Here is a 55,473-nt window from a genome sequence, read left to right as displayed (position 1 = left end):
GGTTTCGGGTGGGTGGTTCGTAGGGTGTGCGGAGGTAGTCGCAGAGGACGTTGATGCAGGCCTGGGTTTCGCGTGGCTTGTTGCGGTCGAGCCAGTCGTCGGCGAGGGCTTCGAGGGCGGAGACGGCGGCGGTCCTGATCGCGGGCGCGGGGTCCGCGAGTTGTGTGGTGATGGTGGTGAATCGGTCGCGGAGAGCTTGGGTATCGGCGAGGGCATGGGTTGCTGTGTGGTGTTCTTCGAGCTGCTTGCGGTTCTTTGATCCGACGCGGTAGGTGATGAGTGCAGCGCCGATGATTCCGAGGCTGCCGAGGACCGTGGCCACAGGTTGTGTGAAGTACTCGAGGAACCACCCTGTGAAGCCGGCTGGGTCGACTGCTTCGACCGGCGCGGTTGGCGGGGTCGGGACCTGGGCGAGGAGGCTCACGGGGGTGACAGTAGCGGCTTCACCGTAATTTTCCTGGTGGAGTCGTTGCCGGTTCCGTACTGCTGGCCGAGGCCGTGGCAGAGGGCAATTGCGCGGGCTGCCTGTTCGGCGATTTCGGCAGGTAGTGGTGGTCCGTCGAGAGTTCTGATTCGCATGGCCTCAAGTGTGGCAGTGGGTACCGACAGAGTTGTTCTCGCGCAACGCTTTCAGGTCTGGTCCCCGCGGTCTGTCTATAGGTAGAGCAGGTGGGTGGCGGTGCCGTCGAAGTGTTCGAGGTTGTCGAGGACTCCGGTGTAGTTGCCGGGTCGGCAGGCTCCGAGGCTGACGATGAGGGCGCAGGCTCCGTCGATGGTGACGAGGTAGGTCGGCGGGGTGTTGGTGGGGCTGGCGTCTGCGTGGGCCTGGGCGTCGAGGAGGGCGTAGCGGACGGCGTCGGCGGCGGCTCGTTTCGCTGCGTCGAGGCTGGGTTCTGCTCCTGCGGTGGTGATGGTTTCGGGTCGGCGGTCGGGTCGGGTGGTGACGGTCCAGGTGATCATCGATGTCGTGTCCCTTCGGGTGGGTGAGCCGGGTGGCGCGAAAGTGGATTCGGCTTCCAGCATCGCGTACCGAGCGCCAGCGAGGTCCGCGATGCGCAGGCATTTTCCGGAATCTGGGGATAGAGACTTTCCCTGTGGATGGATACAGCTCGGCCCCGGAACCCGTATCGGGTCCGGGGCCGAGGGGGCCTGAGGGAGTCTTAGAGGCGTCGTCGCCAGGGTGCGGCCATGTCTTCCTGGTGTTCGCGTTCGGCGTCGTCGAATGCGTCGGTGAGGGTGGTCGGGTCGCTCGTGTACTGGTCGCCGTCGGTGAAGATCGCGACGGCCATGCGGTGGACGTTTCGGAGCTCGTCGAGCATGGTGACGTAGCCGAGGCGGTCGATGATGCGCCAGGTGACCGGTCCCATGTGGACCTCGACCCAGTGCATGGTGCGTCGGCGGGCGGGGACGTACTGCTCGCGCGGGGTGACGGCGGTTTCCGGTGGCGCGATCCAGACGACGGACATGGCGGCGCGGGCGTAGTCGTCGCCCGGTCCCCCGGGCTGGGGTGCCTGGTTGTCGATGCGGCCGATGAGGGTTCGGGCGTCGGCCAGTCCGGCGATGAACGCGTGGACGGCGGCGGCGGAGCGGAAGGTCATCATCAGGCGGCCCATGGTGACGATCATCTGGGCGTCGTCGGTGGCGGCGGCGTGGACGTTGACCACGGCTTTCTGGCGTCCGACGATGGTGGCGGTGGTGTGGGTGACCACTGCGCCGTAGTCGTGGGTGTCGGTGCTGCTGTGGGCTTTCTGGGCGGTGGTCTTCGGCATCTCGCGCTCCCCTGCTCAACGTGGCGTACCGGTGGCCCGCCAATTTTTTTGCCGTTCTGGCAGGGGAGAGTTGGACCGGTATGAGGGGGCCGGAGTGCAATGGTCGGGCCGAGAAGTTTTCAGCCGGAGGCGTCTGTGAAAAGTTTTCGGAGCCCCTTGGGGCCGGGAGCGCAGCGGACGCCGGCGGTTGCGCGGAGGTCACCGCCGGTCAAAATCGGAAGGCCAGAAGGGAAAACAAGAAGTCTTTTCACAGTACGGAGCGCAGCGGAGTTCGATTCGGTGGACGCCCGCAGGGTGGCCGGTACCTCACGGTGTCACTGCAGCCGAGCGTGCGGCACGACGGGCTCAAGGGTTTAGCCGTTTGTCCGGCACACCAGCCAACATATGGAGCGACTGTTGCCGTCCCGTCTTTATTCGCTGCTGCTAGGCGGGGACTGCGTCTGGACGGCCTATTGCCGCAGCATTTCCGCTGGCGAACCGTGCGGTGCCGTGGTGCGTCCGCGTCCAGGTGAGCATCCGGGCGGTCAATCTCGGCGCTTCTGGCATCTAGACGAAGTTTCGCTGCATGTACGTCCATACCGGCTCTTGGCTGGTAAATATCGCCCATACAGCGAAGAGAGACATGCCTGCGGCGAGTAGAAACACCGTCATGAACGCGAAGACAGTGACCAACAGCCACAGATCTTCGATGTCATCTAGAGCCTCCGAGGCCAACGCTGCACAGACTACGAACGCGCAAGCCAACATTATGGGTGTGGCGGCTATGAACCACGCCCAGAATGTTGATTCATCGGCGTACCGCAGAAGGACATTGGTGTTGATGTCCTGCCCGATCGGCGTCAGAATGGCTAGAAGGAGCGCCCCGCTGATCGTGCCAACTGCCCATAGGGCCACTTGCCCCACGTGTTTCATGCGCGGACATTAGCCCGTGCACACTAAGTGGCGCAATGCGTCGGAATCATGCTGGGGCCGTTCACGATCCTGGATGCATCCATGTCGCCCGTCTCGATCGCAGCTTCTAGGCGTTTGCTTCGCGTTCAACACGAGCTAGGGCAAGGTTGCTATACAGTGCCGAACGCTTCAAACCAGTGTTTTTACAAAGGGTTTCGACCTTGAACTGCCTCGTTTCGTAGACCTGGAGTAGGTAAGCTCGTTCCTCTGGTGTCAGGGTGTGCGGTCGGCCTTTCATCTTGCCGGCGGCCGCCGCGGCTGCGATGGCGTCGCGGGTGCGAGCTCGGATGAGATCGGACTCGAATTCGGCCATGAGCCCGAGCATTCCGATGAACATCTTGCCCATCGGATCTAGTGGGTCGTAGACCTTTCCGTCGATCGACAGCGCTACCCCGCGTGCGGCCAGACGACCGACGGTCTCATGCAGGTCGCCGGCCGATCGCGAGAGGCGATCGAGTTTGGTGACGCAGAATTCGTCACCCTCGCGGCTGGCGTTGATCGCGTTCTCAAGCCCGGGGCGTTTACTTTGCCGGCCGCTGACTCCGTTATCGACGTATACCCGGTCCCGGTCGACTCCGATCTTGCCGAGCAACCCGATCTGGACCGCAGTGTCCTGCCGGGCGGTGCTGCACCGCGCGTATCCGATTTTCATGCCCCTCCGGCCCTGCTGGACTCGATCTGTCCAGTAGAGACTACGGGAAGCTGGAATATCCCAATGGACTTTCTAATGGACTCCGCTGTCGCGTGAAACGCGACGTGACTGTCAGTTTCAGAAGACGAGTGCACGAGTTCAGAAGTGCGCAGCACTTGACACCTCTCAAGTAATCTAGCGGAATCACTAGATTGCCCTTTTGGTGTGCTTCGCCCGCCTGATCGCCCGAACCTGAGCACTCACATCTGAGCACGTGTCTTTAACGATTGTTTTAGACACATGCGAGATGTGACACAGCGACGACGGAGGGGACATGTGTCAGAACTCATGTTCAAAACCTCGGCGGGGAAATGTGTCTATACGACGAGTTGTGACACACTTAACTGTTGTGGGTGAACTTTTGGGGTATGCGAGGGTGTCGACGACCGAACAGAGTGTCGATGCGCAGAGGGACGCGCTGAGCGCTGCCGGGTGTTCACGGGTGTGGATGGAAACCGCGTCGGGTGCGACGACATCTCGTCCGCAACTGTCGGACTTGTTCTCACATCTGCGGCGCGGCGACACACTGATGGTGTGGCGACTCGACCGTCTCGAGACGGTCGAGCAGCTCGACGTCGATGGCGTCGGGTTCCGGTCGTTGACCGAAGCGATCGACACCACCACCTCCGGTGGCAAGCTGATCTACTCGATCTTCGGAGCATTGGCGGAGTTCGAACGCAACCTCATTCGCGAACGCACCAACCTCGGACTGGCTGTCGCTCGTGCCCAGGGCCGGATGGGCGGCCGGCCGCCGGCAATGTCGGGTACACAGATCAAACAAGCCAAACGGATGCAGGCCAGCGGAATGTCGCTGACCGACATCCGGGAGGTGCTCGGGGTGTCGCGATCGACGCTGTACCGGCACCTCAAGTAGAAGCTCAGACACCTCAAACGGTGTGCAGGGCGCGGCACGTTTGCCTGACCAAAAGATGATTGGTAGGTCGAGCCGTCCGTTACTTCTGCTGGCTGGAAGTCTCTCCGCATGGACTCGAGGCGTCGCCCGACTTCTCAGCTGGACCTGCGAGCAACGCAACCACCAAAAGAGCGCCGCCGACGAGGGCGAGTGGACCATAGAAGTAAAGAATTGACCACGTTGCGTACCGGCTCGGATGCCACTTTCGAGAGGATCCGGACTGAGTTGCCAGCCCCTTGAGTGACAACGGCACCACAGAGTTGTCGTCGGCAACCTGGTCGTAGACGCCGCGGGCGCGACGCTCGTTGCCGAGGTACTTGACATCGAGGGCAGCAAAAGCAGCGAGCACTAGTATGCCGAGGGCAATGAACGGCCAACTGTCACGAACCAAAGCGACACCGAACGCCGCACCAGCTAGCGTGATCGACCAGCCCTTCGCCGCAGATGAAGACCCGGCCATCCGTCCGATGGCGGCCGAAATCAGATCAAGGTGCTTGCGTCGGTCCTCGCGGTCCTGCTCGTTCGTCATGTCATAGCCTTTGGGCTTCGAAGCCTCGACAGCGGACCTGAGATCACCCTGCATCGTGTCGAGTTCCGCCGTCGACCAGGAGGGGTCCGGAGATGGCCAGATCTCGCCCATATCGTCCGTTGTCCAGCGAGGCACGACATGCACATGCACATGATCGATGGACTGGGTGGCTGCTGCGCCATTCGACTGAATCACGTTGAGCCCGTCGGGCTGCAAGGCATCGCGCGCAGCGCCCGCCACGCGAAGAACCTCCGAGGCCAGGGTGCGTGCCGCACCCTGCGAAAGCCCCCAGATGTCGGCGACGTGCTCGTCCGGGACTACGAGCACGTGCCCGCGCGTAGCCGGATGGTCCGGTAGAAAAATGGTGACACCGTGGCCCCTGGCGATAAAGCGAGCCGTCGAATCATCACCCGCGACGATGTCGCAGAAAGCGCAGCCGGGCTGCCGGGTTGAGCTCACCAGGAACGCTTCACGGCGCCGCCGACCCACGACTCGAAATTATCCCGGATGCTCGCGTAGACGGCCTTACTGTCAGCGCCGCTGGGGTTGTGCAGCGTGATGTAGGTGCTCAGCGGCTTGCCGTCGGTGTCGAAGACTTTACTGAAAGGGTCCTCGCCGTAGGAGCCCTTGTTGCCATTTAGATCGAGCATGCCGTGGACGCGGATGCCGACCAGCGGCACCTTGTCCTTCCACGCCTTCTCGATCTCATGCTTGACCCACTTACGCGAAGCGGTCTCGCCGCCGACGAGCACGACGACAGCGTCCTTGCCCGCCATCTCCTTCGCGATCCAGTTCTTGATCGCCTGATCACCGCCTGCCTTGATGGTCTCCCACTTCTGAGCGCTGACCTCCTCGCGGTCCTCCTCGATAGCGCCGATGTTCCGGACCTGCTGGCAGCGCGTCACGTCGCCGTTGTAGTGGAAGCTTAGGAAGACTTTCTTGGCCATGTCAGTTACTCCCAATTGTTGAGGACTGGTCGGTGTTCACGATGGTGCCAGGCACCACCGACAGCTCGGCCACGCCCACTCCGCGAACGCCCGACCCATGCTAGTGCGGCACCCGAGTGGCCGATCGGGTGCTGGGCGACCGACTTTTGGTCGCTGGTGTGCACGCATCTCGGCCATCGGACGCGTCTTGCCTTGTCATAGCTACGTGTTTTCGTAACCAAAGAACGCCGCCCTAGGTAATACCTGTCTGTTGCGAAGACTCCGCTTGTCCGCAGCGCTTAGGCGTGCGATCTCCGCGGCATCGTCCCAATTGTCGGCGATGGCCGACACGAGATGGTCGATGATGCCGCGACCGTCAGCCGCACTAAGCCCGTAGATCTCGGACTCGCGCAAGAGAGCTGCGAAGTTGGCGTCCTTCGTACCGGCGTTGCCGTCGCTACCGCGGCCAAATGCCATAGCCTGTTCAAACGTGTCCCCAGACCGTTGTCCTGGTGCAAGGTCGAAAGCCGGAGTCAGCTCGAGGTGGCTCCCGTCCCAGAATGCGGCATGGTTCCGGGCGTGATCGTCGTTGTTGCTGATGGCGATGTTCAGCGCGACGCGCCGGAAGAGCTCCGGGCCGGGTCGAGTCGCATCTTTGGCGTATAGGCGTAGCACGTCGAGGATCTGCGGGTAGGACACGTACCGGGCGTACATCTCATCGGTCTGCGCCATCGTCAGGCCGGACACCACGTGGCGTCGGCAACCGTCAGCCCTCCGATCGAACCGCCTGACAAGAAGGACTTCTTTGCCCAGGGACGAGACGACTTTGCTCTCGGGAACGTCGATGCCCACCCTGCGCGCAAGCTCGAGCATCGCGCCTTCGCCGTTCACTACCGAGAACACCCGATCGTCTGAGGACGCGAACTTTGCGAGCCACTGACCTCCGTCGTTGTCTGTCAGGGTGGCCTTCGGCCGTGCACCCCCGAGGCTGGTGCCATGTATCAGCGCCGCGTCGAGACCGGCCGATAGTTGGCCACCCTCGTCGACGATCATGGCGGCCTCGTGCAGCTCGTCGAGGGTCGCCGAGTCATCCCGCGGAACGTAGTTTTCACGGTCCACTTGAAAGTCCAACGCTCCGAAACGGTTCGAGCTGGAACTGAGCATGTAGTCGATCTCGCTGAGAGAGTTCGGTGCGGCACCTCGTCGGCGTTCGATGACACCCCGACCCCACCTGTCGGGACTGCCGTCCCTGAGGACGCCCGCGATGGTCAATCCGTCCGCAGGTTCTTGGACGCCGGGACGCAGAGGAAGCTCGGGTGAGAACAAGCTGATGGCATCCGGCCGCGATCGGTACCTCAGCGCGTAGATGAAAGTGACGAGAGGCCCGACCTGGTTCACCCTTCCAGCCAGGACAGGCCGGGTCTGGTTTGGTAGCCAGGTCCAGACGTACAGCTCCTCAGAAGTCGTCATCGACGGTTTCCATCTTTGGTTTGTGAACGCGGCTGGGGAGCAAGGCGAGCATCTCCTCACCCCGCCGGCGACGGATCGCGATTTCGGAGCGGTCGTCGATCCCGAAGATGGGAATCCCGACGAGATCCGCCAGATCCATCATTGTGCCGACTGCTGTGCCGCGGTGGCCGGCCTCCGCTGAGAGCACGGTCTGTTCTGAAATATTCGCGCGTGCTGCGAGGTCCTTGGCCGTCCAGGCCCGGTCGAGCCGACCGCGCCTTATGAGCTGGCCCCACAAGCTGAGAGCATCCTGTATGTGCGGCCGCAGTGGGACCGTGCGCCTCGCCATCGTGACCTTCTTAAAATATGCCTATACCCGCCGTGGACATGTTTTATCATAGCTCGAATCCAGACGGGCGTAGCCGCCCGGATCCGGCGGCGGCCGCCGTTGCGTCGTCTCGGTCCGAGGGCACCCGCCGTACCTACGTCCACCCCACCCACCGACTCGGACACCGCGGCCGGGCGGTGACGCCGGAGTACCCGATGCGCGGGCAGCCGGTGCTGGCGCGCCGTGACAGAACACTCTCGGTCGCTCGCGCTGCGCACCTTGTGTCCGGTAAGGGAGATGGCTTTGTGTGCGAGCGACGCTGCCGTGAGCGGTTCGACCTCGCCACGCGGAAGCTCTGCGCCACCGGCACGACTGATATCGGGTTGAGCCATCGCCGTTTGGACTGCCATGCATCTGCCCTGAACGCGAACACCGTGCAGACCTTGAATCAGGCTTAGGTTTACCGGTTCGGTGCTAAGGCGACGCCCGTCTCGCAGAATCGGGCGGAATCCGACTACTTTGCTTGTAATTTGATGCGAAGCTGTCGACAGCGAACGATCGGATGACCGGCGGTGTTCTCGCCGTACGGATGTCGGCGCGTCGACTGATGGAGGAACGACTGTGTGGGCCGACAACGAAACGAACCTCGACCTGCTGGGCTTCGATTTCCTCGTCGACGGGCTCGTGGTGGCATTGACCGAGCCCCGTCTGCTGCCACTGACGATCGGAGTGCTGGGCGATTGGGGCTCGGGCAAAAGCAGCCTCATGCGCATAGCGGCCCAGGAACTCGACGACATCCGGCCGGAAATTGACTCCTCCGACGAGGAGCTGCCTTCGCCGTATCTCACGGTGCACTTCAGCCCATGGCAGTACGAGGACCACGACGACGTCAAGATCGCCCTGATGACCACGGTGCTCGACGAGATCGCGAAGCGAGTTCCCGACGCTGCAGAACAACTCGGTCGACTCCGGTCCATCGTGGCTGGATTACGTCGGTGGGGGCGACGTCTGGGTCGAGCCGGATCCGCCGCGGCGCCTACCGTGGTTCCGATTCTTCTCCAGGCTGCCTCACCCGACATGGATCCAGGTATGGCAGAAAACGTGACTGCGCTAGCCGGGGTCGTCGCCACGCAGGCCGGCTCACTCTTGCACGAGCCCGGGGAAGATGCGAGCGGTAAGAACCCCAATTCTTCCACCCCACGAGGCGATGTCGACGCCTTTCGCCAGGAGTTCGCCGAGCTCGTCCAGGCGATCCCACAGTGTGCCGCGGTCGTCGTGTTTATCGACGATCTCGACCGCTGTCTTCCCGAAACCGTGGTCGACACCTTCGAGGCCATACGGCTCTTCCTCAACACACCAAAAACGGCTTATGTGCTCGCGCTCAATCAGAACGTCGTGGAGTCTGCGATCGACTCGCGCTATCCGGAGCTGAAGAAAGCAGACGGAGCGGGAATCGGGCGCGACTACCTCGAGAAGATGCTCCAGCTCAAGATCGCGATTCCACCGCTTTCCGAACCGGAAGCCGAAACCTACATCAACCTGCTCTTTGCAGACCTGCACCTCCCTCCCGACGATTTTGCGGGTGTGCTGGACAAGGCGGCAAAACTCAGACGAACCAATGGCATGGAGGTTGCCTTCAATATCGGGATTGCCGGAACCGTCCTCGCCGACATCCCCGAAGACCTGGTTGCCGACCTGAAATGGGCCGGAGACATCTCGCCCATCCTCGGCGCGTCGTTGCGAGGCAACCCGCGTCAACTCAAGCGCTTCCTCAACAACCTGCTGCTGAAGTACCGCAGCGCGCAGCGCCGCCGTGTCGAACTGAAGCTACCCATTCTCGCGAAACTGATGGTCCTGGAGGATCAATACAATACCGATTTTCAGAAGCTCTTCGATTGGGAGATGGCCGCGGGTGGAGCATGCACCGAAATCGGTGTAGCCGAAGCACGAGCTCGCGGGGCCCGTGAAAACGCGGAGTCGACCACGACTCAACCAGCCGACAACGAGCCAAAGGTAGGCAGGCGCTCGCCGGCGAAACAACCGACGGACGGACGGGAGGGCGAGTTGCATGCGTGGGCGGACAAGGCGCACATCGCCGACTGGTTGACGGCGGATCCGCCACTGGCCGGAACCGACCTGCGCTCCTACTTCACCTACTCCCGCGACAAGCTGTCGTACGGCGTGTCCGCGTCCAGGCTGGTGCCGCACCTGCAAAGGCTTCTCACCGACATCCAATCGGAGATCGAGGTGCACAGACGGGACCATTACGCCGCGGTCAATGCGCTCGACGCCGGTGAACGAATGCAGTTGATAGAAGCCCTGCTTGCTCGCGTGCAGCGCGCGCCCTCCTCTGTCGCAACCACGGCGGCTCTGGAATTAGCGGAGAAGAACGCCGACATCGTCACCGCTGTGTGCGAAGCATTGTTGCGTCTACCGCCCACATCCATTCGTTTCGGAGTGGGGTCCGCAGCAGTTCGTCGCCTGCCGGCCGGGAACGCCGCCGTCGAAGCGCTGCTACAGCGCTGGGCAGATGGCGACAACACCCAACTCGCGGCCGTCGTGCGACAAGCTCGCGCGTCCGCAGCCCGGAAGAGATAGCCGCGTGGGAACATCCGCCGACCGAGCCGCGGGAACCGGAGGAGATTGGACGCCTCTCAAACGAGCGACGACAGCGTACGTCCAGTCGATCGGCGGTACGAACTCCGACAATCGGGCTCGTCGAGTGCTCGGACGCCATGTTCCTCTACTCGGGGGTGCAGGCGGAGCGACCGCGTCGGCCAATGCCGGGCGCGCGGGGCTTTCCAGATTGGGCGGGTTACTCGCCGGGCTCGGAACGAGAACCGCCGAGCAGACGCTCACGGACATCGGGCTCGCTCACCTAGTCGGCCAGGACCGTTTCACGGTGCTCGACGAACTTGTCACCTATGTCGCTGGCGAGGGTAGCGACCTCGACTCCGGGGCCGCTCGGGACGCGGCCTGCGACGTGCTCGACGAAGTGTTCGGGGACGCCGATTCATGGACTGAGTTGAACGAAGTCACGGTCGATAGAGACCAGCTGGGTCTAATGCTTGAGCGGTTCCTGGCGCTCTACGTCTACAACAGGGTGCCAGTCGTCGCCGAACGACTCAGTCGGCTCACCGACCCAGCTGTCATGCGACAGGCCGACCAGGAAATGCGTCAGATCATCGCCGACCTCGTAGCTATCGAACTGCCCCAGAACCCGTTAGCCGTCGACTGGCGCGGGGACGAGGGGCGAGCCATAGCTCAACGCTCCATCGAGTCAACCTACAAACTCCTCGGGGCCCTCGACGGACAGGAGCAATGATGACCAACTACCGGGTTCGCACCCAGCCCGACGCGACCACCCCGGTCGGCCCGCACGACCTCCGCCTCCTGGACTGGTCACCAGGCAACAGCGCAGCAACCATCCAGCTGGGTAAGAACGCTGGTGCGCGGTTTCTCACCGGTTGGAGAGCCCCGAGGCAGGCGCTCGACCTGTTCCTGTTAGGAGCCAGCGTCTATTGCGTCGACAAGTCCTGCCGCCGCAACACCGCCAACGACGTCTGGACACGTGAGCTCACATTGGAACTCCCCGTCTCGGATGATTCTGCCTGGCGAGCCGCCGACTGGACCAGTGCCCTCGACTTCCTGACCGGCGACCGATGGACACTGGCTCCGACTAAGGGAACAGCGTCACCACTCGACGGCGTATCGGGAGTGCCGGACGAGGTGACACCGGTCGGGAGCGTCGACGCTATAAGTCTTTTCTCCGGCGGACTCGACTCACTGACGGGCGTGATCGACCTGCTGGAGGAAGACCCGGACCGGCGTCTCTGCCTCATCTCCCATAACGAAGGAGACCAGGCCTCGACCGCACAGAAGAACCTCATCACCGCACTCCGAGCGCATTACGGCGCCGACCGACTCGAAGTGCGCGGGCTTTTCCTGAGACCCGCGCCCACCGCGCCAGACCAGACTCGCCCGCTACCCGGAGACCACGAGACGACGACCCGCGCACGGTCGATGCTGTTCCTGACGGCGGGATTGGCCCTCGCAGCATCGGTTGGACCGCACATCCCGGTTTACATACCCGAGAACGGTTTCATTGGTATCAATGTCCCGCTCACGCGCGCACGCATCGGTAGCTACAGCACCCGAACCACCCACCCGCACTTCATGAAGCTTCTCAGCACGGCTGCAGAGAACGTCGGTGTGCACAACCCCATCCGGAACCCGTTCCGTCTGAAGACAAAAGGCGAGATCCTCGCAAGCTCCCGCAATCCCCAGCTCCTTCGATCATTAGCACCACAGAGCGTCTCCTGCTCGCATCCTGAAGCCGCCCGCTACGTCGGACGCCCCCAGGGAAACTGCGGATACTGTTTCCCGTGCCTCATCCGCCGCTCGTCCATGGCCCACGTGGGATGGGACAGTGCGGCGGGGTACTCATGGGACGCCCTCACCGGCGTCGGGTTACTCGACACCGACACACGCCGCGCCGCCGATCTCCGAGCGGTCCTCAACGGCGCCTACACGCAACGTCCCGACCGGGACATTCTTCGCAATGGGCCTATCCCCGACGGCGAACACCGCGACTTCCTGCGGGTATGGCGCCGTGGCCTCGACGAACTGCGAACATGGCTCGAAGGGGCATCGGGTCCGACCGCCGACATCGTGAGAAGACTGACTTGACAGAAGAACGCCTGCTGGACACGCACTGCCACGTCGCCGCCTACGCCGACCCGGTGGCAGTACTACGCGACGCAGACGCCGCCGGGGTCGCGGTCGTCGCCGTCACCGAAAATCCGGACGAATTCAAACGACTCCGAACCCGCCTCGGTGTGCGCCGACATGTGGAGGTCGCGATCGGGCTGCATCCCCTTCGGGCGGCAACCTTCGGTCCGAACGACCTGGCCCGATTCTTCCGCCTGCTACCGCAGGCGCGATGGATCGGAGAGGTTGGCCTCGACTATTCACGCGCGGGGATTGCGACCGCCAAAGCCCAGCAACGCGTTTTCGACGTCGTGTTGACCGAAGCGCAGCCCGGGCAACACCCCCTGACAGTGCACAGCAGAGGCGCCGAACAGGACGTTGTCCGCCGACTGGCCGAAGCCAAGCTGCCCAGCGTATTGCACTGGTACTCCGGTCCGTTAAAACTGGTCGACGACGCGCTACAAGCCGGACTGTACTTTTCGTTCAATATCGCGATGACCCGCTCTCGTAGGTTCGCGCCGCTCGCGCACGCGATTCCGAGAGATCGGATCCTCCTCGAGACGGACGGACCCTACGCAAAGAATCGAAGTACGCCGGCGCAGCCCGGTGGTCTCTACGACGTGGTGGCAGCTTTCAGCCGACTATGGGGAGTAGACGACGGAGAAGCAACGCGCATAGTGCTCGCAAACCAGGCACGTCTACTACTCGAAGCGCGCTGAGTGGCTCCATCGAATAAGTCGACACGGCGCGTATCGGTCGGTATCACGATCTCCGGCAGGACTTCATCGACGAACGCGACCAAGGTGAGAGCTGTTCCGTCGCCGTAGGACCCGCAGCGCCAGTGGTTGCGACTTCGCCTCACCCAGCCCTCTTGAACCAAGAAGACGACATGCCTCCTCTACGCTGCCACTAGCGCGTAGGTGCGACGAGTGCGTCCGAGCGGGATGATCTAGAAAGCTTTGACTATCCGTGCAGCCTCGGCGGGTGGAACCTTAGGGACTACAGCGCAATCGAGACCTTCCGTCGACGCGGTTTAGGCGTTCGGCCCCGCCGGAGAATATTGCAGGCTAGCGCCCGTCACCGACAGCTTTGCTGGGCAAGAACAATGCTGAGCTGGCGTTTCGGCGTAGACGGCACGGAAAATGCACTTTGCATGCCCAACATCTACAAATAAGCGGGTGACTTTCGTCGCGCTCTGGCGTTCGGCGTGTGCTCAAGACTGAGGTGCCGCCATACCAACCTGCGCGGTCAGGAGCCGAGGGTTCGGGATCGAGATCGATGTCGCGGATCCGCGGCAGATACACCGGGCGACCTTCGCCATGCTCGACGTCGCTGCCGTTGCCGCCCAGGACGATGCCGACCACGCCGGTGATATCGCCGATCTGGCGGTCGATGCCCCGGCGGTGGTGTTCGATGTGCTCGCTCAATGGTGCCGCCACATCATCGGCTCAATCGAACACACCTGACAACGCCGGACTCTCGTGCGGTGATGCACCGCCGTATAAAACTTTGGCCCTGGTCGGGGTTTATCGGGATGTCGGTCGGTGTGCGGCCGGGCGGGTGTCGTACAACAAAGTCAGCGGGTCCACCCCGAGCCCGTCAGCCATCTTTTCCACCGTCGCGACCGTGACGTTGCGTTCCCCGCGTTCGACGGCAGCGATGTAGGTGCGATGCAGGCCCACATGTTCGGCGAACGAATACTGACTCCAGCCTCGCTGAAGCCGATACCGGCGCACATTCCGCCCCACGACAGTCTGCAGCTCACCGATCACCGATCCTGCCTCGCACCACACGCAGGAACTCCACAGCCCGATCGAACGTGCCCGCTCATCTGTGCGCCGTAACAACGGTATCGACATCGGCGGGTTCGACACTTGTGGTGTCGATATCCGCCGCCACGTGGTCGCGGACTCGTTCCAGATACAGCCGCACGAAGTCGGCGTCTGCGGTGTCGGTGCACAACGCCGGTATCACCGCATACAACACGATATGCAGGCGATCGATGCGCTCCCGCGTTGTCGTCGTCGACCATCGCCGCGGGTCGCACAATCCGGCCACCGCAGCGACCAGCACGTCCACGACCTCGACAATCTGTCGATGATCGGTGTCGGCGACGAGCGGATCCCGCCCTCGTTCCCCACCACCGACGAGCATTTCGGTGAATTCGCCCCGCCATAGGCGATACACGCTGCCCACACCTGTTTCGGCGGCATACTCGGTCGATTCCAGCGCGTGCACAGCGCGCACGAGAGGGTCGACAGCTGTGTGCTCGAGCAGGTCATAGGTCAACGCAACCAGCGCATCCACACCGGACCGACCGCGGCGACGCTGTCGCTCGCACAGTGCCATGATCCGCGCATGACCGTGCGCGTACACCCCGGATATCAACTGTGCCCGGCTGGTGTAGGCACGCACCATACGACCCCGGCTCACCCCGGCAGCATCGACGACGCCGTCGGTGGTGAGCGCATCCATGCCCCCATCGAGCATCACCGCCGCCGCTGCCTCACAGACCTGCATCTGCAGTTGCTCGGTCGGAACACGCGTTGACACTGTTCTCCGGCCGGCCTTCACGTGCTCACTCATCGTTGACCGTTGGGGCTAGTGAAGGGGGAACAGTCCTGCGCGTCTGCCACCTCTGGAGATGACCCACTTCACACCTTTCGGGTGATACATGTTTCAACATCAATCCGATGCTACACAGAGGGCGTACGTAGCCTTTCGCGAACACTGTTCTCTCCGAGAGGAATTGACGCCATCAACGGTGACATGGAACCGCCATCCGCACCTCCGAACCGGCCTGAAACAGCACGCTTGTCCGGTACCGGAACGAGCAACAGTCCGGGCGAAACATGGAGGGACCCCAAACGGTATCTGTGGCCGTTGGGGTTGCTGGTTCCGCTGTCGCCGTTTCTGGCGTGGGGTGCTGTCTCCACGTTCGGGCCGGGACTGCTGTGGGCGTTCGGTCTGATCGTGATGGGCATCGTCATCCCGCTGGTGGATCTGTGGTGCGGTTCCGATATTTCCAACCCACCCGACGATGCGGTGGCGGGGTTGGAGGCAGACCGGTATTACCGGTGGTGCATCTACCTGTTCCTTCCTCTGCAGTATGCGGGTCTGGTGGCAGCGTGCTGGCTGTGGGTGCACGGCCCGCTCGGGGTGCCCGAGCGGATCGCATTGGCCCTGACGATCGGGGTGGTTGCCGGCGTCGGAATCAACGCAGCGCACGAGCTCGGCCACAAAACAGAAGCAGTCGAGCAGTGGATGAGCAAGGTGAGCCTCGCTCAGGCCGGGTACGGCCACTTCTACGTCGAACACAACCGCGGACATCACATCCGGGTCGCCACCCCGGACGATCCGGCTACCGCCCGGTTCGGTGAATCGTTCTGGCGGTTTCTGCCCCGCAGCGTCTACGGCGGGCTCGCTTCGGCGTGGGCGCTGGAATCGAAACGCTTCCGCAGGCAGAGACGGTCGCGGTGGACACTGCGCAATCATCTGTTCAACGCCGCAGCACTGTCCGCGCTCCTCTTCGGAGGCTTGGTTGCGGTGTTCGGGTGGTCGATCACCCCGTACCTGATCCTGCAAGCCGCCGTAGCGATCGTGTTGTTCGAAGCTGCGAACTACCTCGAGCACTACGGACTGCTGCGCCGTAGGCGCCCGGACGGGCGGTATGAACGGTGCTCGCACGAACACAGTTGGAACAGCGACCATCTCGTGTCGAACCTGTTTCTCTACCACCTCCAACGCCACAGTGACCATCACACGCATCCACTGCGGCGCTATCAAGCGCTCCGCACCGTCGACACCGCGCCGCAGTTACCCGCCGGATACGCCGTCATGATCGTGTGTGCGCTCATCCCGCCGCTGTGGCGGCACGTGATGGACCGGCGGCTGCTCGCTTTCTACGGTTTCGACCCGGCCCGAGTGAACATCGATCCCGGCGACCGCCGCGCCCACACCAGACTCGCCGCACTGACCGACAGCTCCGTCCCGTGACCAGAAACGATGACCGCGCCGGCCGCAACGACCATGACAGGCACGACGATGACAGGCACGATGACGGCGACGGCGGGCTCGCCGAGACGAACGAGATCGCCGAACGCGTGTACCGCGCGCACGGCCCCGTCTTGGATCGGCTTCGAATCCTTGCCGCCAGCGATGGCGGAACCACCGAAGGCCGCGACGAGCCCGGGGGCCGACCTGCGGGCGCCGTCTTCCCCTCTGTAATCGACCCAGCCATGCAGGTACAGGTGACGGCTACCAATATTCCGCTCGAACGCCTCACCCAGTTCACCGGCCACTATCCCGAGCTGTCGCGGTTGGTGATCGTCACTGTCGCTGCCCGCCGCATTCGAGAAGGCGCAGCTGCAGATCTGAACGGCGCGGAAGCCGACGCATGGGCCACAGCATTGGCACCAGAGGGGTTCGGTGAATTCGTGATTCGGCTCGGCGTCATGACCGGATCCACCGGCCGCGCAGTGCACTATCGCTACGTTCTCGGCCCCGACCACCACATCTGCGCCCTCGGCGAACACGATATCGCACGTATGCGCGGCGACTACCGCCAATAGCCCCTCGATCGAACTGAGGGACACCAATCTCAGAACGTGCAGTCGCCTCTGTTCGGTGGTGCCGCTTCGGTCGATGTCAGGAGCAGTTGAGCTGACCGGTTTGCACCCAGTAGTCGTAGGGGTAGGAGCTGGTGCTGTGGCCGTACGACCAGAATGTGCCACCGACGTTGATCGTGCTGTGTCCGCGGAATTGTTCGTTCTGGTGCAGTTGCCAGTCCACCGGGCCTTGACCGGGACCGTCGCCGTACATGTTCGCCACCGCAACGTTCCCCGTACACAAGAACCCGGTGGAGTCGTGCGCAGACGCGGTCCCAACCCCCGCTGCAGTCATTCCCGCCGCGGCGGCGGCAACGATCGCGATCTTGGCAATTGTCGAACGAGTACGCATCATGAGATACCTTTCGTGTGATGGTGAAACGGACGCCGCAGCACACACTCCGACCACCTGTCCTGCCGGGGCGCCGCAACGGGCAGTGAAGTAACGGACTGAGTATGACCGCGGCAACGAACCTTCAGCCCGCCCAAATGCACACAGCGTCCCTCACACTGCACTTTCTGGTCACGTCACCACCTGCAGCGCCCGCCGCCTCGAACGTGATTTCTCGTGGCGGTCACTGCCCTCGGCGCTGCTGTTCGTCTCGGTACACAGCCGGCGTGCACGAAAACGCGCGAACAAACGCTCGCTGAAAAGTCCTTACGGTCGAGAAACCGCACCGGTGCGCTATTTCACTGTTCGTGGCATGGGACATGGCGGGATCGGACAGCATGGTTCGGGCTTTGCCCAACCGCAAGAGGGTCAGTTCCTGCATCGGTGAGCTGTCGGGGAAGAGCTGATACAACCGCCGCCCGGCTTATCCCCAGCTCGTCGGCGATGCAGTCGATGGTCAGCGACGAGTCGGCCGAACGGGCCGTCATGACATCGGCAGCGAGCTGACGCCGCGTCGAGGTGGTGCTCTGATGATCGGGATCATGACCGGCGACGCTGCGTAGCACGAAGTCTGCGACACCGATGAGATAGGAATCGATTGCCCCAGGGTCTTCGGTGTAGGGATCGATGACCGTCGAGGGTGCGCTCCACAACACTTTCGCGAGAACCGCGGGAAGAGGTAGCGCAACGCAACTCAAGCGTCGCAGCTGATTTCGGCGCAGCGACAGTCTCGACGCGTCCACATCCAGAATCACCATGCGTGCAGTGGACGGACGCAGATACGTTCGCGGCTCGTCCGAGCATTCCACCAACAATGAGCCCGGTGGCACGACGCGGCGCCCACCCCGCGCGGTGTGCTCCCCGCCCTGACCTCGATGAACGAACAATGCCACCCTGCCCGGATCCGAGTGATCGACATGATCGCTATCGACAACGGTGCGCGATGGCCCGTGCACACCTATCGCCGCGCCGGCCGAAAGGCCACGCACTCCAAGGAAGTGTGCTTCGAACGACGAATACCGACCCAGCGGTTCGAACGACATAGGGTGCAGCAACGCGCTCACTCGTTCCCGCCACGCATCGACCCGATCACCCGGTGCGACACCGCCGGTATCGATACGCACCGGACACACCGCCCCTGACCCGCACCTACCAGCCCCCATCGCCACATCGTAAAACCCAGACCACGCATAAATTTGTGAAACACCGAAGTCCTGAGAACACCGCCCCTGTCACTAGGCAGCGTCGATCATGATGGCACGAAACGAAATCGCCTCGGGCACTGTCGTTGTGGCGTTGAACTGCTCGATCACGATATCGGCGGCGTCGTTGGCCACCTCGGCGGCCTCGCGTCGATTGCTCGCAGTTGCGGTGACAGTCAGACCCGCACGCTCACTGATCGGCGTGATCGAGACCATGTCCGTGTAGTCCGATGCGAATCCTCCGCGGCGCTTCGCCAGCTCCGCGGTGACCTCCTCGGTCGGGCCGAAGCCGTCGAGGGACAGAACGACCGCAGACAATGCCGGAGCGCCGGAACCGAGGGTACCGGGCTCACCTGTGGTGTCGGGGCTACGAGAGGTGTCGGTGGAGGTGATCTGTATGGTCGCGGTGCTCGAGTACGGCCCAGACCACCACACGGCAGCACAGATGCCGCCGGCGACGATACCGATCGCCGCAACCACCGTCGATCGCCGACTCCGAGCATCGGTCATCCACACACCTCCTCTTGCGGCATCTCATGGGCCGTTGTCGGCCGGATGCGGAACACAAAATGTACCGCGCTCTCCATCACGCGAGGCGTTGTCGAGACCAAGGCGTTCGTGTCGAGCCGCATCGACAGACCACCGCCTCCGGATACGTCCGGTCGAACACAGCGACTTGGTGATCCTGGCGGCTCGGAGGTGAATGAAGTTGCTGATGTTCATGCCGAAACTGCTGCCGTGCAAAGATGCTGGCGTGAGCGATCCCAGTCAGAGGCGGGAGGTCGCATCGGCCGCAATGATCATCGGTCTACTTATGGGCGTGGTGGGCGCGATGTGGTGGCATGTGTTCGTTGTGCCGCAGTTCGACCTCGCGGGTTTTGCTGCATCCACGGAGAGCACCGCGGTGGCTTTCGAGGTCGGTTACCTCGTCCAGTTCTACGAGCCGGCTCCGGCGTGGCTTCCCACCGCAGTCGTATTCCCCGGTGTCGCCGCCATCGCGTTCGGTGTTCTCGGGTTCAGCTGTGCCCGGCATGTTTCCAGCCGTTCAGCTCTGTCGATCGGGCTGGAAGGTGGTGTGGTCGGCGGCTGTCTCGGCGTCGGTGCTGCTGCGTGGGCAACACTCTCCCCTCCCCTCTATTCAAGTCTGACCGAGACGCGCCCGCTTCGCATCGAACTGGCCAGCCAGAACTACCTCTGGATCGCTCTCCCGCTGTGCAGCGGCGTAACGGCCGCGATCTTGTCGATATCGGTCGCAGCCGTCCTCGGAAAGAAGTCAGCAGCAACACGGCGACAACGAGAAGTTAGGACCGCAGGTCCCTGAACATCGGCACCCAACGCATCTACGACGCCCCGAAGGCGACACCGCTACCGGGACCGAGATCCATGCGTTCATTGCCGTCGCTGATCGGCATGGTCGTGGTGATGGTCATGGTGTGTGTCGATCCGTATCTCGCCCTGCATCAGGCCGGGGTTGCTATGAACCACTGGACTCACCTCACCCTGACACGCAGGGCTTCGCCGACTACCTGCTAACCGTCGACGTCGCCGGCCGAGACTGGGCGATGCCCCACCGATATCATCAGCACCTCCGTAGGGTTCCCAACGCACTGCAAACCCGACACAAGTCTCTGCCGACCGCTCCTTCGCCATACCGATGATTCTGATCGACGTATCGAGCGTCTACACATCGGCCGCTCACTCCCACCACAGCCTTGAACACCCCGACCTCTGGTGCCGATTGTGCGGCCCACTTCTGCACTCAAATTGTCAGAAGACGACTGCAATCACGGATAAAACCCCAGGAAAGTGTGACGCCCACTTCTGAAACTGACAGAGGGTCCATCAATTGTCAGTTTCAGAAGACGACTGCATTTTTCAGAAGACGTGCGCACCCTTCGCTCAGCCCGAGACTGGCCGGGGTGGTCAGGGAAGCTTCGCCACGGTCATGAGCACTACCGAGTCTTCGATCGATTCGAGGGAATGCGGTTGTTGCGGGACTACGAGCAGATCTCCGCGCCGTCCTTCCCACGAGTCGTTTCCTGCCCGGAGTCGCACACGTCCGAGGAGCACCTGCACGGTCGCTTCGCCTGGGTTCTCGTGTTCACTCAGCTCTTGGTCTGTCATCAACGCGATAAGTGTTTGACGCAGTACGTGTTCATGACCGCCGTACACGGTGTGTGCGGCGCGTCCGCTGGTGGCCGACGCCGCCTTCTCGAGTTGTTCGCGGGCGAGGGCTTCCAACGAGCGTTTCATCATGGAGTGTCATCCTTTGTTCTGTTCGTGTTTTCGTTACCACTGTTCGCGCACACTGCTGTTGCCGATTTGCGCCGTATCGGGGTCCGATATGGGGGTCACAGTCCTCGGCGACGCAATTCGTTGTACACGCGGGCCCGGTCCACCTCGAGAGTGGATACGTCATCGGCCGGTTTGTTCTCGCGGACCGCAGCTCGGCGCCGCTTCTCCAGGTCGGCGAGTATGCCGTCGAGTTCGCCGATGGTCATCGACTTCAATCCGGACATCGCGGGCCGCTCCGTTCGCTCTGGCGCTGAGGGTGAGATCGTATCGGGCGAAATCGGTGTCAACTCGACAGTGCCTGTGGCGATAGCATTTTCAGCATGCCGTTCGCCCAGCGTAACTGCCGCAAGGTTTGTGGATGCGCACGCTGAGTCAGTTCGATCAATTCGACATCCTTCACCGCTTGCGCGCCTTGGGCGAGCAGTTCCCAGTCCAACGACACCCCCGCTGCGGTGCGGTGCACTCGCCGCAGCTCGGCGAGCAGCAACAGCGCCGGCTCGGGTCGTCTACCCAGCAGCACACTCACCCGCTGCTGCAGACCAGCCGCGTGGGCGGTGCTGTGCCGGTCCGTGCTCAACTTCAGCCCGTAGCGGCTACCGGCCTCGGCGAGGTCGGCGATGTGCTCGCGCGACCACACGGCGATGTCTCGGGAGGTGTAGAAAATTTCGTGCTCGACTGGATGGCGGGCCGACAATGCGGACAACTGACGGGCGAGTTTGCGTTCGGAGCGGTGCAGCTCGCGGATCGCCAGTCCCAACTTCACCGCACTGCCCCGATCGTCGTCTCGTGCACGTTCGCGGCGGGGCCGCCCGTTGTCTCGGGTATGCCCGCAGTGCTGGGCGCCGAGGCAGTGGTCGTCGGGGCCGACGACGGTGAACCGTCACCGCGTGAGAGACGACGGGCCTGCGCGGCGGCGGTTTTGAAGATTGGCTGCTTCGATGCGGGGTCCCAGTCGGTGAGGGTGAGCTCGTTTGCAGCACGAGTATGCGGGCCGCCGGCCGCCCCGTTGTCGGTGTCCCAGTAGCCGTAGTGAAAGGGCACGAACAGCACTCCGTCTCGGATGGCGGTGATGCGGGCGCGAGCGTTGATAGCGCCGCGAGGCGAGGCGATTTCGACGAGATCGCCTTCGGTGACGCCCAGTCGGGCGGCGTCGCTTCCCGATATTTCGACCCACACCTCCCGTGCGGCTTTTTGCAGTTGCGGGGCACGGCCGGTTTTGGTGCGAGTATGAAAGTGATAAAGCGTACGACCGGTGATCAACGCGAATGGGAAGTCTGCGCTGGGACGTTCGTGCGGCGGAAGATAGTCCGCGGCTTTGATGATCGCCTTCGCATCCGGGTTCAGTGCCCGGTATTGTGTGGGTTCGACCGGGGTTCCGGTGAGCAGGTCTTTGCCGTAGCTTTCGCAGTAGTCGGGTGCGCTGAAGAACTCGCCGTTTGCATACAGCCGCTCGGTGCCTCCGGGATGGGTTTCGTTACATGGCCATTGGATTCCGCTACCGCCCCGGAGTGTGTCGTAGGTGATTCCGGTGTAGTCGCACGGGCGGCCCGCGCTGCACTTCTTCCACGCCTCGAACGCCGACTCCGCGTCGCGCCAAGGCGGCAGGGGATGTCCGTCCTTGTCGCGAAAATCCATGCGGCGGGCGTAGTCGAGGAAGATGTCGAGATCTGCCCGTGCCTGACCGGGCGGTTCGATCGCTTTGTCGGAAAGATGCACAGTGCGGTCGACGTTGGTGAAGGTGCCCGTTTTCTCGCCCCAGGTCGCGGCGGGCAGGACTACGTCGGCCATGGCGGCGGTCTCGGTGAGGAAGATGTCTTGCACGACGAGAAACAGTCGTTCCTGGGTGAGGATCGATCGGATTCGTTCGAGTTCCGGCATCGATACCGCGGGGTTGGTGGCACTGACCCACAGCATCCGGATCGAGCCTTGCTCGGCGTATCGGAAGATTTGCATCGCATGCGTGGGCGGGCTGTAATGCGGTATCTGGTGCATCTCGATGTTCCACAGCGCCGAGAGTTCGGCGACGTGGGCGTCGTTGGACCAGTTGCGGAAGCCTGCCAGGTCCCCGTCCGCGCCGCATTCACGGGTGTTCTCGGCGGTGGGTTGGCCGTTCATCTGCAGTAGTCCGCATCCCGGTTTGCCGAGCATGCCGCGGATGATGTGCAGATTGTTGACCTGCACGGCCGCGGCGGTGGCTTGATGGGATTGGTAAAACCCCTGCAGCACAGTGGAGAGCAGCCTCGTCGCGGTGCCCAGCAACCGGGCCGCTGCACGCAGATCGTCGGCGTCGATTCCGCAGATCTGCGCTACCCGTTGCGGAGAATAATCGGCGACCAGCGAGCGTAGTTCCTCGAAACCGACACTGTGGGCGTCGATGTAGTCGCGGTCGATCCAACCGCGGCTGATGACCTCGTGGAGCAGCCCGTTCATCAAGGCCACGTTCGTGCCGGGTAGCGGAGCCAGGTGCACGGCGGCACGGGCGGCCACCGGAGTGGGTCGCGGATCCACGCACAAGATCTGCGGCGGATCTGTGCCGTCGAGGCGATCGAGGATGCGTGACCACAACACGGTCTGGGTTTCGGCGACGTTGTGCCCGAACAGGGCGATGACGTCGGCATGGTCGACGTCGGTGTAGGAGCCGGGTTGCCCGTCACAGCCGAACGATTCTTTGAGCGCTTCTGCAGCGGTGGCCGTGCACAGGCGGGTGTTGCCGTCGACGTGGTTGGTTCCGATGGCGCCGTGGGCGATGACGCCGAGGGTGTAGTACTCCTCGAGGAACAACTGTCCACTGGTGTAGAAGCCGATCGCGCTGGGGCCCTGTTCCTCGAGCAAACCCTTACTGCGTTCGACGATGCGGTTCATCGCTGTGTCCCAATCGGTTTCGACGAGTTCACCGTCGACCCGGATCAGCGGTGTAGTCAAGCGGTCAGCACTGGCATTGGCCTGCCAGCCGAATAGATCTTTCGGTCCGAGACGGCCGTGGTTGACTCGGTCTACTTCGCGTCCGCGCACACCGACGATGGCCCCGTCCTTCACCGCGATGTCGAGTGCGTCGCCGTTGGAATGCAGAATTGAGGCCGACTGCACCCAGTTGTCCACATCTGCCGGAGTCAGGTCACCGGAGAGGTAGGTGTCGACTCGGGTCGGCCACCGTTCACCGGCGGCGTAGGGCGTGCGGGCACCCCACGGCTCGGCGATCCGGTCACGGCTCCGTCCGGCGAGTTCCATATCAGCCATCCTGCACCCGTTCCTTGCGCATGCGCAACGATTCTCGCGAAAGCGCTGCGTAGGGGCGGAACGCATCGCATCCGCGCCAGGCAGCAGGCCCCGGTCGGTGGTGTTGCACCGCAGCAGCAGGGAGCGGCAGGATCGGTGGGATGAGCCCGATCCACCAACGAAATTACGGCCGCGATACAGACATCGGCGGCCACGTCGATGCGGTCTTACGTGCCTCGCGTGTGCTCGTTGGTATTGCCGCATCCTCGATAGCGGCGATCGAGGATGCGATCACAGTGCCGCAGTTGCGCATTCTGGTGTTGATCGATACCCGCGGCCCACTGGGCCTGGGTGCAGTGGCTGGTGCCTTGAAAGTCAATCCGTCCAACGCCAGCCGCGCCTGCGACCGACTGATCCGGGCAGGGTTACTGAGCCGCAGTGTGTCGCCGGCAGATCGCCGCAGCATCACCGTGACACTCACCGGGGAAGGAAAAGCACTCGTCGACTCGGTCAACGATCATCGGCGCGCCGAAATCGGAAACGTTCTCGACAAGATGAGTCCTCGAGATCGCGTTCGTGTCGCCGATGCACTCGCCGATTTCGCTGCCGCAGCGGGTGAGCCGAGTGGCAACAGCTTTCTCGGGTTGTTCTGGCCCGACTAAAACAACCCGATGTCTATCAACGCAACAGGGAAGCGGCGAGGAAGCCTGCTCTAGTCGGTGTGCGCCGAAGTGGCAGCGGCCGTTGCGGATGCGGACGTCACTGGTTTTACCGTGCTGAGCAGCGGTACGGCGCATCCGGATGTCAGTTTCAGAAGAGGGCTACACCGGTTCTCGAGCGGTGCACTATGCAACGTAGCTTGTGCGGCAACGTACGACGGGATTCGCCGGGACTCAAGGCTCTGCTGGCGGACTCTGTAAGTCCCCCCTTTTGGGTGCAGGTGCCATTCGAAGCAGGGTGGAACCCAACTAGAGTGAGTCGATACTCGTGTGTTGCGCCCCTCGACAGCATTCAAGGGCACTGACTTCACCCGCATGGATTGGGTTGAGGTGACCCGGGGTAGTTCCTGCTGCATGAGCGATGCCGTCCAACCCCACGATCGCCGCCCACGCCGCATCACCGGCGTTGTTGCATCAGTTGCGGTTATGGCCAGCGTGGTAGCGGCGTGCTCGACCGAGCCCGCCGCTACCCAGGACTCCGGGGCCGCCGGGGACGCTGCGGCCATCGAACTTCGCAATGTCACCGTCGCGGCACAGCTCGTCGGCGTCACTCCGGATGACCCGTCCTCGGCATATGGTGAGGCGGCATTGTCGTTTACTGCAGTCAACACTGCCGATATCGGCATCGACCGACTACTCGACATTTCCTCACCTGCCGCGGCGTCGGTGACGATCGGCGCCACCGACGAACAACGCGTCATCGAACCGGGCACGTCCATCGCAGCCGGTCAACCGGTCGAGAACATCGATAGCAGAGCAGACGGTACCGACCAGCCGTTCAGTGTCACGCTCGATCTGATCGACGGTGAACTCGCACCTGGCACCTCGATTCCGGTTACTTTCGAGTTCGAAGGCGCTGGAGAGTTATCCGTCGATGCCCCGTTCGACGTCTTCGAACCGGGGGAGCTCACCAACACCCGCCGGCCCCTCCCACCTGTCATTACGCCGACACCATGAAGTGGCCTTGCCGTGGGCTGTGACGGTTGTTCACTGTCACTATCTCAGCTTCAATGGCTGCCGGTTTCAGAGGACAGCTGCACGATGTAAGAAGTGGACGGCATTAGTGTCCCGTCGTTGCTCAATCTAGTTCTCGTGTCAGCGTCGTGATTTCAGGTTTCGCCGGTGGGGGTTGATCGGTGCCGCGTGGACGTCTTCATGGACGCAGAGTCAGTGGATCGCTTCGATATCGGCGTCGTCGGCGAATACCAAGGTGCCGATATCGAGGGCGACGGCCCATCTGCGTGGCGGCGCCCAATCACGACCGAGGGATTCAACCGCCGGGGTTGCCCATGCGAAGTCTTCGACCAGTACCCCTGCCGATGTCTCTTCGTCTGGGCGGTGCACTTGTACTCGGTCACCAACCCGATGATCGGGCATTGTGACATCGGCTGATGCGGTCATGGTGTGATTGAAGCAGATAGCCGTGCGTGTGGACTCCGCAAGTGCCTCGTCGATCGTGCGTGGCAGATGATGCATGGCGTCTTCTGGTGCGTGTGTCTTCGCTGCGTCGTAGCCCTGCGGGTGCCATTTTGAGGTGATGACTGTTCGCAGATGAGTGCACAGCCGCAGAGTTTCATTGCTGGTTCTCGACGTATCCGCGATAGGTTTTTTGAAACGTGCACTACCTGTTGTTCGTGTGAGGTTGCTCTGACACGGGTCTTCCATCTTGGACGGCGGCAGCGCACTGGGCGATTCGAGCACGCGGGTCATAGGAAGGTAGATGCTGGTGAACACATCGACGAACGGCGCACAACGGTCATCTGCTCGCTCACTCGGTGAGGCGATGTCCGAACTCGCGGTCACGCTGCAGCAGCATTACACCAGTGTCGAGGACACCTTGCAGTCGATCACCGACTCGGCCATGACGCTGATTCCCGGCACCACCGATGCCAGCGTCACTCTGGTGATCGAACGCCGCAGCGTCGAATCCCGCGCGGCGACCAGCGACACCGCACGCGAGATCGACCACATCCAAAACCGCCTCCGCGAGGGGCCGTGCTTGGATGCGGTGTGGGAACACCACACCGTCCAAATATCCGACACCGACCGCGAGGATCGCTGGCCGAGCTTCGCTCCTGCTGCAGCTGCGGCGGGAGTGCGCTCGATGCTGTGCTTTCAGCTCTACACCCACGGCGACAACCTCGGCGCATTGAATCTGTACTCGGACACCTACGGAGCGTTCGACGACGACGCCGTACAGGTGGGCACCCTCGTTGCCACCCACGGCGCGATCGCCTTGATCGCCGCCGAGCACGAAGACCAAATGCAGTCCGCTCTGGCCACACGCGATGTCATCGGCCAAGCCAAAGGCATCATCATGGAACGCTACGACGTGACCGCCGCCCGCGCGTTCGAGATGATCCGCACACTCTCCCAAGACTGGAACATCAGCGTCGCCGAGCTGGCCGACACCATCGCCAGGAGGGAGGATCCCGGGCCGCCGCAGCCTACGTAGCGGCCTACGAGCGACATCGCAGCGCTTGACGACGCACCCCCCACGTGCCCCTCGATGTCGCGGCGCAGAGTGTCTCCACCGAATACCAACAACGGCGTGCTGTAGGTTACCGAGCATCGGTCGAGCCCGCGCCGCCCACCTCAGTGCTGTCCACTTGTTCGCCGATCACGGCGCGAAGGGCAGCTGAAGCGAGCGCCAGCCATGAGCCCCACCCCTCCCATGTCCGACGCCGCACCCGATCCGGACCGACCGGACGGTTCTACAGCGCCCGACGATGCCGATGCATCGGGCGACGCCGCTGAACTGATGGATGCGAAACTGTCGGCGCAGGTGGCCGATTATGCGGCAGCGCTCGAAAAGCTGACCGCCATGCTCGGTGCCGGTGCCCCGCTTGCTCAATTTCTGCAGTCGGTGTGCACCGAAGTGGCAGCGACCATTGCCGATGCGGACATGGTCGGTATCACCATGCTCAGCGACGGCGGCGCGCATCCAGAGACAGCGGCGTCGACGGACGCGCGGGTCAACGACATCGACGCCGATCAGTATCGCGCCGATCAAGGCCCCTGCCTCGAAGCGGCCCGGACCCGACGCACGGTGCGGGTGCGGGTCAGCGATGTAGCTGTGCGGTGGCCACAGTTCGCCGCGAACGTCGCCGACATCGCAGTGCAGAGTTACCTTTCGGCCCCGATCAGGATCGACGATCACCACCTCGGCGCGATCAACATCTACAGCTACAACACCCACGGCTTCAGCGGCACCGACGAAGCCCTCGTGCAATTGTTCGTCACCGCGGTGCAATCGGCCATCTCGATCTCTCGCCGCGCCGAAACAGCAGAGCACGACCGCGACGGGCTGACCACGGCGATGAAGACCCGCGCCGGCATCGAACAAGCCAAGGGCATAATCATGACGCTGCGCGGTATCACTGCCGAGGAAGCGTTTGACATCCTGTCGGCGCAGTCCCAAAGCCGCAACATCAAACTCGCCGACATCGCCGCAGCGTTGGTCGCCTCGGTAGCACCGCAGGATCCGGCCACCCCGCCGCCTTCGTGACCCAGTGATCGCCTTTTCGACCGCCCGGCTTGCGCCGCCGTTCACCAGTGCTGCGCGCGATAGTCGGCGGATTGGGGCGATCGCCTCGGGGTACCTGCTAGGACAAGCGTCGGTCCGCATCACTGCGGGCGGGCGTGAAGTCCACCCGGCGTCTCGAGAAGTGGGAGGCCGGGTGGCGCCCTGATCCGAGCGGGCCGCCGCGACCGCGCAGCACGGAAGCACCAGGGCGCGAACGATTTCGATAGCGTCGACCGACGCGTCAATCGACGGATACCCGCACCACCTCGCGACGTGCTGCACGCGCGCCTCTATTGACGATGCTGCATGTGTGCTTCCTTCTCGGTCCCCGTGCATGGACGCCTTTCGCCCACTGCCTGGCTCCCTCGTTGTCATCGATAGACTGCCGGCAGAGCTCCCTCGCCTGGACAGACCCGAGATGAAAGCCGGTGGACTCCCTCATGACGATCGACAATGCCGGCCTGGGCCCGCTCGACATCACGGTGACACGGATCGGGACTGCAACTGTCCTGTCCGTTCGCGGCGAGCTCGATTTGGTGACGTCGCCGTACTTGCGCGAATCGATCGACGCGGTCTTCGCCAGTTCGACGCCGACCGCGTTGATTGTCGACCTCACCGATGTGCCGTTTCTTGCGTCGGTGGGGATGGGCGTCCTCGTCGACGCCGGCCACCGGGTAAGCCCCGCACAGTTCGCGGTCGTCGCGAACGGCCCGGCCACCAGGCGGCCGCTGATGTTGGTGGGTGTGGATCAGACGGTGCCGATGTACACCGATCTGCAGGCGGCTGTGGCCGCTCTTCTCCCGGGCGAGAAATCAATCTGAGCAATCGGCGAAAGTGACCGGTTCGGCCTGAGTCGGCTACGCGCTACGGGCGTCTGGGCTCGGCGAGTCGGCGATCGAGAGGTGCCGGCCTGGCCTACCGCATCCTGGTTGGCGTGATCCGGCGTGGTCAGTGACCACGCCGGATCCCGTATCGGATTGTTCACGGTATACGCGTTCACTTTTTCGCCGCGTTTACTGCGATAGCGGTTGCTACGCAACGCAAAACAAACTTTACGGCTCCCGGCCCGCGGGGGTCGATCGTCACGTAGTGTGAAATGCACGCTCGACGGCGAGGTCGCGGATAGAGCACATACGTGCGGGACTGACGCCATGAGCTGGCGAGGACGCCCACCCGAAAGTGGGTGGGCGCTTCACACTTGGGTGATCAGGGCTGTGCACGGTTCGCCGGACGGACGATCGATGGTCCGCCGGCGAGACGTTCGCCGATTCACACGGCCCGAAAGGTGGGCACAGTGGATCCTTTCGATATACCCCGCATCGTGTGGGCCGATCCGAGCCCATTGCAGGGTTGGTGGGAAGTGACGATGTTCGGCTGCATCGCCGCCACAGATTCCGATGCGCAGGCATCCCAGGCGAGAGCGTCGGTGATCGATGCGCCGCGGAGTCTCTCGGACAGTGCACGTCCCGGCCTTGATGAACGCGGCACAACGCTGACCTGACTGTCCCTCCGGCATCGAGCATTCCGCGGCGATCAGGACGGCAATCAGGTCCGGTTCGGCAGCGGCCCTCGTGTTCGAAGTATTCGTACTATCGCAGCGTGCAGCCTGGCCGCGAAATCGGGTGCGCCGGACTTCGCCGAGCCAATTCGTACGCTTCCGATCAACACCGCCACTATGGCGTGGGCTGCGTCGGCGCGTTCGGTGGGGTTCAACCTCGTGGGTAGGGTGTCGAGGATCGTTTCGATGACTGCGTCGATATCACCCGGGGTTGAGAGTTCCGAGGCCCAACGAAATTCGGGGTCACCGCGCAACATCAACCCAGCTTTGGCGGTGGTGGACCCCGCTGCGCCCACGATCGCGGTGGCGATCTCGTCCGGAGTCTGTGGCGCGAGGCCTGCTGCGGCGGCCGCCAGATGATTCCACGACACGGCGGCGGCGTCGGCCACGGCTGTGATGAGTGCAAGTTTGTTGTCGAAGTGAAAGTACATGCCACCTTTGGTGGCGCCCGCCCGTTCCAGGATGTCGCCCAGATTGGCAGCGACGTATCCCCGCGAACTGACCTCCATGGAGGCGGCCTCGATCAGGGCCAGACGTGTTGGAGTTGTTCGAGTACCGCGTCGACGGGCAGGGGGTGTGTCGGACCTCATCGGTGGATACCTATCTGGTGGCGGCGAGCGGGTCGGTGGCCGCGGTGTTCGCAACACCGCTGCGGTATCGGCCACGATACGAACCTGTTGCAGGAGACTGACAGTGCGTCGAATTGGTGATCGAGAACAGTTCGGCGCTGCCGCGGACTACTCGATCATGGCGGACTGTGGCGATGAGGTGGGATGGCACCACTGCCGCCGGCGTCCTCTGTTCCTCGCGTCGGTGCATCGCGTCGGTGCATCGCGGCGGTGCATCGCGGCGGATGTGCCGACTATGCATTGATCGCGGTGGATGTGCGGAATCATCGATGCGCCGCCGACCGGATCGGGTGCGGTGTCCGGCGTCACCCGATGCGCAGCGGCGTTCGCTGCGGTGCGTCTGGTCGTGCCGACACGGACGTACCTTTAGTGTCACTGTCATGTCCAGATACCCACTCGTGGTCGTGGTGATGGCGGCGCTCGCGGCGGCGGGGTGTGGGTCGGTGTCGCCCGATGCCGACGCCGCATCGCAGACCGCGCTGACCTTTCACACCGCACTGTCGAACGGCGACGGATCCGGCGCGTGCGCGATGTTGGCTCCAAGCACACTCGCACAGTTCGAGAAAACCACGAAAGCCCCCTGTGCGGTCGAGATCATCGAGGAGAGCCCACCCGCAGCTGGCGCCGTGAGCGACGTGCGGGCCTACGGCAGGGCAGCGCAAGTGCGCATGGATGCCGATACGGTCTTCCTCACCACCGCAGGCGGTGGGTGGAAGGTCGCCGCTGCCGGGTGCCGCCCGCAACCGGACGAGCCGTACAACTGCGCGATCGAGGGACCATGACGACGACGGAGAAAGCGGTGATGCCGCGATGAAGATCGCGTTCTGGGTGTGCATCGCAGTCATCGCGGTGGGGCTGGCCTATTTCACCGCCATCGGATTGCTACACCGATGAACACCACCCGGGCATCTACGTCACTGCGGCGCGCGGTCGGCGACAACGCGTTGGCCCTGTTCTTCGGCATGCTGTTCGTGGCCGCGTTGATCGGCCAGGCGCTCACCGGTGTCGCCCTGTACAACAACACCCAGATCGAGAGCGGACTCGAACAGGTCTCGACGCTGCAGTACGTGACGTCCTCGGCGTTCGCCGTCGACGTCACCGAAAACTGGCAGTCGGAATATCTGCAGTTCTTCCTCTACATCTACATCACGGTATGGCTGCTGCAGAAAGGCTCCCCGGAGTCGAAGAACCTCGGCCGCAGCGGCACCGAATCGGATGAGGATCAACGTGTAGGGGCGCACGCCGCCGAAGATTCACCAGGCCCGGCAAAAACGGGCGGCTGGCGCCTGGCGCTGTACTCGCGCTCGCTCGGACTGGTGATGGGCACCATCTTCATGCTCTCGTGGCTGGCGCAGTCCATCGCCGGGGTCAGCGAATACAACGAACGCCAGCTACAGAACCTCTCCGAGCCCCTCTCCTGGTGGGGCTACATCAGCTCCGCGGACTTCTGGAACCGCACACTGCAGAACTGGCAGTCCGAATTCCTCGCCGTGGCCTCGATGGTTGTCCTGTCGATCTACCTGCGCCAACGCGGGTCGCCGGAATCGAAACCGGTCGGCAGCTCGCACACCTCCACCGGCGTCGAAGGCTGACACCGGCACGCGAGCTCGGGAGTCGGGTGCGACAGCACCGCGCAGATGCGGTCAGCGCGGCCAGGCTGGGTCGATGAGCGGTTCCTCGATGCGCACGGTGGTATCGGCGAGGAACGAGACCACGCTCGCCGTGCCGCCGCCGGCCGCGTGGACTCGACGCTGACGAATCGCGCCGTTGCCGCGCCGCAGCAGCCACCGGATCGATGCATCGACCGCGTGATCCTCGCCTAGCTCATCGAGGGCATCGGCGAGGTAGCGCAAGAAAAGTTCGATGGCGTACTCCGCCGGGACAGTGCGCACCGTACCTGTGTCGACAAGCCGCCCGGAGAGACCATCGCGTGCTGCCCGCCAGTACGCCAGACGCAGAGCGCCGTCGGAGAGGGACGGGGCCGCCTCGCCGCGTGCGATCGCGGTCAGTGCCGTCATCACCGCCGCCCGGATCAGGGTGGCGAGCAGGACGGTGTCGGAGGCTGTGGCGGGGACATCGCACACACGCACTTCCACGGTCGGGTAGCGCGCCGATGGCCGCGCGTCCCAATAGATTTGGCCTTCGTCGATGACGGCGCCGCTGTCGAGCATGTCCGCGAGGACGCTGTCGTAGTGCTCGGCGGACTCGAGCAGCGGCGGTGGCCCGGCGCTGGGCCAGCGTGACCACAGGATCGACCGCCAGCTCGCGTAGCCGGTGTCCACGCCGCCGATGATCGGGGAGTTGGCGGACAGAGCAAGCAGTGTCGGCAGCCACGGACGCAGGTGGTTACAGACCTGCACTGCGGTCTCGCGGTCGGGGACGCCGACGTGCACGTGGGTTCCGCAGATCCCTTGTTCGTCGGCGATGTGCCGAAAATTGTCGGCGATCCGCCGGTAGCGGTCGGTGTCGGTGATCGGATGCCCACCTGCTGCGATCGGCGGTACACCGACGGCGAGGAGCCGGGCACCGCTCTCGCGGGCGGCCTGCGCAGCGACGAGCCGCATGTCGGTCAGACTGGCTCGTACCTGCTCGGCAGTGTCGAGGATCGGGGTCGTTGTCTCTACCTGGCAGGGAGTCAACTCCGAATCGAGCTCGAGCCCGGCTCTCGCCGCAGCGCGGGCCACCTCTGCTCCCAGGTTGACCGGGCTGCCGGTGGCGGGATCGACCAGCAGAAACTCTTCCTCGACACCCACAGTCGGAGGCCACGAACCCAGCCCATGCGTAACGCCAGGCCGCCCCGCCGGGGCGGCTTGGCTCGGGCCGTGCTCGTCATGCGGTGACGGCGCAGCAGCGCAGGACGATCTCATCGGTAACCCTTCATTGCTCGCACAGGGGTGAACCATCATCTGATCATGCGCGCCGCAGCTTCCTCGCCAGTGGTGTTGCCCTGTAGGGCTACCGCCAAGCCCGGCCGCCCCCCCACAGCGTGGCGCATCGGATGCGCCGCCGCCGCGGCTGTCGACCACTTGAAACTGCTCGGGGAATTGCCGAAAGTCAGCGATTCGTCTCGGTCGCTGACCACCACCAGTATGCGCGGGCAGCACCAACCCTCCTGGGCCGTCACCGAACTCCGTGCGCAGCGTCGCCACCGCAGGAAGCGCTGCTGTGTGGACGGCGCAGCCGAGGCGGGAATAATGCCGACGCCCGCGGCGCCGGCGGGTTCACCCCCGCACCGCACGCGGGCGGTATCGAGCTGAGGGACCGCCGTTGCAACTGCCGGGAGTGTTGATTTCCACCGCTCAGCGAGGGACACGTCGGCGGATCGTCAACGAAGTTGCACTGGTGTCACCGTTCGCGTGCTCGGCGGACAATTCCGGCATCGCGTTGCATCATCGCTCCGGCTCCCAACCCGACGACGAGCAGGATAGCCAGCAACACAACGTTGATATCCATGACGTGATCCTTTCGTGCATGCGCCGGGGCCGGCCGGCAACCCATGAGTTGCCGGAACCGCTCCACGAATACGAATCGTCGGCAGGCTCCACCACAACGTGGGCTGCGATGGTTCGATGATGACTCATTCCGGCAACTACGGCACCGTAAAACCTCTTTTTGTGTCCGAGTTGCCGATCGGGTGCCCCGCCATTGCCCTCACGCTGCCCAACCGAGAGCCGAGCAGTTCCAGTCAGCCCCTGGCTGCCCCGGGACATATGCGGCCAGGCCAAGGAGATAATGCTGGGCGGTCGGGCGGAAGAATGGCCGCAGCCGTAGGCCCGCTTGTAGGTGCCCCGGGTGTCGGTCCTCGGCTCGGGCGGGCGGACATCGATGACGTTCCCGCGCGGTAAGCACCTTCTCTCGCTCGAAGAGCCCTAATGATCTACTCAAGGCCAACGAGGTCGATAGGTAGGCTACATACTGTGGTGAGAAAAGTGAGCGTCGAACTCTTCGACGATATCGACGGGTCCACCATCGAAAGCGGAGCGGGTGAAACCATCGATTTCTCCGTCAACGGAATCGACTACGTCATTGATCTGAAGACCATGAACGCGAACGATTTCCATCGCACGCTTGACTACTTCATCGAGCACGCCACCCGGGTCGGCGGGCGGCCACGACAAACCTCAGCATCGATTTCATCATCTACGCCGACAACCACCCGAGGGGGGTCGTCACAGCCGAAGATTGTTCGGCAATGGGCCGCCGACAAGGGTTACACCATCAGCTACACCGGCCGGATCCCGACCAACATCCAACAGGCCTACGACGCCGCCCACTGACGCTGCCGCGCGCGGGGTAGATGCGACGGCAGCTGCACTCCGGGCACCGGGGGGGTTCGGCGCGCCACATGCCGACACCAAAGCGCATCTTAGGCCTCGGCGTCGAGTGTGGTCGAGGGTGCGTTGCAGCCTCGACCCCGTTGCCGGCAACCGCCTCGACACCGGCCGCGCCAGAGTGCGGTTTAATAAGGACCGAAATGAAACCGAGCGGGGTTCGAGTACGGGAGATGGCCGTGACCGTGGACTACATGGCTCTCGCAATTGCGGAGCGGTCCGACTTTGCTGCCCTGTTGAAGGGATTGACCGGGGAGCAGTGGTCGTCTGCGAGCTTGTGCTCGGAATGGTCAATCAGGGACGTTGCAGCACACACAATAAGTTACGACCTGCTAAATCGCTACGGCCTTTTCCGGCGTTATCTTGCCGCACGATTCGTACCTGATCGCATAAACCAGCTCGGTGTGGACTCAGTGGCGAATTTGCGGTCGGACGAGATCGTCGAGTTGTTTGAACGACACGAACGGCCCACGGGCCTCACAGCCGGTTTCGGCGGTCGAATCGCACTGGTAGACGGTTTAATTCACCAACAGGACGTGCGCCGGGCGCTCGGGCTGCCGAGGACGATCGAGTCCGACAGGCTTATGATCGCATTGAACTTCGCGCTTTACGCACCACCGATACGAGGAGCCGTGCGAGTACGCGGATTACACCTGATCTCGACCGACCTGGATTGGTCCCACGGTCGAGGTCCTGAAGTACGCGGACCTGGAGAAGCGTTGCTGATGGCGATGACCGGACGCCGAGAAGCGATCGTCGACTTGCAAGGGCCTGGTCTAGACGTGCTCGCGGCTCGGGCCACTTAACCCGTAGGAGCTCAAAGCAAATACGCTTCGGTGCCGCGACGGTATTCGGTAGACGGTCACCGCAGCACCGAAGCGGCTGTTCCGACTTCGCATACCAGCGTTCCGAATGTACTCGACCAACACTGTTGACGTTGCCTACATACTGCTCGTCTCTACTTCGAGGAACCCGAGGAGATTTTCCAACAATTTGTCCGCTCGGGTTTCGACGTCGGCGAGGGCGGAATCGACGTCCGCAAGAAGGTCGTGGGCGTCTCTGCGCGCGAGTGTTCCGCGTTCGTAGTAGCCGGAGTCGAGTACGACCGTCGGCGCGGGTTCTGGTTCGCGTTCCGTGTCTGAAAGCTGCGTCCGCACACGGGGTTGTAGGTGGGCAGGTGCTCGCCCGTCCAGGTGCATTCGCACGATGTCGGCTATAGCCCGGGGGTCGGGGAGCAGATTGACGAAATCCGGCGCTAAGGGGCAATCGCCGAGCGACCTTGCGCTGTAGGTGATTTCATGTCGTCGTGACTGATGAGGGCGGCTATGGCCGGTTCGGTGCGTTGTCTCGGCAGGAGCTGGAGCGTTACTGCTACTTGGATGACGAGGACCGGCGGCTGATCGCTGCGCGGCGGCGCGACTACAACCGTCTGGGGTTCGCGGTGCAGGTGGTGACGGTGCGTCACCTGGGAATGTTCCTGGCTGATCCGCTGGATGTCCCGCCCGCGTTGATCGAGTATCTGGCCGAGCAGTTGGAGATCTCCGATCCGTCGATGGTGAAGCGGTACACCGATCGGGAGAAGACCAAGCTCGAACACGCCTGGGAAATCCAGCAGGTGTACGGACTCAAGCCGTTCGGCGAGATGGAGTCGGAGCTCACGTCGTGGATCGTCGACCAGGCGTGGATGACCGGCGACGGACCGAAGGCGATCTTCGGCGACGCAGTGACATGGCTGCGGAAGCGTCAGGCGCTGCTGCCGGGGATCACCACGTTGGAGCGGCTGATCGGCGACGGCCGCAACGCGGCGGACGCCCGGTTGTGGCGCCAGCTCGGCGAGCAGCTGACCTCGGAGTCCGCGTCTGCCTTGTTGCGGCTGCTGGAGGTTCCTGCGGAGGGCGGGCAGAAGGTCAGCGAGCTGGAGCGGCTGCGCAAGGGCGTGTTCAAGGCGTCGTCGAAGGGGATGCTCGCGGCGCTGCGCAGGGTTGTCGACCTGCAAGCGGTCGGGGTGGACAGCATCGACGTGAGGGCGATCCCGCCGCGTCGGTTGACGGGGTTGGCGACCTACGGGTTGGCGAGCAAGGCCGCCGCGCTGCGGCGGCTGCCCACGCGTGAGCAGCGCTTGGCGGTGCTGGCCGCGACGGTCGTTGTGTTGAGCGCGCGGGCGGTCGACGACGTGTTGGAGACCTTCGACATGTTGATGACGACGAAGCTTCTGTCCAAGGCCGAGCGGGAGTCTCGCGAGGAGAAGCTGCGTCGCTATCCGAGGGTGTCACGCAACGCAGGCAAGCTCGCGGCAGCGGTGAAGGTGCTGCTGGAGATGGTCGAGGTCAACCAGGACGTCGGGCTGGGCGTGGTGTTGGACATGATCGAGAAGACCGTCACCCGGGCCGAGTTGCGGCACGCGGTCCAGGCGGTCGACGAGCTGGTGCCCGCCGACGACGCGGAGCTGGATGGGCAGCGGTTGATCGAGTTGGCCGGCAAGTTCGCCACGGTCCGCCCGTTCCTGTCGATGCTGATGGACACGATCGAGTTCGGCGCGACCAGTGACGGCGCCGCCGTCCTGGCGGCAATGAAGACCCTCGCCGAGCTGCTGACATCCAGGTCGTCGGGCAAGATCCCGGCAAACCTGCTGGACGCCCGCAAGGTCGACCACGACTTGATCGTCGGCGCGTGGAAGCGCTTGATCTACACGCCGGGCCGACCGGAGGGCACCGTCGACCGGAACTCCTACACGATCTGCGTGTTGGAACAGTTCCACCGACACCTCAAGCACCGCAGCATCTTCGCGGTGCGTTCGTCGCGGTGGCGCGACCCGCGGGCGCACCTGCTGGCAGGCGAAGCCTGGGAGGCTGCGCGTGACGCCGGCATGAACGCGCTGGGCCTGCCCGCCGCGCCGACGCAGCTGCTGACCGATCACGCGACGGCGTTGGAGACCGCTTATCGGGAGTTGGCCGCACGGCTGGGCGAGGACACCCCAGCCAGCATCGACGCCGACGGCAAACTGCACGTCGCCGCGCTGGACGCCAAGGCCGAGCCCGCGTCGCTGGTCGACCTGCGCCGCCGGGTGGAGGCGATGATCCCGCGTGTGGACCTGCCGGAACTGGTCACGGAGGTGATGAGCTGGCATCCCGGTTTCACCGAGGCGTTCACCCACACCTCGGGCAACGAGGCCCGCGTCGCCGACCTCGGCTTGTCGGTGGCGGCCGTGCTCTGTTCCTATGCGATGAACGTCGGGTTCAAACCGGTGACAACGCCTGGTGTCGACGCCCTGACCAGGGATCGGCTGCTGCACGTCGACCAGTGCTACGTGCGGGCCGAGACCATCGAGGCGGCCAACGCCGTGCTGGTCGACGCCCAGGCCGACATCCCCCTGGCCCAAGCGTGGGGCGGCGGGCTGGTCGCCTCGGTGGACGGGATGCGGTTCGTGGTGCCCGTGCGCACCCATAACGCCCGCCCGAACCCGAAGTACTTCGGCCGGAAACTGGGCATCACCTGGTTGAACATGCTCAACGACCAGTCCGCCGGGCTGGCAGGCAAGGTGCTGCGCGGAACACCTCGCGATTCGCTGCACACCATCGACGTGATCGTGTCCCAGCACGGCGGGCGGATTCCGGAGGTCATCATCACCGACACCGGGTCGTATTCCGACATCGTGTTCGGACTGCTGCATCTGATCGGCCGCCAGTACCGGCCGCAGCTGGCGAACCTGCCCGATCAGCGGTTGTGGCGCATCGACGCCCGAGCCGACTACGGGCCGCTGGACAAGGCGGCGCGCGGGGTGATCGACACCGCCAAGATCGCCGCGCACTGGGAGGACATGTGCCGGATCGCGGTGTCGATCCACTCCGGTGAGGTGTCGGCGCACGAGGTCACCAGGATGATCTCCCGCGACGGGCAGCCGACCGCGTTGGGCCAGGCCATCGCCCATTTCGGGCGGATCTTCAAGACCCTGCACATCCTGCGCCTGGCCGACGACGAACCTTACCGGCGCGAGGGCAAGGCCCAGTCCAATCTCGTCGAGGGTCGTCACGACCTGGCGCGCACGATCTATCACGGCCGCAAGGGCGAGATGACCCGCGCCTACTACGAGGGCATGGAAGACCAGCTCTCGGCGCTGGGATTGGTGCTCAATTGCGTCGTCGTGTGGAACACCGTCTACGAGAACCGCGCCCTCGCCGCGCTGCGAGCCGGCGGATACCCGGTGCTCGACACCGATGTCGAGCGATTGTCGGCGTTCGTGCGCGCCCACATCGGCATCGACGGGCACTACAGCTTCCACCTGCCCGACCCCAGCGGAGTTCACCGACCGCTGCGCGACCCGGACGCCGACGACGACGAGTAGCGCGAGTCGAAGGGTGGCGGATGACCGCTCAGGACCTGACGACGCATGTCGGCGGAAGTCTCTCCTGAGCCGCGAAACAGGCCACGGCCTGCACCTCTACCTCCGACCTGACCCAACAAACTACCGCTAGATTACGGTCACGGAGAGCGTCAGTTTGTCGCTGTGCGGCACGCCCGTCCGGTCGAGGAAGTCACACATGTCATCGATCATCGGCTGCATGAGCAGCTGCCCCAGCTGACGAACCATCAGCCCGATGACCTGTGAGGACTCGGATCGCCGTGTCGAGGTCTTGCCCGAATAGCGGAGTTTGGAGATCTCTCTGCGACTCAGGTCGGTCAGCCGCTCGAGTAACTCGCTCTTTCCCTGCGGATCGAGCACAGCGCGCCGGATGTAGTTCACCACCGTCGGATGCGTCGCGAGCATGTGCCGCACCGCCTCGTCTCGAGCGGCGGCGACCTGCGCTGGGGCGCCCTCGTCCGGCACAGAGGCGATCGCCAGAGCGTAATAGTCGACGACCAGTTGCTCGACGGCGACGCGTAGCCCGTCCTTGGTCTTGAAGTGGTGCTGCACCAATCCCACGGCGACCCCGGCGGCGGCGGCGACGGCGCGCATCGAGACGCGATCCTCGCCGCGCTCGGCGTAGAGGTCGAGCGCGGCGTTGCGAATGCGGGCCTTCGCGGTGAGGTCCTCGTCACTGGCGCGGGGGTCGGTCACAGAAATTGCCTCCTATCAGAGAAAAAAGCATACACCCTTGACATTAGACAGTACATGCGCATTAATGGCTATACATCAGTATAGTCAAAAAGGGGTTGATGATGTCGCAGTCGAGTTCGCTGCAGGGCGTGCAGGTGGTGTCGCTCGCGATCAATCTGCCGGGCCCGCTCGCCGCCGCGCGGCTACGGGCGCTGGGCGCCACCGTCACCAAGATCGAACCGCCGGCCGGCGACCCGCTGCGGGCCGTGGCGCCGACGTGGTACGACGAGCTCACTGTGGGCCAGCGGGTCGTGACCCTCGACCTCAAGGACCCCGCTGATCGGGCGGTGGCGGCGCGCGAGCTGTCGCGTGCCGACCTGATGCTCACCGCCATGCGCCCCTCGGCGCTGGTCAAGCTCGGCCTGGACGAGTTGACCGCGGCGAATCCGCACCTGTCGCATATCGAGATCGTCGGGCACGACGGGATCGCGGCGGAGCAGCCCGGCCATGACCTGACGTACCAGGCCCTGCACGGCACTCTCCAGCCGCCGACGATGCCGACCGTCCCGGTGGCCGACCTGCTCGGCGCCGAGCGCGCCGTGTCCGCGGCCCTGCTCGCCCTGCGCGTGGCCGCGGAGTCCGGCGTGGGACACCGCGAGCGGGTCGTCCTCGAACAGGCGGCCGCCGACGCCGGCGCCGCAGTTCGGCACGGTCTGATGGGAGCGGGCGCGCCGCTCGGCGGGGCGCATCCCGGTTACCGGATCTACTCCAGCTCCGACGGCCACGTCGCGCTGGCCGCGCTCGAGCCGCACTTCTGGGAGCGCGCCCGCGCCGGTCTCGGTGTCGAGGGCACCCAGGAGGAGCTCGAGCAGACGTTTCTTTCCAAGCCGACGCGCGAATGGGAGGAGGTCGCGAAGCGCCTCGACATTCCCCTGATCGGAATCCGCGATTCGGCACCCCGTAATTCAGCACAAGGAGCTTTGTCATGAGTGTTCGCGAGGCCGTTATCGTCGGCGCGGTCCGGACCCCGGTCGGCCGTCGCGGAGGGATCCTCAGCGCATGGCATCCGGTGGACCTGCTCGGGCAGACGCTGCGGGAGCTTGTGGCCCGCGCCGGCGTCGACCCCGCCGCGATCGAGGACGTCATCACCGGCTGCGTCATCCAGCACGATGTCCAGTCGGGCAATCTCGGCCGCCACGCGGTGCTCGCCGCCGGGCTGCCCGAGTCGGTCCCCGCGGTGACGATCGACCGCCAGTGCGGTTCAGGGCAGCAGGCGGTCAGCTTCGCCGCCCAGGCGGTGATGGCGGGTTCCCACGACCTGGTGATCGCCTGCGGCGTCGAGTCGATGTCACGGGTGCCGATGCCTCCGGCGTTCCTGCCCGGCGCGCCGCTCGGCCCGCAGTACAGCCCGCGCGAACTCGACCGCTACGACGGTGGGCTGATGGCGCAGGGCCCGTCGTCGGAGCTGATGAACGAGAGGTTCGACCTGAGCCGAGCGGCGTTGGACGCGTTCAGCGCTCGCAGCCACGAGCGGGCGCACGCCGCGACGCGGGCCGGGAAGTTCCGCGACCAGATGGTGCCGATCACCGCCGACCCCGACGACCCGACCGGTCCGGTCATCGACTCGGACGAGGGCATCCGCGAGCACATCGACCCCGCCAAGATGGCGAGCCTGAAAGCCGTGTTCGGCGCCGACGGGCGGACCACGGCGGCCAACTCCTCGCAGATCAGCGACGGCGCGGCCGCGCTGCTGATCGCCGACCGCGAGTACGCCGAGCGCAACGGCCTCATCCCACGCGCCCGGTTCCGCGCGCTGTCGGTCGCCGCCGCCGACCCGATCATCCAGTTCACCGCGATCCTCGACGCCGCCCACAAGGCGCTCGGCCGAAGCGGGTTGGCCGTCGAGGAGATCGACCTGTTCGAGGTCAACGAGGCCTTCGCCGGTGTGCCGCTGATCTTCCAACGGGAATTCGGCGTCCCGGACGACAAGCTGAACGTCAACGGCGGCTCCGTCGCCCTCGGCCACCCGCTGGGCTCGACCGGAGCCCGGATGCTCACCGACCTGCTCTGCGAACTCGAACGCTCCGGCAAGAGGTTCGGCTTGCAGACCGTCTGCGAGGCCACCGGCACCGCGAACGCCACCATCATCGAACGCATCTGAGGACGTCATGAGCCACGAGATCGTGAGGGGCCTGCCCTCCACCCACGGCGACCACTATCAACTCAACACCACCACCATCATCCGGCACGCCGCGCGCACCTATCCCGAGCAGGAGATCGTGTACCGCACCGCGGACGGCGGCTGGGACCGGTACACCTACGCCGATGCCTACGCGCGAATCCAACGAAGTGCCAATGCACTTCGCTCGATCGGCGTCGGGCCGGGCGATGTGGTCGGGATCCTCGACTGGAACAGCAAGCGGCACTACGAGCTGTACTGGGCGATTCCCGGCCTCGCTGCCGTGATGTTGCAGATGAACCTGCGTTTGGCGCCAGAGGATCTCGCTTACGTCACCGGACACAGTGATGCATCGGTGGTCCTCATCGACGAGTCGCTGCTTCCGGTTGCCGAGGCGCTGGCACCGCATACGCCGAACGTGAAGACGTGGGTGGTGATGACCGATAAGCCGCTGGCCGACATCACCACCACGCTCCCGCACGCGGTGCACTGGGAGGACCTGCTCGCGGACGCCGGCCCGGAGATCGACTGGCCGGTCATCGACGAAACCTCCTCCTACAGCGCGTGTTACACCACCGGCACCACCGGCAGGCCCAAGGGCATCTACTACTCGCATCGCGGCATCTACCTGCACACCCTCGCCGAGGTCGCCGGACTCGGGATGAGCAGCGACGATGCCGTCATGCTCATCACGCCGATGTTCCACGGCCAGGGCTGGGGCCTACCCCAGGCGGCCGCCTACAGTGCCGCAAAAATCGTGCTGCCCGGTCGCTACATCGCCGAGGACACATCCGTCCTCGTGGACGCGATGATCGCGGAGCAAGTCACCGTCGCAAACGGTGCGCCGGCGATCTTCCAGCCCATGATGAACTACATCAAGACGCTTGCGGTCGCACCGGACTTCTCCCGCGCGCGGCTGCTGTCCGGTGCCACCGAGCCGCCGCTGTCGCTGATGCGCGACTTCCACGACATCACTGGAGCCGACGTCATCCACGCCTACGGCGCCACCGAGACCACCCCTCTGGTCGCGGTGAACCGGGGACTGAAGCCCTCGCTGCGCGGTGTGATCTCGGACGAGGAGAAGTGGGATCTCAAGCGTAAGCAGGGTTTGCCGGTCAACGGCATCGACATCCGGATCGTCGACGCGGAAGGCAACGATCTCCCGCACGACGGCACGAGTCAGGGTGAAGTGCTGCTGCGCGGACCGTGGATCATCGAGCGCTATCACAAGCTCGACGACGACGCCGACAAGTTCCTCGACGGGTATTGGCGTAGCGGCGATGTCGGGACCATCGACCCGAATGGTTACTTGAAGATCACCGACCGGATCAAGGACGTGGTCAAGTCGGGTGGCGAATGGATTTCCTCCATCGACATGGAGAACGCACTCGTTGCCCATCCGAAGATCGCCGAGGCGGCCGTCATCGGCGTCCCGCACCCGAAGTGGCAGGAGCGTCCAGTAGCACTCGTCGTGACGACCGACGGGCAGGAACTTCCACTGTCGGAGATCCACGAATTGCTCGCCGATGCATTCGCCAAATGGCAATTGCCCGAGACCGTCCTGTATCTGGACCAGCTGCCCCGCACCAGCGTCGGCAAGCTCGACAAGAAGGCCATGCGCGCCGCGCACACCAACGTCTACGAGGACGTCCGATGAACCCCGACAACGCCCCGCTACGCACGGCCCGCGACAGCCACCTCCTGATCCTGGAGATCAACCGGCCCAAGGCTCGCAACAGTCTGAACGAGGCGGTGCTCACCGCCTTGAACACCGAGCTCGTCGCGGCTCGGCACGACGACGAGATCCGTGCCATCGTGCTCACCGGCGCCGGCGGGATCTTCTGCGCCGGAGCCGACATCACCAATTTCGACGCCATTCGCGACCAGTCGCTGCTCGGCGATCGAGCCGCGCTGGGCGGCACCATCTGGGCCGACCTGGGCCGATTCCCGAAGCCGGTCCTCGCTGCGGTCGAGGGCCTCGCACTCGGCGGCGGCTGCGAGTTGGCGCTTGCCTGCGACATCGTCATCGCCGGCGAATCCGCCAAGTTCGGTGTCCCGGAGGTGAAGCTCGGCGTGATCCCGGGCGGCGGCGGAACCCAGCGCCTGATTCAGGCCGTCGGCAAGTCCAAGGCGATGGCCCTACTGCTCACCGGCGACTTCCTGTCCGCACAGCGGGCGTGCGCGGCCGGCATCGTCGCCGAGACCGTCCCGGACGGCACCGCCCTCGAAGCGGCGGTCGCCATGGCGCAGCGGATCGCCGCCAACTCACCGCTCGCGGTGGCGCTGGCCAAGGATGCCGCCCTCCAGGCCCTGGAAACCTCTCTGGCGCAAGGACTCGAGCACGAGAAGCGCAACTTTCACGTTGCCATCCATTCCGCCGACAGCCGCGAGGGCCAGGCCGCGTTCCTCGCCAAGCGCGCCCCCGAATTCACCGGAAAGTAGGACCGATCATGAGCGAGCTGTTCCCCGATTACCGCTCCCCGTGGGAGACCGACGATCAGGCGCTGCTGCGTAAGCACGCCGCCGAGTTCTTCCGCAAGGAAGCCACCCCGAACCAGGACCGTTGGGCCGCGCAGCACCAGGTCGACCGCGAGTTCTGGACCAAGGCCGGCGCCGCGGGACTGCTGTGCCTCGACATCGCCGAAGAATACGGCGGCGGGGGCGGCAACTTCGGCCACGAGGCGATCGTGCAGCAGGAGATCGCCTACGCCCACGACACCGCGTTCGGCTTCGCCGTGCACTCGACGATCGTCGCGCACTACATCGCCGCCTATGCCACCGAGGACCAGAAGAAGCGCTGGCTATCGAAATGTGCGAGCGGTGAGAGCGTCCTCGCCATTGCGATGACCGAACCCGGCACCGGCTCGGACCTGCAGGCCGTACGGACCACCGCGGTTCGCGACGGCGGCCACTACGTGATCAACGGCTCGAAGACGTTCATCTCGAACGCGTCGCACTGCGACCTGCTCGTCATCGTCGCCAAAACGGACCCGAGCCAAGGTTCCAAGGGTATCTCGCTGCTCGTCGCGGAGACGGAGAATCTTCCGGGGTTCGAGCGTGGGCGGGTGCTGGACAAGATCGGCCAGCACGGCCAGGACACCCGCGAGTTGTCGTTCACCGACATGCGGGTGCCGGCAGCGAATCTGCTCGGCGGCGTCGAGGGGCAGGGCTTCTACCAGCTGATGGGTCAGCTGCAGCGTGAGCGGCTGATCCTCGGTGTCGGCGGTGTCGCGGTGGCCGAGGCCGCGGTGGCGGAGAGCATCAGGTACGCCAAGGAACGTCACGCCTTCGGCAAGCCGATCCTGAACTTCCAGAACACGAAGTTCGTACTCGCCGAGTGCAAGACCGACGTGCTGGCCGGCAAGACCCTGATGGACCACTGCATCCAGCGTCACCTCGACGGCACCCTCGACGCGGCGACCGCGTCGATGGCCAAGCTGTGGGGCAGCGACAAGCAGTGCGAGATCGTCGACCGCTGCCTGCAGGTCTTCGGTGGCTACGGCTACATGATGGAGTACCCGATCGCGCAGATGTACGCCGCTTCCCGCGTGCAGAAGATCTACGGCGGCACCAACGAGATCATGAAGGAACTCATCGGCCGCGCCTTATGAGGTTGACCTTCGCGCAGTGACACCACTGCGTCAGTCACACCTCACTTTGTCAAAAACCCGATGTTCTCAACCTATTTCGTCAGGAGTATTCATGCATATCACCGGAACCAACGCACTCGTCACCGGCGGAGCCTCGGGCCTCGGACTGGCCACCGTCACCGCCCTCGCCAAGTCGGGCGCCCGGGTAATCGCCGTCGACCTGCCCACCGCGAACACGGATGCGCTGGCTGCTCTCGGCGACACCGTGGAATTCGCTCCGGCGGATGTCACCGACGAGGCCGCGGTCACCGAGGCGGTCGAGCGCGCCAACGCGGAGTCCTCACTGCGAATCACCGTGAACTGCGCCGGCATCGGCAACGCCGTCAAGACCGTCGGTAAGAACGGACCGTTCCCGCTGGCCGAATTCGAGAAGATCGTCAAGGTCAACCTGACCGGAACCTTCAACGTCATCCGCCTCGCCGCGCACGCGATGTCGCAGAACGAGCCCGTCGACGGCGAGCGCGGCGTGATCGTCAACACCGCCTCGGTCGCGGCCTTCGACGGGCAGATCGGACAGGCCGCGTACTCGGCATCGAAGGGCGGGATCGTCGGCGCCACCCTGCCGATCGCCCGCGACCTGGCGTCGCTGCTGATCCGGGTGAACACCATCGCGCCCGGCCTGTTCAAGACCCCGCTGCTGGGCACGCTGCCCGAGGCGGCTCAGATTTCGCTGGGACAGCAGGTGCCGCACCCGAACCGGCTCGGCGACCCCGCCGAGTACGCGCAGCTGGTCGAGGCGATCGTGACCAACCCGATGCTCAACGGCGAAACCATCCGCCTCGACGGCGCGATCCGCATGGCGCCGCGGTGAAACCCGTCGGCGTGCAGGTGGGATCGCACCATGAGCACACACGCCTTGTATACGCCGAGGACCTGGGCATCGGCCAGCGTTTCGACTTGGGCTCACACACGGTGACCGAGGCCGAACTCGTCGACTTCGCCACCCACTGGGATCCCCAGTGGTTTCACATCGACCGGGCGGCGGCGCAGGACGGCCAGTTCGGTGGCCTGATCGCCAGTGGAATCCACACGTTGGCGATCCTGCAACGGCTGACATTCGACGCAGTGGGGCACAGCTGGGCGGCCATTGCCGGGCGCGGCATCCGAGATCTGCGGTTCCGCCGTCCCGTGCGTCCAGGAGACGTGCTGACCGGCACCGTCGTCATCGACGACATCCAGTTCGACGACCGGGCACGCGCCCTCGTCACCACCGAGAGCACCGTGGTCGACAGCGAAGGCCGCGTCGTGCTGACCGTCCTGCTCGACGCCTACCTGCACTCGCGCACACGTCAACCATCGACCACCTGAGACGACGATTCGGAGACATCAATGCCAGAGGCATACATCATCGACGCGGCACGCACCCCGGTAGGCCGCCGCCGCGGCGCACTGGCCGCCGCACACCCGGTCGACCTCGCGGCCCATGTGATCGGCGCACTCGTCGAACGCAACGGTGTCGACCCCGCGTCGGTCGACGACGTGATCCTCGGCTGCCTGGACAACATCGGTCCGCAGGCGGGCGATATCGCCCGCACCGCGGCCCTCGCTGCGGGCCTGCCCGAGACAGTGCCCGGCGTGACCATCGACCGCCAGTGCGGATCCTCGCAACAGGCTGTACATTTCGCCGCGCAGGCCGTGATGAGCGGCACCGCCGACCTCATCGTCGCGGGCGGGGTGCAGAACATGAGCCAGATCCCACTGATGTCGTCGGTCACCGCGGGCGAGGCGTTCGGCGTGCGCGACCCCTACTCGGGCTCGACGAGGTGGCGGGCCCGCTACGGGGACGAGACGATCTCGCAGTTCCGCGGCGCCGAGATGATCGCCGAAAAGTGGGGAATCGACCGGGAGGCGATGGAGCAGTACGCCCTGGAAAGCCACCGCCGGGCGCTGCAGGCGATCGCCGGCGGACGCTTCGCCGCCGAGATCCTCCCCTACCAGCAGATGACGACCGACGAAGGACCGCGCGCCGACACCACACCGGAGAAGATGGCCGCCCTGCCGAGCCTCACGCCGGGGGGGCGCTTGAGCGCCGCGGTCGCCAGCCAGATCTCCGACGGCGCCTCGGGCATGCTCATCGCCTCCGCCGAGGCGGTACGCCGCCACGACCTGGCTCCGCGGGCCCGGATCCATCACCTGACCGTGCTCGGCGCCGATCCGGTCATGATGCTCGCCGCACCGATCCCCGCCACCGAACGGGCACTCGAGCGGACCGGCATGCGCATCGACGACTTCGACGTGTTCGAGGTCAACGAGGCGTTCGCCCCGGTCGTGATGGCGTGGTTGCAGGAGACCGGCGCCGACCCGGAGCGGGTGAACCCCAACGGCGGCGCCATCGCTCTCGGCCACCCGATCGGCGCCACCGGCACCCGGCTGATGACCACCATGCTGCACGAACTCGAACGCTCCGGCGGACGCTACGGGTTGCAGACCATGTGCGAGGGCGGCGGACAAGCCAACGTCACCATCATCGAGCGGCTCGGCTGATCCGATGACCCCGACCGCTATCCGGACCGTCCGCACCGGCCGCCTGCTTCACATCACGATCGACCGGCCCGGCCGCATGAACGCCCTCGGCGTCGACGACCTGGTCGCACTCGACACCGCGATCAGCGGGGCGGAAGCGACCGGTGCCCGCGCGATCGTGCTCACCGGCGCGGGAAGAGCCTTCTGCACGGGAGCGGATCTGACCGCGGTGACGGGCGAGGAACCCGAGGTGGTGATGGACGCCGCGAACCGGGTGATCCGCGGCATCGTCTCCGCGCCGGTCCCCGTCATCGCCGCCGTCAACGGCCCCGCGGTCGGGTACGGAGTGGCGCTCGCCTGCGCCGCAGACCTCACCTACGCCGCCGAAAGCGCGTATTTCCTGTTGTCGTTCACCAGCATCGGGCTGATGCCCGACGGCGGCGCGACCGCGCTCGTCGCCGCGGCGATCGGCCGGGCGCGGGCTACAGAATTAGCGCTGCTCGGGCAGCGGCTTTCCGCCACCGACGCCGCCCAGACCGGCTTGGTGGCCCGGATCCTGCCGGATGACCAGCTCGCGGCCCATGTCGAGGCCGTCGCCGGCACGCTGGGAGCCGGGCCGCGGCGCGCCCTCGAACTGACCAGACGGGCGCTCGCCGCGTCCACCCTGGGCCACCTCGACCACGCCCTCGAGCGTGAACGAGCCGGACAGATCGAACTCATCGGCACACCGGATTTCGCCGAGGGCGCCGACGCCGTCCTCACCAAACGTCCCCCCACATTTGCTTAGCAGACCACCCGCCGATCATAGGAGAATCATGGCAACCCTTGGTGGACAACTGACATTGAACGCACGCCGCCACCCGGACCGGCCCGCGCTGATCTTCGAGGGCGTCGAGCGCAGCTACGGGCAGCTCGACCGGGAAATCAACCAGTACGCCAACGCGCTGCTGTCCCTCGGCGTGCAGAAGGGCGACCGCGTGGCGGTGCTGTCGCCGAACTCCGACCGCTTCCTCCTCGCGCTGTACGGCGCGTTCAAGGTCGGCGCGATCGTCTCCCCGTTCAACCCGCGGTCCACGGCCCGGGAGCTGGCGTATCTGCTCGAGGACTCCGGCGCGTCGGTGCTGCTGTTCGGTGGGGACACCGTCGCGGCGGTGCGGGACCTGGCCAAGCTGGAGCAGGCGCCCGCTGCCCCGGCGCTTTCGCTGGACGGCGCGGACGGCTTCGACGATTTCGTCCAGCTGGCGTCCTCCATGCCGGACAGCGACCCACAGGTCGAGGTGCGCGAGGACGACGACTGCATGATCATCTACACCTCCGGCACCACCGGGAAACCGAAGGGTGCGCTGTTCGATCACCACCGGCTGCTGTGGGTCGGCCACGCGGTGTCCTCGCTCGGCGTCAACTCCTTCGACCGGAACCTGCACGTGGCACCGATGTACCACTGCGCCGAACTGGTGCTGTTCGTGCTCAGCGGCTTCTCGATGGGCACCACCCACGTCGTGTTGCCGGCATTCGAGCCCGCCGCCGTCCTCGACGCCCTCGAGCGATACCGGATCACCGTCTTCCTCGGTGTTCCCACCATGTATCAGATGATGTTGACGGTCCCCGACCTCGAGCGGCGCGACCTCTCGCACTGGCGGCTCGGCTTCTTCGGGGCGGCACCGATGCCGCCGACTGCGGTCGCGAAACTCGTGACGACCTTCCCGGACGTCGGCTTCTTCCAGCTGTGCGGGCCGACCGAGGGTGGCCCCACCGGCATCTACTCCACGCCTGACGAGGTCGCCGTCCGTCCCGATGCGACGGGACGCTGGCCGATCACGAATGCCGAGTTCCGGCTGGTCGATCCGGATGGCAACGATGTCCCGACGGGGATGACCGGCGAGATCATCCTGCGCGGCGAGACCATCATGAAGGGCTACTGGAACAAGCCCGAGGCCACCGCCGAGACCATCCGAGACGGGTGGCTGCACACCGGGGACCTCGCCGTCCGCGACGCCGACGGTTTCATCACGATCGTCGACCGGCTCAAGGACATGATCATCACCGGCGGCCGCAACGTCTACTCGATCGAGGTCGAGAACGCCCTCGCGGGGCACCCCGACGTCCAGGACGTTGCCGTCGTCGGCCTGGACCACGCCACATTCGGGGAGACCATCGTCGCGATCGTGACCCCGGTTCCCGGTCGCGAGGTGACCCTCGAGGAGCTGCGGACGTACGCCGCCGAATACGTCGCGGACTACAAACTGCCGCGCGATCTGATCGTCCGTGACATCCCGCGCAACCCTTCCGGCAAGATCCTCAAACACGTTCTCCGCAGTGAGATTCGGGACGACTCCGCGCAACGCACGTAGACCGACGGACGACTCCGGCACATTCGAGTTCCCGGGAACCACGACGCCGTCCATATCCGATACGGCCTGACCGAAGCCGCGCTCCCGCGCGCTCATCTCCCACGGCTGTTCCAACCCCGGCGAGGTCTCGCGCGACCTCACGGCCCTACTCTCGGCCGTGCCCCCGCCGGATCCGACAAACACCACGACCACGCACGCCCGGCAGCGGCTATGAGTTCCCGGACGCGGAAGACCACACCCATCGACGGTGCCGCACTTGATTGGTCTCTTTCGGCCCCCCTCGAGCAGATGCGCTCGGGCCGAACAGTCAAGGTGCTGAACAAGATACGCAGACACGCGCCGGAACTCGTCACCGTCAGCTACTGAGAGATTCAGCGGGAGCGCCGCCGCGCAGCGGGATCGGTCTCGGCCTGCCAGCGCCCCAGCGCCTCGGCGGAGACCTTCGCGTATTTGACCAGGCTGCGCACCGAGGTGTGTCCGCTCAACGCCATCAGCATCGGCGTGGAAGCGCCCTTCTCTGCGGCGTGGGTCAGTCGCGAGTGCCGCAGCTGGTGCAGCGTGAACGGTCCGCGTCGCATCCCTTCGGTGTGCTCCTCGAGGAGCGTCGCGGCGCGGCGGTAGGAAAGTCGGGCGCGGCCGGTCGAGTTGTCGGTGTCGGTCTTGGCGACCGACGGCTTGGCTTTGCGGTCGGTCAGGAACAGCGGCCCGGACTTCCGTCCGGCGATCAGCCGGGGCAGCGGCCGTGCGGTGCCGGTCTGCCAATAGATCACCTCGCGGGCGCCGCCCTTGCGGGTGACCGTGGCGCATCGGTTCACGGTGTCCAGGTCCTCGATGTCGAGATTCAGGATCTCCTCCGCCCGCGCGGCGGACTCATACAGCATCGACCAGAACACCCGCTCGCGCAGGGCCGCGTCCATGCCCAGCAGCTCCGCAACCTCGGCGGCGGTCATCGCCTTGCTGTTGTCCGGCGCACTCGGCCGCGCCCGCAGGCGCGACACCGGATCGCCGGTCAGCCACTGTTGATCGCGTCAGTAGGCGCACGCCGCCGACACCGCGGTCAGCCGGAGGTTGTAGGTCTTGGGGGCCTTGTCGCCCCACACGTAGTCGAACCACCCCGACACCCGATCCGGGTTCAACAACCCGACATCGCCGTCCGCGCCGAAGTCGCGCACCATCCGATCCAACGCCGAGGCGTAGGCGCGGCGGGTGTTCACCGCCGCGATCGTGCCCAGAAAGGTCCGCGTCGCGTCCGCCAGCCGGATCCCGGCGGCCCGCGCCGGTAGCGAGCTCACCGATCCCACCCCGACCGCCCTTCAGCACTACGGCAGATAGTTTCCGGAGTCGCCCATCTCCGGAACGACCATCGCGGCAGGACGACTCACGAGTTACGGCAGATAGTACGCTACTATCTGCCGTAAATCCTTAGCGCCGGATTTCGAGAATCTGCTCCCCGACCCCCAGCCCGCGAGGTGAGTGGGGTCGTGGCCAGCGGGGTGTGGCCCCACCGGTCGATCGGAGTCAGCAGTGGCTGCTGGCCGACCGGATCGAGATGCCGGTCGTATCCGGTGAGTTCGGTGCCGCCTTCCGATTCGATGGCGTCGGCGAGCATTCGGTTGCTCGGATAGCGCTCGTGGTGGCCCAGTACTTCGCACCAGCGCCGATACACGCGTTTCGGGGACGCGCCCGCTCCCCCGAGTTGCCGCATGGTGCTGGTGCAGATGCCGGTGCCTGTCTCGACACGAAGGGCATCGCTCCCCGGATCGACAGCGACATCGCATACCCGCAAAGCTGCGATTTGTGTGTAGGGCATGCCCGTCGATGCAAGAGTCAGGATCAGGGCGTCTCGCCGCGCGAACAGTATTGACGGCCAGCCTGATTCGGGTAGACGCGCGATGATGCCGCCAAGGAGGCCAGCGAGATCGCGCAGGCGTTCTGAGCGGGCTACGTCGAGTGCAGCCCGGACGGTCTCTGCGCGTCCCGGTGGCGGTAGGGCGTGGCGGTAGTGGGCAGCGTCGATGACCGCGATACGGCGGCGTTGCGTCGTTGGCGCGGCGGGGTGAGCCTGGAGGAACTGAGCAAGCGATTCCGATAAAGCCGGTAGAGCCGGTTGGTCGAGGGCCGCGCACCAGTCCTCGAACAGTGACCAGGTGTGCCGATCGCGTACCGGTACCGACGGTTTCATAGTGTCGCCACTGGTACCGGGCCGGGATTGTCGGCGTGAATGGCACCCGCCTCGAACCCGGTCGCGGTCCCATCCGCACGCCCGGTCATAAACCGAGGTCGGTGACGGCGTTGCCGACCAGCGGCGCGTTCTCGCGGGCATAGATTTCGACCATGCCGGGTGTGGTGTGCCCGGTTTGACGCATGATTGCATGTGCATCGGCGCCGTTGCGGAACGCTTGGGTGACGAATCCTGCACGCAGAGAATGCCCGCCGAGCTTCGCGACCGTGTCTGGGTCGTAACCTGCGTGAGCGGCGCGGCGACGGATTGCCGCATGTACCGCTGCCCCGGACAGGGCGGTTTCGGAGAGGTTGCCGTTCTTGCGGATGGACCGGAACAGCGGTGAGGGTTTGTCGGCGGTGGGCAGGGTGCCGCGGCAGACATGGGAATCGAATTCTGTTGCGCGGGACAGAAGCCGGATGACGGCGATTCTGCCGCCGGTGTCGAACGCGGCAACGATCTGCAGCCATCGCACCCACGCACAGACCGGACACGACTCGTGGCGGTCGGTGAACGGTAGAGCTTTCACGGATCCGGTGCCGTCCTGGTCGGTCTTCGATTTCCGGATCCGCACGTGCGCGCCGTCGATGCGGTCGCGGCGGACATCGCGGCATTCCAGCGCCACGAGTTCGCTCCGTCGAAACGCGCCGGTGTAGCCCATCAGTAGCAGCGCGGTGTCGCGGCGTTCGAGCACCTCCGATGCCCACCCGGTCGCATTGCGTCGGGCGTGGTCGACGATCGTGGTGATGTCCGAGGTGAGCAGCGGTGCGCGCGGGTCGCGGGGCCGCTCCCCCGCCGATGCGTAGTCCCGGCGGATACCTGCGAGGGTGGCGCGCACCATCTCGTGGCCGCAGGGGTTGTCGTGGCCGGTAGCGCGGTGGCGGTCGGCGATCGCCGCGACCCATTTGCTCAGCGTCGCGGCCGCATACGCCCGCGTCCCGTCGACGGTGAGCGTGTCCGCCGCAGCGACGAGATAGGCCGCCACCGTCGCCGGGTGCGTCGGCAACGCGTGGTGTCCGGTGGCGGCGCACCAGGTCTCGAACCGTCGCCACGCCGAGGTGTAGGCCCGGCGGGTCCCCACGGAACGCGACGCGGCCATCGACCGCTCGATCCGAGCCGCAACCTCGGGCGGTAGATCCGGAAACACCGCAGCGTTACCCGACAAGGCAGCCGGGACCGGCTTAGAGCCGTCTGCGAGCTGCCGTTCTGTCATGGCAAGACTGTAGCGGCCGCCTCCGACACAGTTTCCGGACCGAAAAGATGCTCACCTGGTGTTTCGCCGGAGATGATGCGGGAAGGAAAATTCTCGTCGGTCACCGCACAAATAACGTTGGTGACTATGACCCCGGCGCGAAAACGGGCTTCTCGGCCGTCGCCGCGCGTGCATCGCGGACGACCCCGTTCCATCGGGCGAGAACTACGTCGGCGGATGTTGCAGCGGGATCCCGTGGTCGAGGAACAGTTGCACCGTCTCATCCAGCTCCGCTGCGGTGCGGCACCCCCAGCGTAGGAAGTTGTACAACGACCTGGCGGATGCGGGATCGACGCGCGCTGCCGCGATGGCGGCCTCGGCCGCAGCGTGCGCGTCAGCCCATAAATCGCGCTCGGGTGCGGGATAAGACGAGCGCGTCGGAGCTGTCCCGGGATCGACCGGCTCATGCGGTCGTGGGCTCAGCAGAGATGCGTGCGCACCGCCGGCATCGATCTCACCGCTCTCGACCATCGCAATGCCGATCGCTGCGGCCTCGAGGACTGTCGCCTGCTCGTCCCAGTGCAGGTCCTCGAACGGAACCCACGCTGTCCGCAACGGTCGAGAACGACCGGCGGCCTTCCAGATCGCAACGAGTCTCGTCGCCCACCGTCCGGTGCGAACCAGTGGCGAGGACACTTCGTCGACGACGGTGCGCAGAAGCCGGAACCAGACTGCGGCGTGCACTCGGCCTGGGCCGAGTTCCACCCATCCCGTCGTCAGAGCCTCGGTGCTGCGCCGATCGAGGTCCGTGACCACTGAGGGAACCGGAACGGGCGAGACCCGTTCATCCGAACCGAACCGGACCTGATCCCAGAAGATCGCATGACCAGGCAAAGCAGAGCAGGGCTCGAGTCGACAACGATGGTCGAGGCAGCTACTCAGCACCGGATATTGATGCAACAGAGTCATGTTGATATCAGCAGTGGATTCGAGGCTCTCGACACATGCCGGGCATGCCCGACTGCGCGGAGCGCTCGCCCACGGCAACCAAGCCTCACTCGTGGGTGTGCGGCGCCGTCGATCCTCCCTCGCAAGGTCGGCCGGTAGCAGGATCGAAAACTGATGGACGTAGGTATCGAAGTCACAGTCGGCCGGGTCGGTGCTGTCAAGCAGAAACGGTGTCCACCCCGCCAACGTCATCATCCGCACCCTCTCCACCGAAACTGCGCCGCGACCGGCCAACGCGACAAGTATCGGCTCCGGTGTGTAACGGTCGAGATCCTCGACAGCACAATCGATATCGAGGTCCGCAAGCAAGTCAGCGGGACTGATGTGCAGATACAGCTCGCATATCCGGGCCAACCAGGACGAGAGGACCTCTCCTGGCAGTGGCGGAGGGTGCAGCGGCCACGGGCGAACGTACGCATCACCGGGCATCGCCGCGAGCCGCGCGTTCACGCGAGGTGGCGCTCGAACTGGCGACGTCGCTCGGTGGGACCGACGTACGGAGTGCACGTGAGCACCGATGAGGTGATCGCTTCCTCTCCGCTGTCGACGGCGGTCACTGCGGCGGCAGTGAGCAGCGTTGTCAGTTCACCGATGGTGCCCTCGGAGCGAGTGAGGAGGTAGTCGGTCATCTCCG

The 55,473-nt window shown here is 64.7% G+C and carries 58 protein-coding genes and 3 pseudogenes; 29 read left to right on the top strand and 32 right to left on the bottom strand.

Annotated features, from left to right (window positions below):
• From J1M81_RS24945 to J1M81_RS24920, 6 genes and pseudogenes are all read right to left on the bottom strand, one after another.
• Positions 1 to 424 (bottom strand): annotated as a pseudogene (locus J1M81_RS24945) (hypothetical protein); the annotation flags it as partial.
• Positions 421 to 579, bottom strand: coding sequence for a hypothetical protein (locus J1M81_RS24940; RefSeq protein WP_206499078.1), 159 nt, complete (start codon positions 577 to 579; stop codon positions 421 to 423). The gene J1M81_RS24940 and the pseudogene J1M81_RS24945, both read right to left, overlap by 4 nt.
• A gap of 75 nt (positions 580 to 654) precedes the next feature.
• Positions 655 to 960, bottom strand: a complete 306-nt coding sequence (locus J1M81_RS24935) for a hypothetical protein (protein ID WP_206499077.1) — start codon at positions 958 to 960, stop codon at positions 655 to 657.
• Positions 961 to 1,160: 200 nt separating this feature from the next.
• Positions 1,161 to 1,769 carry a hypothetical protein gene (locus tag J1M81_RS24930; protein ID WP_206499076.1) on the bottom strand — a complete coding sequence of 203 codons (609 nt, stop codon included), beginning with the start codon at positions 1,767 to 1,769 and terminating at the stop codon, positions 1,161 to 1,163.
• A 546-nt stretch (positions 1,770 to 2,315) separates the two neighbouring features.
• Positions 2,316 to 2,681, bottom strand: coding sequence for a hypothetical protein (locus tag J1M81_RS24925; protein ID WP_206499075.1), 366 nt, complete (start codon positions 2,679 to 2,681; stop codon positions 2,316 to 2,318).
• A 106-nt stretch (positions 2,682 to 2,787) separates the two neighbouring features.
• Entirely contained in the window at positions 2,788 to 3,372 is a 585-nt protein-coding gene (locus tag J1M81_RS24920; RefSeq protein WP_206499074.1) for a recombinase family protein, read from the bottom strand.
• 388 nt (positions 3,373 to 3,760) lie between these two features.
• Here J1M81_RS24920 and J1M81_RS24915 point away from each other — a divergent pair, with 388 nt between their 5' ends.
• Positions 3,761 to 4,285 carry a recombinase family protein gene (locus J1M81_RS24915; protein ID WP_308051314.1) on the top strand — a complete coding sequence of 175 codons (525 nt, stop codon included), beginning with the start codon at positions 3,761 to 3,763 and terminating at the stop codon, positions 4,283 to 4,285.
• A gap of 79 nt (positions 4,286 to 4,364) precedes the next feature.
• On the opposite strand, the gene J1M81_RS24910 is transcribed toward J1M81_RS24915, so the two are convergent.
• From J1M81_RS24910 to J1M81_RS24895, 4 genes are all read right to left on the bottom strand, one after another.
• The gene (locus J1M81_RS24910; RefSeq protein ID WP_206499072.1) at positions 4,365 to 5,312 is read right to left on the bottom strand and encodes an HIT family protein; all 948 of its coding nucleotides are present in this window, start codon (positions 5,310 to 5,312) and stop codon (positions 4,365 to 4,367) included.
• Entirely contained in the window at positions 5,309 to 5,800 is a 492-nt protein-coding gene (locus tag J1M81_RS24905; RefSeq protein ID WP_206499071.1) for a TIR domain-containing protein, read from the bottom strand. The genes J1M81_RS24910 and J1M81_RS24905 overlap by 4 nt, the downstream gene beginning before the upstream one ends.
• 201 nt (positions 5,801 to 6,001) lie before the next feature.
• Positions 6,002 to 6,943, bottom strand: coding sequence for a type II toxin-antitoxin system HipA family toxin (locus J1M81_RS24900; RefSeq protein ID WP_241258461.1), 942 nt, complete (start codon positions 6,941 to 6,943; stop codon positions 6,002 to 6,004).
• A 292-nt stretch (positions 6,944 to 7,235) separates the two neighbouring features.
• Positions 7,236 to 7,577, bottom strand: a complete 342-nt coding sequence (locus tag J1M81_RS24895; RefSeq protein ID WP_206499069.1) for a helix-turn-helix transcriptional regulator — start codon at positions 7,575 to 7,577, stop codon at positions 7,236 to 7,238.
• A gap of 600 nt (positions 7,578 to 8,177) precedes the next feature.
• Between J1M81_RS24895 and J1M81_RS24890 the strand changes: the two genes are divergently transcribed.
• The 4 genes from J1M81_RS24890 (at position 8,178) to J1M81_RS24875 (ending at position 12,985) form a co-directional block, all read left to right on the top strand.
• The gene (locus tag J1M81_RS24890; RefSeq protein WP_206499068.1) at positions 8,178 to 10,154 is read left to right on the top strand and encodes a P-loop NTPase fold protein; all 1,977 of its coding nucleotides are present in this window, start codon (positions 8,178 to 8,180) and stop codon (positions 10,152 to 10,154) included.
• Between the two features lie 304 nt (positions 10,155 to 10,458).
• Positions 10,459 to 10,881 carry a hypothetical protein gene (locus J1M81_RS26575; protein ID WP_241258460.1) on the top strand — a complete coding sequence of 141 codons (423 nt, stop codon included), beginning with the start codon at positions 10,459 to 10,461 and terminating at the stop codon, positions 10,879 to 10,881.
• Positions 10,878 to 12,245, top strand: coding sequence for a Qat anti-phage system QueC-like protein QatC (gene qatC / locus J1M81_RS24880; protein ID WP_241258459.1), 1,368 nt, complete (start codon positions 10,878 to 10,880; stop codon positions 12,243 to 12,245). Before J1M81_RS26575 ends, qatC begins: the two co-directional genes overlap by 4 nt.
• The gene (locus tag J1M81_RS24875; RefSeq protein WP_206499066.1) at positions 12,242 to 12,985 is read left to right on the top strand and encodes a TatD family hydrolase; all 744 of its coding nucleotides are present in this window, start codon (positions 12,242 to 12,244) and stop codon (positions 12,983 to 12,985) included. Before qatC ends, J1M81_RS24875 begins: the two co-directional genes overlap by 4 nt.
• 348 nt (positions 12,986 to 13,333) lie before the next feature.
• On the opposite strand, the gene J1M81_RS24870 is transcribed toward J1M81_RS24875, so the two are convergent.
• From J1M81_RS24870 to J1M81_RS24860, 3 genes are all read right to left on the bottom strand, one after another.
• On the bottom strand, positions 13,334 to 13,693 hold the full coding sequence (locus tag J1M81_RS24870) for a hypothetical protein (protein ID WP_206499065.1): 360 nt from the start codon (positions 13,691 to 13,693) through the stop codon (positions 13,334 to 13,336).
• A gap of 99 nt (positions 13,694 to 13,792) precedes the next feature.
• Positions 13,793 to 14,125, bottom strand: coding sequence for a helix-turn-helix domain-containing protein (locus tag J1M81_RS24865; protein WP_241258458.1), 333 nt, complete (start codon positions 14,123 to 14,125; stop codon positions 13,793 to 13,795).
• Complete coding sequence (locus J1M81_RS24860) at positions 14,094 to 14,819, bottom strand: TetR/AcrR family transcriptional regulator (RefSeq protein ID WP_206499063.1); 726 nt, start codon at positions 14,817 to 14,819, stop codon at positions 14,094 to 14,096. Before J1M81_RS24860 ends, J1M81_RS24865 begins: the two co-directional genes overlap by 32 nt.
• 216 nt (positions 14,820 to 15,035) lie before the next feature.
• On the opposite strand from J1M81_RS24860, the gene J1M81_RS24855 reads away from it, so the two are divergent.
• Entirely contained in the window at positions 15,036 to 16,262 is a 1,227-nt protein-coding gene (locus J1M81_RS24855; RefSeq protein ID WP_206499062.1) for an alkane 1-monooxygenase, read from the top strand.
• Positions 16,259 to 16,837 (top strand): hypothetical protein, encoded by a 579-nt coding sequence (locus J1M81_RS24850; RefSeq protein WP_206499061.1) that lies wholly within the window; start codon positions 16,259 to 16,261, stop codon positions 16,835 to 16,837. Before J1M81_RS24855 ends, J1M81_RS24850 begins: the two co-directional genes overlap by 4 nt.
• A gap of 76 nt (positions 16,838 to 16,913) precedes the next feature.
• On the opposite strand, the gene J1M81_RS24845 is transcribed toward J1M81_RS24850, so the two are convergent.
• The 4 genes from J1M81_RS24845 to J1M81_RS24830 form a co-directional block, all read right to left on the bottom strand.
• On the bottom strand, positions 16,914 to 17,228 hold the full coding sequence (locus J1M81_RS24845; protein WP_206499060.1) for a hypothetical protein: 315 nt from the start codon (positions 17,226 to 17,228) through the stop codon (positions 16,914 to 16,916).
• Between the two features lie 220 nt (positions 17,229 to 17,448).
• A complete protein-coding gene (locus J1M81_RS27105; protein ID WP_206499059.1) occupies positions 17,449 to 17,646 on the bottom strand; it encodes a helix-turn-helix domain-containing protein in 198 nt (65 codons plus the stop codon).
• The gene (locus tag J1M81_RS24835) at positions 17,564 to 18,022 is read right to left on the bottom strand and encodes a hypothetical protein (RefSeq protein WP_206499084.1); all 459 of its coding nucleotides are present in this window, start codon (positions 18,020 to 18,022) and stop codon (positions 17,564 to 17,566) included. Before J1M81_RS24835 ends, J1M81_RS27105 begins: the two co-directional genes overlap by 83 nt.
• Positions 18,023 to 18,499: 477 nt before the next feature.
• A complete protein-coding gene (locus tag J1M81_RS24830; protein WP_206499058.1) occupies positions 18,500 to 18,976 on the bottom strand; it encodes a hypothetical protein in 477 nt (158 codons plus the stop codon).
• 244 nt (positions 18,977 to 19,220) lie between these two features.
• On the opposite strand from J1M81_RS24830, the gene J1M81_RS24825 reads away from it, so the two are divergent.
• Positions 19,221 to 19,787 carry a hypothetical protein gene (locus J1M81_RS24825; RefSeq protein WP_206499057.1) on the top strand — a complete coding sequence of 189 codons (567 nt, stop codon included), beginning with the start codon at positions 19,221 to 19,223 and terminating at the stop codon, positions 19,785 to 19,787.
• 602 nt (positions 19,788 to 20,389) lie between these two features.
• Here J1M81_RS24825 and J1M81_RS24820 read toward each other — a convergent pair.
• The 4 genes from J1M81_RS24820 to J1M81_RS24805 form a co-directional block, all read right to left on the bottom strand.
• Positions 20,390 to 20,722: a cupin domain-containing protein gene (locus J1M81_RS24820; RefSeq protein WP_206499056.1), complete on the bottom strand. Its 333-nt coding sequence runs from the start codon at positions 20,720 to 20,722 to the stop codon at positions 20,390 to 20,392.
• A gap of 95 nt (positions 20,723 to 20,817) precedes the next feature.
• Complete coding sequence (locus J1M81_RS24815) at positions 20,818 to 20,985, bottom strand: hypothetical protein (RefSeq protein WP_206499055.1); 168 nt, start codon at positions 20,983 to 20,985, stop codon at positions 20,818 to 20,820.
• 59 nt (positions 20,986 to 21,044) lie between these two features.
• On the bottom strand, positions 21,045 to 21,524 hold the full coding sequence (locus J1M81_RS24810) for a hypothetical protein (RefSeq protein WP_206499054.1): 480 nt from the start codon (positions 21,522 to 21,524) through the stop codon (positions 21,045 to 21,047).
• Positions 21,521 to 23,989 (bottom strand): molybdopterin oxidoreductase family protein, encoded by a 2,469-nt coding sequence (locus J1M81_RS24805; protein ID WP_206499082.1) that lies wholly within the window; start codon positions 23,987 to 23,989, stop codon positions 21,521 to 21,523. The genes J1M81_RS24810 and J1M81_RS24805 overlap by 4 nt, the downstream gene beginning before the upstream one ends.
• A gap of 149 nt (positions 23,990 to 24,138) precedes the next feature.
• Between J1M81_RS24805 and J1M81_RS24800 the strand changes: the two genes are divergently transcribed.
• Both J1M81_RS24800 and J1M81_RS24795 read left to right on the top strand, forming a co-directional pair.
• Positions 24,139 to 24,639 (top strand): MarR family winged helix-turn-helix transcriptional regulator, encoded by a 501-nt coding sequence (locus J1M81_RS24800; protein ID WP_206499053.1) that lies wholly within the window; start codon positions 24,139 to 24,141, stop codon positions 24,637 to 24,639.
• Between the two features lie 483 nt (positions 24,640 to 25,122).
• Entirely contained in the window at positions 25,123 to 25,653 is a 531-nt protein-coding gene (locus J1M81_RS24795) for a hypothetical protein (RefSeq protein ID WP_206499052.1), read from the top strand.
• 210 nt (positions 25,654 to 25,863) lie between these two features.
• On the opposite strand, the gene J1M81_RS24790 is transcribed toward J1M81_RS24795, so the two are convergent.
• Positions 25,864 to 26,097 (bottom strand): hypothetical protein, encoded by a 234-nt coding sequence (locus tag J1M81_RS24790; RefSeq protein WP_206499081.1) that lies wholly within the window; start codon positions 26,095 to 26,097, stop codon positions 25,864 to 25,866.
• A gap of 325 nt (positions 26,098 to 26,422) precedes the next feature.
• Between J1M81_RS24790 and J1M81_RS24785 the strand changes: the two genes are divergently transcribed.
• The 4 genes from J1M81_RS24785 (at position 26,423) to J1M81_RS24770 (ending at position 29,723) form a co-directional block, all read left to right on the top strand.
• Positions 26,423 to 27,151, top strand: a complete 729-nt coding sequence (locus J1M81_RS24785) for a GAF and ANTAR domain-containing protein (protein WP_308051313.1) — start codon at positions 26,423 to 26,425, stop codon at positions 27,149 to 27,151.
• Between the two features lie 201 nt (positions 27,152 to 27,352).
• Positions 27,353 to 28,204 (top strand): GAF and ANTAR domain-containing protein, encoded by an 852-nt coding sequence (locus J1M81_RS24780; RefSeq protein WP_206499051.1) that lies wholly within the window; start codon positions 27,353 to 27,355, stop codon positions 28,202 to 28,204.
• A gap of 458 nt (positions 28,205 to 28,662) precedes the next feature.
• Positions 28,663 to 29,043: an STAS domain-containing protein gene (locus tag J1M81_RS24775; protein ID WP_206499050.1), complete on the top strand. Its 381-nt coding sequence runs from the start codon at positions 28,663 to 28,665 to the stop codon at positions 29,041 to 29,043.
• A 473-nt stretch (positions 29,044 to 29,516) separates the two neighbouring features.
• On the top strand, positions 29,517 to 29,723 hold the full coding sequence (locus tag J1M81_RS24770; RefSeq protein ID WP_139318101.1) for a hypothetical protein: 207 nt from the start codon (positions 29,517 to 29,519) through the stop codon (positions 29,721 to 29,723).
• 44 nt (positions 29,724 to 29,767) lie between these two features.
• Here J1M81_RS24770 and J1M81_RS24765 read toward each other — a convergent pair whose 3' ends face one another.
• Positions 29,768 to 30,370 carry a TetR/AcrR family transcriptional regulator gene (locus J1M81_RS24765; protein ID WP_206499049.1) on the bottom strand — a complete coding sequence of 201 codons (603 nt, stop codon included), beginning with the start codon at positions 30,368 to 30,370 and terminating at the stop codon, positions 29,768 to 29,770.
• A 419-nt stretch (positions 30,371 to 30,789) separates the two neighbouring features.
• On the opposite strand from J1M81_RS24765, the gene J1M81_RS24760 reads away from it, so the two are divergent.
• Both J1M81_RS24760 and J1M81_RS24755 read left to right on the top strand, forming a co-directional pair.
• On the top strand, positions 30,790 to 31,191 hold the full coding sequence (locus tag J1M81_RS24760) for a hypothetical protein (protein WP_206499048.1): 402 nt from the start codon (positions 30,790 to 30,792) through the stop codon (positions 31,189 to 31,191).
• Between the two features lie 108 nt (positions 31,192 to 31,299).
• On the top strand, positions 31,300 to 32,001 hold the full coding sequence (locus J1M81_RS24755) for a DUF6766 family protein (RefSeq protein ID WP_206499047.1): 702 nt from the start codon (positions 31,300 to 31,302) through the stop codon (positions 31,999 to 32,001).
• Positions 32,002 to 32,052: 51 nt separating this feature from the next.
• Here J1M81_RS24755 and J1M81_RS24750 read toward each other — a convergent pair whose 3' ends face one another.
• Positions 32,053 to 33,162, bottom strand: a complete 1,110-nt coding sequence (locus J1M81_RS24750; RefSeq protein WP_308051312.1) for a glutamate--cysteine ligase — start codon at positions 33,160 to 33,162, stop codon at positions 32,053 to 32,055.
• Between the two features lie 1,164 nt (positions 33,163 to 34,326).
• Here J1M81_RS24750 and J1M81_RS24745 point away from each other — a divergent pair.
• The 3 genes from J1M81_RS24745 to J1M81_RS24735 all read left to right on the top strand — a co-directional run bounded on the left by J1M81_RS24745 (position 34,327) and on the right by J1M81_RS24735 (position 39,082).
• Entirely contained in the window at positions 34,327 to 34,686 is a 360-nt protein-coding gene (locus tag J1M81_RS24745) for an Lsr2 family protein (RefSeq protein WP_206499045.1), read from the top strand.
• Between the two features lie 248 nt (positions 34,687 to 34,934).
• The gene (locus J1M81_RS24740) at positions 34,935 to 35,546 is read left to right on the top strand and encodes a maleylpyruvate isomerase family mycothiol-dependent enzyme (protein WP_206499079.1); all 612 of its coding nucleotides are present in this window, start codon (positions 34,935 to 34,937) and stop codon (positions 35,544 to 35,546) included.
• 500 nt (positions 35,547 to 36,046) lie between these two features.
• The gene (locus J1M81_RS24735) at positions 36,047 to 39,082 is read left to right on the top strand and encodes a Tn3 family transposase (RefSeq protein ID WP_011331220.1); all 3,036 of its coding nucleotides are present in this window, start codon (positions 36,047 to 36,049) and stop codon (positions 39,080 to 39,082) included.
• A 126-nt stretch (positions 39,083 to 39,208) separates the two neighbouring features.
• Here the strand turns inward: J1M81_RS24735 and J1M81_RS24730 are convergent, their stop codons facing one another.
• Positions 39,209 to 39,796, bottom strand: a complete 588-nt coding sequence (locus J1M81_RS24730) for a TetR/AcrR family transcriptional regulator (protein ID WP_011331219.1) — start codon at positions 39,794 to 39,796, stop codon at positions 39,209 to 39,211.
• Positions 39,797 to 39,897: 101 nt separating this feature from the next.
• Between J1M81_RS24730 and J1M81_RS24725 the strand changes: the two genes are divergently transcribed.
• From J1M81_RS24725 to J1M81_RS24680, 10 genes are all read left to right on the top strand, one after another.
• A complete protein-coding gene (locus J1M81_RS24725; RefSeq protein ID WP_011331218.1) occupies positions 39,898 to 40,764 on the top strand; it encodes a CoA transferase in 867 nt (288 codons plus the stop codon).
• On the top strand, positions 40,761 to 41,936 hold the full coding sequence (locus J1M81_RS24720) for a thiolase family protein (protein WP_011331217.1): 1,176 nt from the start codon (positions 40,761 to 40,763) through the stop codon (positions 41,934 to 41,936). Before J1M81_RS24725 ends, J1M81_RS24720 begins: the two co-directional genes overlap by 4 nt.
• A 7-nt stretch (positions 41,937 to 41,943) precedes the next feature.
• Positions 41,944 to 43,611 carry a long-chain-fatty-acid--CoA ligase gene (locus tag J1M81_RS24715; RefSeq protein WP_011331216.1) on the top strand — a complete coding sequence of 556 codons (1,668 nt, stop codon included), beginning with the start codon at positions 41,944 to 41,946 and terminating at the stop codon, positions 43,609 to 43,611.
• On the top strand, positions 43,608 to 44,396 hold the full coding sequence (locus J1M81_RS24710; RefSeq protein ID WP_011331215.1) for an enoyl-CoA hydratase/isomerase family protein: 789 nt from the start codon (positions 43,608 to 43,610) through the stop codon (positions 44,394 to 44,396). Before J1M81_RS24715 ends, J1M81_RS24710 begins: the two co-directional genes overlap by 4 nt.
• An 8-nt stretch (positions 44,397 to 44,404) precedes the next feature.
• Positions 44,405 to 45,565: an acyl-CoA dehydrogenase family protein gene (locus J1M81_RS24705; protein ID WP_011331214.1), complete on the top strand. Its 1,161-nt coding sequence runs from the start codon at positions 44,405 to 44,407 to the stop codon at positions 45,563 to 45,565.
• 91 nt (positions 45,566 to 45,656) lie between these two features.
• Positions 45,657 to 46,415, top strand: coding sequence for a 3-hydroxyacyl-CoA dehydrogenase (locus J1M81_RS24700; RefSeq protein ID WP_011331213.1), 759 nt, complete (start codon positions 45,657 to 45,659; stop codon positions 46,413 to 46,415).
• Positions 46,412 to 46,912, top strand: a complete 501-nt coding sequence (locus J1M81_RS24695; RefSeq protein ID WP_011331212.1) for a MaoC family dehydratase — start codon at positions 46,412 to 46,414, stop codon at positions 46,910 to 46,912. Before J1M81_RS24700 ends, J1M81_RS24695 begins: the two co-directional genes overlap by 4 nt.
• A gap of 21 nt (positions 46,913 to 46,933) precedes the next feature.
• Positions 46,934 to 48,088, top strand: a complete 1,155-nt coding sequence (locus J1M81_RS24690; protein WP_011331211.1) for an acetyl-CoA C-acetyltransferase — start codon at positions 46,934 to 46,936, stop codon at positions 48,086 to 48,088.
• Between the two features lie 4 nt (positions 48,089 to 48,092).
• Complete coding sequence (locus J1M81_RS24685) at positions 48,093 to 48,854, top strand: enoyl-CoA hydratase (RefSeq protein ID WP_011331210.1); 762 nt, start codon at positions 48,093 to 48,095, stop codon at positions 48,852 to 48,854.
• 28 nt (positions 48,855 to 48,882) lie between these two features.
• Positions 48,883 to 50,418, top strand: coding sequence for a class I adenylate-forming enzyme family protein (locus tag J1M81_RS24680; protein ID WP_011331209.1), 1,536 nt, complete (start codon positions 48,883 to 48,885; stop codon positions 50,416 to 50,418).
• A gap of 371 nt (positions 50,419 to 50,789) precedes the next feature.
• Here J1M81_RS24680 and J1M81_RS24675 read toward each other — a convergent pair whose 3' ends face one another.
• The 7 genes and pseudogenes from J1M81_RS24675 to J1M81_RS24650 all read right to left on the bottom strand — a co-directional run.
• Positions 50,790 to 51,368, bottom strand: coding sequence for a site-specific integrase (locus tag J1M81_RS24675; protein ID WP_202916944.1), 579 nt, complete (start codon positions 51,366 to 51,368; stop codon positions 50,790 to 50,792).
• Positions 51,369 to 51,446: 78 nt separating this feature from the next.
• Complete coding sequence (locus tag J1M81_RS24670) at positions 51,447 to 51,710, bottom strand: hypothetical protein (protein ID WP_225330463.1); 264 nt, start codon at positions 51,708 to 51,710, stop codon at positions 51,447 to 51,449.
• Between the two features lie 113 nt (positions 51,711 to 51,823).
• Positions 51,824 to 52,600 carry a recombinase gene (locus J1M81_RS24665; RefSeq protein ID WP_206499044.1) on the bottom strand — a complete coding sequence of 259 codons (777 nt, stop codon included), beginning with the start codon at positions 52,598 to 52,600 and terminating at the stop codon, positions 51,824 to 51,826.
• Between the two features lie 85 nt (positions 52,601 to 52,685).
• A complete protein-coding gene (locus J1M81_RS24660) occupies positions 52,686 to 53,852 on the bottom strand; it encodes a site-specific integrase (protein ID WP_206499043.1) in 1,167 nt (388 codons plus the stop codon).
• Between the two features lie 204 nt (positions 53,853 to 54,056).
• Positions 54,057 to 54,647, bottom strand: coding sequence for a hypothetical protein (locus J1M81_RS26950; protein ID WP_308051315.1), 591 nt, complete (start codon positions 54,645 to 54,647; stop codon positions 54,057 to 54,059).
• A 105-nt stretch (positions 54,648 to 54,752) separates the two neighbouring features.
• Positions 54,753 to 55,268, bottom strand: a pseudogene (locus J1M81_RS26945) (TniQ family protein); the annotation flags it as partial.
• 17 nt (positions 55,269 to 55,285) lie between these two features.
• Positions 55,286 to 55,473 (bottom strand): annotated as a pseudogene (locus J1M81_RS24650) (transposase); the annotation flags it as partial.

It is taken from the genome of Rhodococcus sp. KRD175 (assembly GCF_017168275.1).
GTDB lineage: Bacteria > Actinomycetota > Actinomycetes > Mycobacteriales > Mycobacteriaceae > Rhodococcoides > Rhodococcoides fascians.
The sequence above is the reverse complement of the archived record's forward strand: the minus strand, read 5'-3'. Positions and strand labels throughout refer to the sequence as shown.

What these genes read in the sequence shown, in the direction of transcription:
- J1M81_RS24895 (WP_206499069.1), bottom strand. Translation starts at nt 7,577, where the DNA reads ATGGCGAGGCGCACGGTCCCACTGCGGCCGCACATACAGGATGCTCTC.
- J1M81_RS24680 (WP_011331209.1), top strand. Translation starts at nt 48,883, where the DNA reads ATGGCAACCCTTGGTGGACAACTGACATTGAACGCACGCCGCCACCCG.
- J1M81_RS24675 (WP_202916944.1), bottom strand. Translation starts at nt 51,368, where the DNA reads ATGACCGCCGCCGAGGTTGCGGAGCTGCTGGGCATGGACGCGGCCCTG.
- J1M81_RS24905 (WP_206499071.1), bottom strand. Translation starts at nt 5,800, where the DNA reads ATGGCCAAGAAAGTCTTCCTAAGCTTCCACTACAACGGCGACGTGACG.
- J1M81_RS24740 (WP_206499079.1), top strand. Translation starts at nt 34,935, where the DNA reads ATGGCTCTCGCAATTGCGGAGCGGTCCGACTTTGCTGCCCTGTTGAAG.
- J1M81_RS24935 (WP_206499077.1), bottom strand. Translation starts at nt 960, where the DNA reads ATGATCACCTGGACCGTCACCACCCGACCCGACCGCCGACCCGAAACC.
- J1M81_RS24805 (WP_206499082.1), bottom strand. Translation starts at nt 23,989, where the DNA reads ATGGAACTCGCCGGACGGAGCCGTGACCGGATCGCCGAGCCGTGGGGT.
- J1M81_RS24780 (WP_206499051.1), top strand. Translation starts at nt 27,353, where the DNA reads ATGAGCCCCACCCCTCCCATGTCCGACGCCGCACCCGATCCGGACCGA.
- J1M81_RS24835 (WP_206499084.1), bottom strand. Translation starts at nt 18,022, where the DNA reads ATGGTGATTCTGGATGTGGACGCGTCGAGACTGTCGCTGCGCCGAAAT.
- J1M81_RS24855 (WP_206499062.1), top strand. Translation starts at nt 15,036, where the DNA reads ATGGAACCGCCATCCGCACCTCCGAACCGGCCTGAAACAGCACGCTTG.
- J1M81_RS24760 (WP_206499048.1), top strand. Translation starts at nt 30,790, where the DNA reads ATGTCCAGATACCCACTCGTGGTCGTGGTGATGGCGGCGCTCGCGGCG.
- J1M81_RS24790 (WP_206499081.1), bottom strand. Translation starts at nt 26,097, where the DNA reads ATGACCGCATCAGCCGATGTCACAATGCCCGATCATCGGGTTGGTGAC.
- J1M81_RS24775 (WP_206499050.1), top strand. Translation starts at nt 28,663, where the DNA reads ATGACGATCGACAATGCCGGCCTGGGCCCGCTCGACATCACGGTGACA.
- J1M81_RS24900 (WP_241258461.1), bottom strand. Translation starts at nt 6,943, where the DNA reads ATGCTCAGTTCCAGCTCGAACCGTTTCGGAGCGTTGGACTTTCAAGTG.
- J1M81_RS24925 (WP_206499075.1), bottom strand. Translation starts at nt 2,681, where the DNA reads ATGAAACACGTGGGGCAAGTGGCCCTATGGGCAGTTGGCACGATCAGC.
- J1M81_RS24815 (WP_206499055.1), bottom strand. Translation starts at nt 20,985, where the DNA reads ATGTCCGGATTGAAGTCGATGACCATCGGCGAACTCGACGGCATACTC.
- J1M81_RS27105 (WP_206499059.1), bottom strand. Translation starts at nt 17,646, where the DNA reads ATGCAGGAACTGACCCTCTTGCGGTTGGGCAAAGCCCGAACCATGCTG.
- J1M81_RS24715 (WP_011331216.1), top strand. Translation starts at nt 41,944, where the DNA reads ATGAGCCACGAGATCGTGAGGGGCCTGCCCTCCACCCACGGCGACCAC.
- J1M81_RS24665 (WP_206499044.1), bottom strand. Translation starts at nt 52,600, where the DNA reads ATGAAACCGTCGGTACCGGTACGCGATCGGCACACCTGGTCACTGTTC.
- J1M81_RS24940 (WP_206499078.1), bottom strand. Translation starts at nt 579, where the DNA reads ATGCGAATCAGAACTCTCGACGGACCACCACTACCTGCCGAAATCGCC.
- J1M81_RS24720 (WP_011331217.1), top strand. Translation starts at nt 40,761, where the DNA reads ATGAGTGTTCGCGAGGCCGTTATCGTCGGCGCGGTCCGGACCCCGGTC.
- J1M81_RS24845 (WP_206499060.1), bottom strand. Translation starts at nt 17,228, where the DNA reads ATGATGCGTACTCGTTCGACAATTGCCAAGATCGCGATCGTTGCCGCC.
- J1M81_RS24800 (WP_206499053.1), top strand. Translation starts at nt 24,139, where the DNA reads ATGAGCCCGATCCACCAACGAAATTACGGCCGCGATACAGACATCGGC.
- J1M81_RS24765 (WP_206499049.1), bottom strand. Translation starts at nt 30,370, where the DNA reads ATGAGGTCCGACACACCCCCTGCCCGTCGACGCGGTACTCGAACAACT.
- J1M81_RS24930 (WP_206499076.1), bottom strand. Translation starts at nt 1,769, where the DNA reads ATGCCGAAGACCACCGCCCAGAAAGCCCACAGCAGCACCGACACCCAC.
- J1M81_RS24700 (WP_011331213.1), top strand. Translation starts at nt 45,657, where the DNA reads ATGCATATCACCGGAACCAACGCACTCGTCACCGGCGGAGCCTCGGGC.
- J1M81_RS24710 (WP_011331215.1), top strand. Translation starts at nt 43,608, where the DNA reads ATGAACCCCGACAACGCCCCGCTACGCACGGCCCGCGACAGCCACCTC.
- J1M81_RS24755 (WP_206499047.1), top strand. Translation starts at nt 31,300, where the DNA reads ATGAACACCACCCGGGCATCTACGTCACTGCGGCGCGCGGTCGGCGAC.
- J1M81_RS24690 (WP_011331211.1), top strand. Translation starts at nt 46,934, where the DNA reads ATGCCAGAGGCATACATCATCGACGCGGCACGCACCCCGGTAGGCCGC.
- J1M81_RS24795 (WP_206499052.1), top strand. Translation starts at nt 25,123, where the DNA reads ATGGCCAGCGTGGTAGCGGCGTGCTCGACCGAGCCCGCCGCTACCCAG.
- J1M81_RS24865 (WP_241258458.1), bottom strand. Translation starts at nt 14,125, where the DNA reads ATGTCGATACCGTTGTTACGGCGCACAGATGAGCGGGCACGTTCGATC.
- J1M81_RS24685 (WP_011331210.1), top strand. Translation starts at nt 48,093, where the DNA reads ATGACCCCGACCGCTATCCGGACCGTCCGCACCGGCCGCCTGCTTCAC.
- J1M81_RS24660 (WP_206499043.1), bottom strand. Translation starts at nt 53,852, where the DNA reads ATGACAGAACGGCAGCTCGCAGACGGCTCTAAGCCGGTCCCGGCTGCC.
- J1M81_RS24820 (WP_206499056.1), bottom strand. Translation starts at nt 20,722, where the DNA reads ATGATGAAACGCTCGTTGGAAGCCCTCGCCCGCGAACAACTCGAGAAG.
- J1M81_RS24705 (WP_011331214.1), top strand. Translation starts at nt 44,405, where the DNA reads ATGAGCGAGCTGTTCCCCGATTACCGCTCCCCGTGGGAGACCGACGAT.
- J1M81_RS24920 (WP_206499074.1), bottom strand. Translation starts at nt 3,372, where the DNA reads ATGAAAATCGGATACGCGCGGTGCAGCACCGCCCGGCAGGACACTGCG.
- J1M81_RS24830 (WP_206499058.1), bottom strand. Translation starts at nt 18,976, where the DNA reads ATGACCGATGCTCGGAGTCGGCGATCGACGGTGGTTGCGGCGATCGGT.
- J1M81_RS24725 (WP_011331218.1), top strand. Translation starts at nt 39,898, where the DNA reads ATGTCGCAGTCGAGTTCGCTGCAGGGCGTGCAGGTGGTGTCGCTCGCG.
- qatC (WP_241258459.1), top strand. Translation starts at nt 10,878, where the DNA reads ATGATGACCAACTACCGGGTTCGCACCCAGCCCGACGCGACCACCCCG.